The organism is Shewanella profunda, assembly GCF_023283765.1.
Lineage (GTDB): Bacteria > Pseudomonadota > Gammaproteobacteria > Enterobacterales > Shewanellaceae > Shewanella > Shewanella profunda.
In genome coordinates this window covers 1-49,956 of record NZ_JAKILG010000038.1, presented here as the reverse complement: position 1 = coordinate 49,956, position 49,956 = coordinate 1, and the positions used below count along the sequence as shown (strand labels likewise).

Below are 49,956 nucleotides of genomic sequence, written 5' to 3'. Positions count from 1 at the left end.
TTGCGGGACTTATCGCCTATCAATTGAAAGACAATAAGCCACAACTGAACATCACTAACGCAGAGTTTAATGCTATTGCAGTTATGGCTTGTTAAACCGATCTCAGGTTAATTACATGCCGCTAGCCATTATAGGCTGTAGTACATCTCAAACTCTAATGGGTGAGTTGTACGGCTTACACGTTCAGCTTCCGCGGATTTCAGCGCAATATAAGATTGGATAAAATCTTCGCTAAATACACCACCGCGAGTTAAGAACTCATGGTCAGCTTGCAGATTTTCAAGGGCGTTTTCTAATGAAGTGGCTACTTGTGGGATTTCAGCCGCTTCTTCAGCAGGCAGATCGTACAAGTCTTTATCCATTGCTTCGCCTGGGTGGATCTTATTCTGGATACCGTCAAGTCCCGCCATCAGCAGTGCTGAAAAACCTAAATATGGGTTTGCATGTGGATCTGGGAAGCGAGTCTCGATACGACGACCTTTAGGGCTTGGCACTACTGGAATACGAATTGACGCAGAGCGGTTACGGGCAGAATAGGCCAACATAACGGGTGCTTCAAAGTGTGGCACTAAACGCTTGTAAGAGTTAGTGCTTGGGTTGGTGAAAGCATTCAGTGCGCGAGCGTGCTTGATGATACCGCCAATGTAGTACAGAGCTGTTTCACTTAAACCCGCGTATTTGTCGCCAGCGAACAAGTTAACACCGTCTTTCGCCAGAGATTGGTGAACGTGCATACCGCTACCGTTGTCACCAACGATTGGCTTAGGCATGAACGTCGCAGTCTTACCGTAAGCGTGTGCCATATTGTGCACTACGTATTTTAGAATTTGGATTTCGTCCGCTTTCTTAGTTAGCGTGTTGAAGCGAGTTGCGATTTCGTTTTGACCCGCAGTCGCCACTTCGTGGTGATGCGCTTCAACGACTTGGCCCATTTCTTCTAACACTAAACACATAGCGCTACGTAAGTCCTGTGATGAGTCAACAGGTGCAACTGGGAAGTAACCGCCTTTAACAAATGGACGGTGACCCGTGTTGCCGCCTTCGTAGCTAGTGCCTGAGTTCCAAGCCGCTTCTTTAGCGTCGATCTTTACGAAACAACCTGACATGTCAGTACCGAAACGGACATCGTCGAATAGGAAAAACTCTGGTTCTGGTCCCATTAATACTGTGTCAGCAATGCCAGTAGAACGTAGGTATTCTTCAGCTCTTTTTGCGATAGAGCGTGGGTCACGATCGTACCCTGTCATTGTGCCAGGCTCTAAAACGTCACAACGGATCAGGGCTGTGGTTTCTTCAGTAAAAGGATCCAGTACAAAAGTGGTTGGATCTGGCATCAGTACCATGTCTGATTCGTTAATGCCCTTCCAGCCAGCGATTGAGGAACCATCAAACATTTTACCGTCTTCGAAGAAGTCAACGTTTACCTGATGAGCAGGAATAGATACATGCTGCTCTTTTCCTTTAGTGTCGGTAAAACGTAAATCAACAAACTTAACTTCTAATTCTTCAAGTTGCTTTAAAACTGATTCAACTGACATTCTCAAGCCTCCGGTAGGGTAAAGGGATGACCCTTCTTATAATCTTTTAACTCAAGTGTACGTTACTGAGCCAAACTTACGAGCTATATAGCGATATCCATGCCAACAATATAAAGTATTGATAATCAAAAGCTATAGAATTTATTGCACTAAATTGATTCTACAAATGCACTTATTTAGTGCGTTTGTTCGCAGTAATTTGGTGCAGCAATCCATTTTGGTGCGCCCTGCGACAATGCGTTTTATGTTAACTTCCTTTGTTTTTTGGATTTTACTGGCATCTGATAAAATCTGAGTTCCTCATTGAAGTATTCAATTCAACCCACAAATTTTTCTGTTTGCAACAAGGTGCACAATAGATCTAGCACATAACATACAGAGAATGAGTCGTTAATTCTAACCTTATTGCTAGATTATTTTTTGGCCGTATTAGTGTCATAAAATTGTGCGAAATTAACAGACTAACGCCTCAATGATAACAGTGCGATAAAATGTAATAGTTGTTTAAAATCATATTATTAGAGAGAGTGTCGTTCTTGGGTGTGGATTAAGTTTATGGCTTGTAAGCTAGGTGAGCTTGGATGACAAGCCATTGACTATGAGTTGCAAATTGGCATTTATCGAAACGGGTTATTCAACGCCTAGACCTGTCGGTTGCCTAATTTAGTTATCGCGGCTTAAACAATCCAAAAAATTTGAAAGAGAGCCATTTAGTATCAGTATTTTGCGATGGGGATCCGCATTTATGTGAGTACCTCATAATATGAAAAATAGTGAATTCAGCTGTTTAACTTGCCAGTGTTTGCCAAGAATGGCTATTTATTTGCGCTTTTACGGTGCGTGCAGACTATTTGACTTAGTGTGCGCCATACGAGGTACGCCTAGCCGACAGTTATTGTTTTATAAGTGTTCAAAAATAATCCTGTGCGCCAAGACCGCTCTGGAGTAGAATGGCACGCTTTTTTATGGCGACTCAACGTAGATTGCTGTAACGAATATTGTAATATCCCCTATTTTTGTTTGATGGTAAGAGGTTTATCCGTGCTAGAGAATTTACGTAACATCGCCATTATTGCACACGTTGACCATGGCAAAACGACCCTGGTAGACAAGTTGCTGTCGCAATCAGGAACCCTTGCAACCCGGGGAGAAGCTACTGAGCGGGTGATGGACTCCAACGATCTTGAGAAGGAACGTGGGATCACGATTCTGGCAAAGAATACTGCCATCAAGTGGAACGATTACCGTATCAACATCGTTGATACCCCAGGCCACGCCGATTTCGGTGGTGAGGTGGAGCGTGTTCTGTCTATGGTTGACTCAGTATTACTGCTGGTTGATGCCGTTGATGGTCCAATGCCACAAACTCGCTTTGTAACCAAAAAAGCGTTTGCTCAAGGCCTAAAGCCAATCGTTGTTATCAACAAAATTGACCGCCCAGGTGCACGCCCTGATTGGGTTATCGACCAAGTATTCGATCTGTTCGACAACTTAGGCGCGACTGACGAGCAATTAGATTTCCCAATCGTTTACGCTTCTGCGTTAAACGGTTTTGCAACTTTAGATCCAGATGTTGTCAGTGAAGATATGACGCCTCTGTTCCAAACTATCGTTGAAAAAGTATCTTTCCCAGATGCAGACGCCGAAGGCGCGTTCCAGATGCAAATTTCGCAAATCGACTACAACTCATACGTGGGTGTTATCGGTATCGGCCGCATCAAGCGTGGTAGTGTTAAAACTAACCAACAAGTGACTATTGTTGGCGCTGATGGCAAAACTCGTAACGGTAAAATGGGCCAAGTATTAGGTTACATGGGTCTAGACCGTACTGAAGTTGAAATTGCTAACGCGGGCGACATCGTTGCTATCACAGGTTTAGGCGAGCTGAAAATTTCTGACACTATCTGTGCTGTTGGCACAGTGGAAGCTATGCCTCCTTTGACTGTTGATGAACCTACTCTGACCATGACTTTCCAAGTTAACACTTCACCTTTTGCGGGCAAAGAAGGTAAGTATGTGACTTCACGTAACATTTTGGAACGTCTACAAACAGAATTAGTCCACAACGTGGCACTGCGTGTTGAAGAAACTGAAAGTCCAGATCGTTTCCGTGTTTCTGGTCGTGGTGAGTTGCATTTATCAATCCTGATTGAAAACATGCGTCGTGAAGGTTACGAGTTAGCCGTATCACGTCCAGAAGTTATTCTGAAAACCATCGACGGTGAACTGTGTGAACCATTTGAAACTTTAACCGTTGACGTTGAAGAAGAAGATCAAGGCACAGTGATCGAGAAGTTAGGTACCCGTAAAGCTGAAATGAAAGACATGCAGCTTGATGGTAAAGGTCGTGTACGTATCGACTTCATCATCCCAAGCCGTGGTTTAATTGGTTTCCAAACTGAATTCTTAACTGCGACTTCTGGTACTGGTCTTATCTACCACTCGTTCGATCATTACGGTCCACATAAAGGTGGCGATATCGGTCAACGCGCTAACGGCGTATTGATTTCTAACGCAACTGGTAAAGCACTGACCTTCGCACTGTTCGGTCTACAAGATCGCGGTCGTCTCTTTATCGGCCATGCCGCTGAAGTATATGAAGGCCAGGTTGTTGGTATCCACGCTCGCTCAAACGATCTGACAGTTAACTGTTTGAAAGGTAAGCAGCTGACCAACATGCGTGCTTCTGGTACTGACGAAGCTCAAGTACTGACTACGCCAATCACAATGACGCTTGAGCAAGCGCTTGAGTTCATCGATGATGACGAATTAGTTGAAGTCACGCCTAAGAACATTCGTGTTCGTAAGAGACACTTGACTGAAAACGATCGTAAGCGCTTTAACCGCGGTTAATGCCAGCCTGCTAACTCAGGTGACTCATCCTTAAGGTGAGTCAATCGGTTTAAAAGCCCTGCATAGGAGACTATGCGGGGCTTTTTTATATTATCTACCGAGAATTTTGACGTTTATTCCTGTGGCCCGTCGTAGATAAATCCCTGAGGGTTCAATGATGGCAGTGAACGTATGCAATTACGACCAGCCGATTTGGCAAGATAAAGGGCAGCATCTGCTTGGCGGACTAATTCTAAGGCGCTGTGTTGCTCTGAAGGCTGTAAGCAGGCGATACCAAGACTGACTGTGACTATACCGAGGTCGGTTTTTGCATGGGGGATAGTGAGAGACTGGATAAGTTGATGAATATAGTGCGCCGTATCGAGAGAGGTTTGTTTATCTGTATTGGGCAATAAAATAATAAACTCTTCGCCGCCGTAGCGAGCGACTAATTCCCCCGCTCGACGACCGGACTGAGATAAGCAGTTAGCCAGTTTTTTTAGACAGTCATCTCCAGCGAGGTGGCCGTAGTAGTCGTTAAATAATTTAAAATGGTCAATATCGAGCATGATAAGAGCAAGTGGCGTGTTACTGCGTTGTCCGCGGCTCCATTCAGTTCGCAGCATGTGGTCAAAAAGTCTGCGGTTGCCAATATTGGTTAAGCCGTCCGTGTTACTCAGTATTTCTAGTCGGCTGTTCGCCTCGGCTAGCTCACGGGTGCGCGCTACGATTATGGATTCAAGTTCGCGATTATGCTCTTCTAGGCTTGTCATAGGGTAGATCTCACCTTTGTTTGCTAAACCGTAGGGGATAGATATTCCGCTATGGGCAATTTTCCAGTCATTGTTTTCTCGATGAAAAATCAATACTAGCCTTGCGGTTTCTCGGCAGAGTATCGATTCGGGAATGGGGAGATGTATATGGAAAAAGGCGGTAGCAACGACCAGATCCTCAGCAAGATCCTGTAATGATAAATCTAACATTTCGATATGGATCCGCTCTGGCACTTGTGCAAAGTCTTGGCGAGTGATCCGTATCCACTCCTCTTTATTGGTGATCAGGGCATCACTGCTACCCGCATAACCACTAAAATTATCGCTAAAACGGGTTGTGAGTTTGTCATCTCGTGAAGAGTACATCTCAATATAATCATCAAACAGTGATTGTATAAGTTGCAGACGTCTGTGTCGCATAGACTCGCTCCGAATGAAAGAATATAAAGCGTTTTCGATATTCTTATAGAATGAGTATTGACGATAAAACGGCTCAGCGAACTGATTAAAATTAATAAAGTTTTGTCAAAACTACTCTAAGAGCTCAGATCGTGATCTTGCGCATTAGTTATGGTGTTTTTTTTGTCCTGCGGTTTTGTATTTTCGCTAAAGTGACCTAGTTTTATTCCTTAAGTTTGCGCTTTTTTGTAATGGTGCTCGTTTATTCTCCATATTTTTCGAGAGTATGGACGGTATCACTAATCATAAAAACAGATTAATGCAAACTGTAAAACTCGCTTTAGGGAGGGGGGAAAAGTGATTAGTCTAAATTACACAAAAAAATGATACAGGCTATACGCCCTTCGTTAATCATTAAATAAAGGAATAGCTCATGGACAAGACTCACAGCTCTCAAGGTAAATGCCCAGTAATGCATGGTGGTAATACCTCCGCCACAACCAACAATATGGACTGGTGGCCTAAGGCATTAAATCTCGATATTCTGCATCAGCACGACAAAAAAACCGATCCTATGGATCCCACATTTAATTATGGTGAAGCTTTTAAAACACTCGATCTCGCGGCGGTGAAGCAAGATTTATATGCCTTGATGACAGATAGCCAAGACTGGTGGCCCGCAGATTGGGGGCATTATGGCGGTCTGATGATCCGCATGGCATGGCATTCTGCTGGAACTTACCGCATTGCCGATGGCCGTGGCGGTGCTGGCACGGGTAATCAAAGGTTCGCGCCGCTTAATAGCTGGCCGGATAACGTCAATCTCGACAAGGCTCGCCGTTTACTCTGGCCAATCAAGAAGAAATACGGCAACAAGCTGTCTTGGGCCGATTTGATCATACTTGCGGGTAATGTCGCCTATGAATCCATGGGGTTGAAAACATACGGCTTTGCCGGTGGTAGAGCGGATATCTGGCATCCAGAAAAAGATACTTATTGGGGCTCAGAAAAACAATGGTTAGCGCCGAGTGATAACCCGAACAGCCGTTATTCTGGGGAGCGAGATCTTGAGAATCCTCTCGCCGCAGTAATGATGGGGCTAATTTATGTCAATCCTGAAGGGGTCGATGGTAACCCAGATCCCCTGCGGACCGCACAAGATATCAGAATTACCTTCGCCCGTATGGCCATGAATGATGAAGAAACCGTAGCACTAACTGCTGGCGGGCACACTGTTGGTAAATGCCATGGTAATGGTAAAGCCGAAAATTTAGGTCCTGAACCTGAAGCTGCAGATGTTGACGAGCAAGGTTTAGGTTGGATCAATAAAACCAGCCGTGGCGTGGGGCGTAATACTGTCACCAGTGGGATTGAAGGCGCTTGGACTACTCACCCAACCCAGTGGGATAATGGCTACTTCTATCTGTTATTCAGCTATGAATGGGAACTGAAAAAGAGTCCTGCAGGGGCTTGGCAATGGGAACCCATTAACATCAAAGAAGAAGATAAACCTGTTGATGTTGAAGATCCTGCGATTCGCCACAATCCCATAATGACAGATGCGGACATGGCGATGAAAATGGATCCTGAATATCGCAGGATTTCGGAGCGTTTCTATCGAGATCCGGCTTATTTCTCCGAGGTGTTTGCCCGGGCTTGGTTTAAGTTAACTCACCGCGACTTAGGGCCAAAAAGCCGTTATTTAGGCCCAGAAGTGCCCGCAGAAGAACTCATTTGGCAGGATCCGATCCCACAGGTTGATTACCGTCTCAATGACGAAGACATCGCAACATTAAAAGCTAAGATTTTGGCAACGGATTTAAGTGTTGCCGAATTAGTGGCAACCGCTTGGGATAGCGCCCGCACTTTCCGTGGCTCTGATTTCCGTGGTGGCGCAAACGGTGCGCGAATTCGCCTCGCACCACAAAAGGATTGGGAAGGTAACGAACCCGCTCGCTTGCAAAAAGTATTAAAAGTGTTAACCGAAATTCAGGCCAGTCTGAGTAAAAAAGTTAGTATTGCCGACTTAATTGTCTTGGGTGGAACCGCAGCGGTAGAAAAAGCGGCCCAGGATGCTGGGGTTAATATTAGCGTGCCATTTACTTCTGGCCGTGGCGATGCTTTGCAGGAAATGACGGATATTGAATCATTTGCCGTGCTTGAGCCCTTACACGATGCCTACCGCAACTGGCAGAAAAAGGATTATGTCGTCCAGCCTGAAGAGCTTATGTTAGATCGCACTCAGCTTATGGGACTTACAGCCCATGAAATGACAGTATTAATCGGTGGCATGAGGGTATTGGGTGCAAACTATGCGGGCAGTGCACACGGTGTGTTTACGGATCGTGTCGGTGTACTCAGTAATGACTTCTTCGTTAATCTGACCGACATGTCCTACAACTGGAAACCTGCTGGTAATAATCTGTACCAGATTATTGAGCGCAAAACCGGTGCAGTGAAATGGACAGCAACTCGAGTCGACCTTGTATTTGGCTCAAATTCGGTGTTGAGATCCTACGCCGAGGTCTATGCTCAAGACGATGCGAAAGAGAAGTTTGTGAAGGACTTTGTCAAAGCTTGGACTAAAGTGATGAACGCCGATCGTTTCGATATTGCATAGATACATTGTGAGTAGCTAAAAAGTGCAGAGAGTTCTCTGCACTTTTTTATTTTAGGCTGCAATCAAGGTTCCCTTAGTACCTCTGATATTTTTAATGTCCAATTCTATTAATCACTTGGATAAGTTCCATACGGATACTATCTGGGGTTTGGCTATGCCAGAAACCGGCAAGATAAGCGCCCAGCGGTAGCATAAATAATGCCGCGAGCACTAATGCGAGTAATCCTTTGTGTCCTAATCTGTGGCCTGATTTTAGGCCAAGACCAAGGGCTGCCGATTTAGGGCAAGCAGCGACGCAACGCATACAGGCTTGGCATTCATCACTGCGAACCGTGGTTTTAGTGTGCACTATGATATTGGCAGGGCAAGCACGGGTACACTTGTCGCATTTCATCCCTTTCGCTTCAATCAGGCAGTGCTGAGTATCTCGGCGGATTTTGAGCGGGCTAGCAAAGCTCAAAATCCCGAGCATTGCCCCATAGGGACATAAATAACGGCAGAATCCCTGACGACGCCATGCGGCTAAAGCAAGGACTAATCCAAAACATAACAAGGTGATAAGTCCGGGAGTGATAAAAAATATCGCCATTTTTAAGTCGGCAATCTTATGGTAATTACCGTCAAGATAATGGGGGATAGTTTGGGCTGGCATACCGATAACGATATAGCAGAGTGCGAATAATAAGAGGTACTTGAGCATTCGCAGTGGCCAATCGAGCCAAGCGGGTGGTGCAAACTCCGCTTTAATAAAGCGTTTTCTAAATGAATAGAGATATTCTCCAACTAAACCTAATGGGCAGGCCCAACCACAAAATGCACGTTTACAGAGTAAGCCAGTGATTAATACTGCTGCCAACATTACCGCCGCCGCAGGATGAGTCTGATCCCACAAATTGAGGCTGATAATGGCCTTAAGCTCAATGCCACCAGCAATAGGTAAGAAGGCATCCACCACATCGGGACGCATTAACCAAGGCGTAATACCTTGTTTAAGTAATAGGGTGTTAATGGTGTATTGGATCGCGACCAACAGTAAGGATAGCGCCAAAAGATGTTGAGTACCTTCACGCAAGGTATTGATTTTAATATCATGCTTTAAGGAGTCTGGAGCAAATCTATTAAGCGCCAAAGCCGCAGGTAACGCAATCAGTAAACCTAGAGCCAAGGGCCAATATAAGGTAATGGCTACAGCACCTAAACTACACAATAGTGTGGCGACAGCGCCCCATTTCTGGCCGCTCCAATAGCTGAGGGAGGCGAGATACATGAGTGCCAACATCAGGGTGAGTGATTCGATAAAAGTCATAGTGATGAATACAGCGAATGAGTAACGAGTACAGTGTCTGAGTGATGAACTGAGGATAAGTTTTTGAGTACTAAGTGAAATTGTGCGGCAGGTCTAACATTCTAACGAGCAATCTGCTAAAGCACACGATAGTTCACAAAGTCCACAAATATGGTATTGCAAAAATGATGTCTAAGTTGCAGGTAGGTTTGAGAGGTATTTTTCCTCTTGTTCTTTCGGCTGGCGCTGCGACCAATCAATTTGATCGCAACGCATTCCGGATGACGCTATATCTCAAAGCTATTGGTCAGCATCTCTATTGCAACGGCTTGATCTATAGGTCTATCACAAAAGGGTGTGCCAATATACGCTCGCGCTGCTCAGCCGTTAACCCAGTCGCATTCGCAGAAAGAGGAATGCGGTTCATTAGGTTGTTGTTATTTGTGCTTGGTAAATCATCTTCACTGCCATTGAGTTCTTCCGGATGCGCCAACCCGAGGTAGTGCCCTATCTCATGGGCGGCTAAACGAGCTATTGCGGTTTCAGAACCTGGTGAAGAATGTTCAAAATCGCAATTCGTTCGGGCAATAAAGACCGCATCAGCAGGCCCTGCGCCGCCGGGAATTCTTGGTGTGAGACCTGCCAAGCGTTGCTGGCCAAACGACGTTTGCTGTAATAAGCATGGTCCGATAATCACATCAATAGTATCTGCTGTTTTGGTTGGTAGCGAAGCCAATAAATCCCCCATTGGCGAGAAATCTGTCTGGTTTTGCATAATCAAGTCTTTATCGGCAATGGTTTCCACAGCAGTGACTGTAATGTCCAGTTCCAATTCAAAGCCTATCAATTGGGCAAGTAGTTCTGTATCTAACTCGGTACTCATTGCCGAGCTTAAAACTAGACGTAGTCGAAGTCCTGGATGGGATAGCTCTTCGGATAGGCGGGATTCAATGCTAACGTCAGTTGGCAAAATGCCGGTAGTAGATGCATCGCACGCAACGGCTTCAAAACTAATATGGGTAAGCTCCGAGGCTGCACCTTCTAATACGAATAAACCAACCTGATGCAGAGTAGTCGTACGCCAGATGTTGTCATTAGGGGCTGCAGAGTTAGCAATAAGCTGTTCGTCAGTGATACTTGTGGCAGAGGACACGCGTAAACAACCTTGCGGTATAGCGCTTACCCGAATGGCCCGTCGTAAGTTATCAAGCGGCACTTCTACGGCCGAAGTGCGACCTGACTCTGCGTCTATCTTTACCGATGCCAAAGACGTCCACAATGATTGCTCCGCGGTGTGTTCGGTATCGCACCCCGCGGAGCAGGCCGCCACTAACCCGCATAAAAAAACGAATGACTTGTTCATCTAAGTGCCTTTGCCGGCACATACCGACCAATCAACTTTTTGATATTAGCATCGGTTTCGCGTTTATATTGTGTGATTAACAGTTGCTGTGCTCTGTCGGTATGTTGGGCGCCAAGTAAGTCAATCGTGGCGGCATGTTGACTTGAGTTTGATGAACTGATGCGTCTTTCTAGTAGATCGACCAGTTCCGGTGAGCTAGCACCAACATGCTTTAGTGCATCAATCAATGCCTTACTTACCCTCGGGTCATTCTCTAAAGAAAGCGCATTGACTAACGCTGGCTGAGCTTGTTCTGCTGGTAAGCGTGAAAGTGCATCCGCTGCTCTGCTGCGTGTCGCTTCTGACGGCGAGGTAAGCTCTTGGCTTAATGCGTCGACAAAGGTGCCATCACCGGTATTACCTATGCTATCAATCAAGATCAAACGCTCGCTTTGATCTGTTGTGCTGACGAGCTGTTGTTGTAGCGACTCCATAATATATTGTCGCAACGCCGGATCTGCTGAGCGGTCAACCATGCTACCTACACCCAACAAACTAGTGTTGCCAGCGATATCTTTGATCGTTGCGCGCGACATCAGTAGGTCAGCGACTTCCTGACTTGGTGTGCCAAAGTCTGCTAGTGCTGAGGCGGCTCTGGATTGGTCTCCCTGGCTCATTGTCGCGTCGAACATCATGCTCGATAACACCTCACGTGCTTTGCCCTGACCAGACAGCTGCAGGGCTAAAAAAGCGGTAGGGCGTGCTTCATCATCCATTTGTCCGCGCAGTTCAGCCACCAACAAGTCAATGTCTTCAGGATGCAGTTTTAGCCAAGCAGCCATCTCAAGTGCAGCATCAAAATAACGTGGTGGCTGTTCCGTTATGGCACTGTTGAAAGCGTTGTAAGCTTCAGTGTAACTTTGGTGCTGTGTTATAAGCTCGCTAAATTCCGGCGGCAAGTCATAAGGGATAGTTTTTTCAGCCAAATTCCAGTCAGTTTGTGGTATGGCAATAAACAGCTGGTCGTCGCGTTGCAATGAAAAATGTTGATTCATCACCACTTTTGGCGTGCCTGCAGTACTAATGCTTATCTGTTCTTGACCGCTCACAGCCTGCCACCATAGTGGCTGTGCAGTATTAAAGGTTGCTGTAGCTAATGATTTGTTCAGTGAAATATTTATACCAAAAACATCGGCAGCACCTCGTATGAGATGATCAGTTTTTTGCCGTTGAATTTGCAGCGGCTTTTGGCTGAGCAAACTAAAATGTGCAGTGTAATCGCCGAGCCCATCGAGGGCGGCTACTTGCCATTGAGTCTTACCAGATTCAGGTAGTAAAAAGGTTAAGTTATCTAGTTGAGTGGCGACTAGCAAGCGGGTTTTTGGTTGCCATTGCGGTGCAAATGCTGTGCTAATGATGGCACAGTTACTATCAACTTGTAGAAAGAACGGTAAGCCTTCAGGTGATACCGCGCGTTCTGCCGGTAACGTCATATTCTGCGTCAGGGTAACCTTGCTAAATGTCGCTCTAACGCGGGCGATACCAGCATTGAACTCTTCAACCTGCCAGCTCATCACTCCCTCAAAAATGTCCTTTTGACCTTCAGCTTCGACAGTTGAGCTAAGGTGGAAAGCTGCGGTTTGGCCTTGACTAAGGATGCAACTTGCCGTCTGTGATGTATGTGCAAACTCCCCCTCAGGGGAGCGTAAGTGCCTAGATGAGTGGTACGCTATCGCACTGACAACGGCGACAGTGACAGCGGCTAATACCAGTAATCTTTTAATGTTCACTCGTCTCATTTTTAAATCTCTCATGTTTAACGCTTGCGCACAGGGCTAAAGCAATTCTAGTGTGCCTTCAGTACCACGTTTTAACAGGTTTTGAGTAACAGGTTGTGACGAGAAACTGACCAGAGTAACGGATTTGCTACGACGAAAACGGAAGACTTTGATGGTCCCAACTAACTTTACTTTACCGCTGATGGTCTGCAGAGTATGGTCCAGTGTTACGTCGCCACGCACTAAAATGCGTTGGTCATCGGTAAGGCCAAAACTTAATACTCCAGTTAACGGAAATTTATTTTCTAAAAAGCGTAAATTAGCATCCACGCCGGCTTTTACTATGCCAGCATCCAAACCACCAAATATGCGGCCTGTGAAACTAAAATTAGGTGCTACGGTTCGAGTGAGATAACCACAAGTGTTGATAAACTCTTCGGAAACGAGCAATGTTTGACATTCAAGTGCATCGGTAAGCAGATCCATATCGTCATCAACGTCAATACCCACTCGCCCACCTGCACTGATTTTAAAACCGAGTCGCACTGGGCCAAAACCAAAACCTAAACCAGCAACATCTTGGCTTTTGTCCTGCTTAAACTCATTTTTCAGCTTAAGGTGTTCTTTACTTTCTTTGGCATCACCAGCAACGACTTTGTTAAATGCTTTAATTTGATGAAAATACGAGGATTGATTTTTGGTAACAACCGCTTCAGCAACCGCTTCAGCAATTTTTAAGTCAAAACTTTTGCCAATGTTACCCCTTAACGCGACTTCTCCGGTGGCACGACTCAAAATACCGTTGCGGTTTAAGGTGTTATCGATATCCATTTCAGATTCAATAGCTATACGGGAATTACCCGGATTACGCTTTTGGTTCTTCTTAAATGACACATCGCTAGCGGCGGTAGCGTTAACGCTTTCACGCTCTAAGTTAATATCGACCTCTTTGCAGTCATTGGTTTGATCTCCGTCGTTACCATCCTGAGAAAAACTGGTTACCACACAACCACGCAAAATAAAGTGAGTTTCGTTAGCCAAACTACCGTTTTTAACCACTGCCAGAACAGTTCCTTCTAGATACAGATCATGGTTGACTTGATCAGCAATCCCCGGTTGAATTTCATCAAAACTATAAGACGCTACCGTAGTGCCATCTTCCTGACCAATCATCAAGGGCAAGATAGTTCCAGGTGAATTTTCAGGAATTAACTCATAGGTTAGGGTCGCAACTGAGGGTAACTTACTTAATTGGTTTAGCTGCTCTTCAGTCATACCAAAGGTTAGCTCTTGTTGGATACTCAGGCCAGAGTCAGGGTCAACCACGGTTAAATCTTCCGGAATCTCATCTGCGGTAACTTTAGAATAATAAGGATCTGCGCCATTGAACACAAAACCAGACTGCACTGAAAGAATCGGCGTAGGTGATTCACCTTCTTCAGTCAACGCAATCAAGCCTACCGAAGACTCGCTGGCTAATTCGTATTCTATATCTACCCCCGCTTCGCGTAAGGTCAGCGTTGGTAAGTTGGTAGTTACATTGCCTGCAAGCTGTTTCTCATCGCGATAGAATTGAACCTGCAGCTCGACTTCACGCCCTGTAGCGGCCAATGTTTGGCATTCGCTAATTGGCCAGATAAAAGCATTTTCCACCACGGCTGGCTCACCGTTACCCGGTAACTCGACATCGATGGCACTAGAGCTACATACAATAGGCGCTGCTGGGTCTGTCGGTTTTTTCTCAACAAAACTAAAACTGACCGGAATATTGGTCACTTCAGTTATGTTTGAATCAGTGTTACGAATGGTGAATGACACGGGTATGCGGTGATTAAGTGCAAAGGCTTGAGTAGTATCAAAATCCATTGAAAAATTAGACATTTCTATATCAAAGTCAACGGCAGTTGGCTCTTCGACCGCAGAGGTATTGTCGCCACAAGCAGTTAGGGTTGCTAGCAACATGACTGCTAACAGTGGCTGTACGGAGGATTTTATGGTTAACATGGGTAAATTTTCTCTTGTTTCAATTAAAATTTAACCATAGCGAACTAGCGTGGTAACAACCGTGGTAATAAACGTGGAATTTTCAGCTTAGGTGCGTGGTATTTGGCAGGTCTTACCTGTAGTTGATAGAGGTTGAACAGTACACAATGCCATTCGGATAGGTATAATAGTCGCCCATGACGTTACATATCAGAGACATTCAGTTATATTCGCCTAGGTTATTAGGTTCTTTATTGCCGTAACAGCAAACTAATCCCAGACGATAAATTATCGTGAAATTTTGACGTAGTTAATCCCGTTTTAATTTGAGTTATTGATTTTAAATCACTCTCGTAGCACAATTGCCGCTAAAGTTGACAGTCCATATTTATGCAGTTTTAAAGCATAAATATATGTCTGAATTAAATGCTAAATAGTCAATAAAACTAAAACCCACAACAACCTTTTAAGGTCATTACTTTTTTGGTTTTTAATCTCATTTAATGGTCGCCCCAATAGACTGAATATAAACATTATCAATTTGGGGACTATTCAATCAAAACTATCAGGTGACGTGTTGTGCAAATCGTTATAAAAATGCTGGGTGAACTACAGGTTTTCCATAATAACCAGCTCATTCCGTTACCCTCTTCAAAATTAACCCGCGCTTTAATGGTTTATTTGTTATTAAATCCCCGAGCACAACGGCGAGATCATTTATGTGCGCTGTTTTGGCCAGAGACTAAAGATGCCCGAGGGGCATTGCGCTGGTCATTAAGTAAACTCAGAAATATTTTGAACAATCACATTGAACGTGTTGTCACCGACCACGACTCTGTCAGCATCAATACAGCGGACATCGATATCGATATCGATATTATTCACCTCAGTGTTCGTGCCTTACAGCAACACAGCAATGCTGCCGAAGTGACTAAGCTGGGAAAAGAATTGGCAATACCCTTACTGGACGGTTTGGATTTACATAACTGTCCAGAGTTTCAGCACTGGCTCGTCGCGCAGAGGCAGCAGCTGATTGAGCTGCACCGTAAAGTGTTGGGTCACAATGTGTCCGGTGTGGTAAGTCCTATTAGTAGTACCACACCAAAAACCGCGGCCTTATCTGCATGGACTCGACAAGCCTTGACACCAAATCAAACCGAGATCCACTTTTGTGCTGGTAACGACGGCGTAAACATTGCTTATGCATCTGTTGGCCAGGGTTGGCCAATAGTCAAACCACCAGCATTTATGAACCATCTGCAGTACGACTGGCAGGCTCCGTTATGGGGGCATATTCTTCACACGCTTGCCAAGAACCATCAGCTTATTCGTTATGATGATCGCGGTAGCGGCATGTCAGAACGTAACATATCAGATGTATGCGTTGAGGATTTACAACAGGATTTAGTAACGGTTGTTGCTGCCAATAACTTAAGTAAATTCGCTTTACTTGGTATCGGACAAGGCGCAGCTTTATCAATTGACTATGCAGTGAAACATCCAGATAAGGTATCACATTTAATTCTTTTTAGTGGCTATGCCTCAGGCTGGCGCGCAGAAGGCGATCCTAAACTGCGGAAAAAAATGGAGGCTATCATCGCACTGGCAGAAAGCGGTTGGGAACAAGACAATCCGGCATTTCGACAATTTTTTTCCATGACCTTTATCCCGGATGCCTGTCAGCAAGAGTTGGAATGGTTTAATGAATATCTGTATCTGGCTGCCAACGCAAAAAATGCCGCAGGTTTGATGTCGGCTTTTGCCGATCTGGATGTCCGCGATAAACTGGCGCAGGTAACAGTACCAACTCTGGTGATTCATTCACTTGGAGATAATGCGGTCCCGGCACTGTCGGGACGCGAAATTGCCGCGACGATTCCTGGCGCCGAATTTATTGGTCTGGACACGACATCGCATTTCCTGTTAGATCGCGAGCCTTCAGCACAGGTGTTTATTGATGTAATACAAGAGTTTATATCTAATAATTAGGTTAATCTTTGCTTAAGCAAGGCTGTGTTGTGGTCAATTTGCATCTTGTATGTGCTAAGAAGATATAGAGTAAACAGGGAGGATGTACATGGCTGTTACTATTAACATGCTAGGGGAAATGGAGTTACGCCATAATAGCACAATAATACCTATGCCAGCGTCGAAACGCAGCCGTGCCTTGCTGGCTTATCTGGCATTTACCGCGCGACCACATCGCCGTGACACATTATGCGAAGTATTTTGGGACGTTCCGGATGATCCCAAAGGTGCACTGCGCTGGTCGCTAAGTAAGATCCGCCCTTTAGTCAATAATAACAATACCGAGCGTCTTATCGCAGACCGGGAACGGGTGGTGATCAACTGTGCTGATATCAACATAGACTTGAAGCTGTTGATCGCAAAAAGTAACCTCAGCGATCTATCGTGTACTGAACTAGAAATTCTTTTACAACAAAGCCAACAGCCTTTTTTGCAGGGCTTGGATTTACCTAATCAAAAGCTATTCCAAGACTGGTTAATGACAGAGCGCAATGAATTGCGCCAGCTAAGCGGTCAACTGCTAGTTCGTTTAGCTTCTCATGTCGATCTAACCACTCAGGCAAAATTGCTTTGGGCTCAAGCTTGGTTAACCCACGAACCATTAAGTACCCGAGCAGCCAACACTGTCTTAAGTCTGTTGCAACAATTGGAGCAGTACGCTCAAGCAACTCTCCTTTCGCAGCAACTATTAACACGATTTAATGATGCAGGTATTGTTTGGGCAGTCGAACTTGAGCAACGACAAACGACTATCAATTTGCAGTGTAATGAACTGCTCAGTGGGCGTGAGTTACTCGCCAGACAGAAAGTACAATTCTGCACTTCGCAAGACAGTGTACGTATTGCTTATGCATCGCTAGGCAAGGGGCCAACTATTGTTAAGGCTGCTAATTGGCTCAGCCACTTAGAGCATGACTGGAATGCACCAATATGGAGCCCGTTATTTAAAGATTTAGCGGCTGATCATCATTTTGTTCGTTACGACGAACGCGGTAATGGCTTATCTGACTGGGATGTCGAAGATATTTCCTTTAATACCTTTGTGACTGATCTTGAAACTGTAGTCGCAGCGAATAAACTGGATACCTTTTCACTGCTGGGAATATCACAAGGTGCCGCGGTCTCTATCGAATATGCCATCCGCCATCCAGAAAAAGTGTCGCACCTTATTTTGTTTGGTGGTTACGCCGCAGGCTGGCGTATTGGTGCAACCGAGGCCATTACCAAAGAGCGTGAAGCCGTTATGATGCTAACGCATGTAGGATGGGGCACAGACAATCCGGCGTATCGACAGATATTTTCATCGACCTTTATGCCTGACGCCAACGAAGCTGAGTTTAGCTGGTTTAACGACTTCCAGCGCTTAACAACTTCGACGGAAAACGCGGTAAGATTTTTATCTGTGTTTGCCGATATCGATGTACGTCATCGTCTGGCACAAGTCAAAGTGCCCACATTAGTGATTCACTCTTTGGGGGATCAGCGCATACCTGTTAGTGTCGGGCGTGAGATTGCCGCAACAATCCCTAATGCTGAATTTGTCGGGCTAGAAAGCAACGGCCATTTACTGTTGGGCCGCGAACCAGCATCAAAAGTTTTTGTTGAAGCCATACGCGAGTTTATAGCCCGCCATCAGTAATATATCTTGACGTATTGACCACTAAGTTAAACTTCTTAGTTAAAACACTACTAACGTATTGTGTTAAATAAGGTCTATTGTAGCTATATGATCTTTATCGGATTGTTCGTTCTGGAGCTAAGCGAACAAAGTGGAAAAACAGAGCAAAAAACAGAGACACCCAACCTTAAATGGCGCAGTAGTTAACCTCCGGCTATGCTTTGGTTAAGCATTAAACAAGGAGGTTTTTATGCCGCGCGCCCGTAGAACTCAGATTAGTCTTGAACTCTCTCTTTAAAATCAGTCCCTATTACCATTGTTGTAGCCGCGTTGTTCGGCGCGCCTTTCATTGTTGAAAAAAGTGGGTGGTGATGATGCCTATTCTGGTAAAAATTATGACCATCGTCGAGGTTGGGTTGAGTCATTATTATTTGAACTTGAAGTAGTTTTTGCGATAGATGTGGCGGTATTTGCACTCTTGTAAATGAACGGGAGGGTTCAATCATCTGCATGTGGTGCTGTGTGTTGATATCGACAGGCAAACCGTTGGACTGACCGAGAAGTGCTGGAGCAATGGCATAAGCTGTTTAATGGCGATAAATTGACCCGAAAATTCGCAAAAGGTGAGTTAGTTGAACCCCACCAAGTGCTCAGACTCAAGCATGCCATCGCGATTTACCGAAGCCGATTATGTGATATTTCATGCCTAAGTTTTCAAAAGAGCGCGCTGTTTGAATGAGCCGATAGCACGGCAAGCGAATCAAGAAGATAACTGCGCAGGCAGGTTTTGGGAGGGCCGCTTTACAAGGTGAACAACCCAAGAACCTACTGCCATTCATTGGCAGTGAGCGCAATAACCAGCCCAATGGCATAACCTTTTCGTTAACGGATTACCTTCAATTGGTGGATGACACAGGGCGAATCATTCGCAATGATAAACGTGGCGCCATCAGTGAAAATAGCGCCAAGTTACTGACAAGGTTAAATATCCCCCATGATAACTGGCTCAAGCTAACCACTGAATTTGGCAGGTTATTTCATGGTCCAGTGGGCACGCGGCAAGAACTCACCACTTACTGCGAACACTTAGAAAAGCGACGACGGCATTTTGCGTCAAGTTGTCAGCACTTCCAAATCAACGGATAGCAATCCTATAGCAATTATCGCCTCTATTTCCCCAAGCTCTACGGGATGGCTTATCACGACTGAAATATGCCATTTTGGAATGAATTAGCTCGATTTTGTGCCCCATCTGCCATTCAGCCTCTTTGTATTACTCTCGTAAAGGTGACTTTAGCCACTGCAGCTTGAAGGCAAACCGAAAGCACATTATGTTATTGTTTTAACTTGGGTGGCCGGATTTATGTTTATGATTACCTTCTTCCTATGGATTTAGAAAATCAAATGTACTTTCCAATGGATGGCCGGCTACAGAAATAAGAAGGGTGCAAGCTGTTAGTTCTAGTTTTCTTGAATTGAAACTAACAGCTTGCATCCTGAATTAGCTAAATATATTTAATTTAACCATTTGATTTTTCGAGGGCTTCGATAAACTTAGTCGATTCGTTAATCGATTTATTCATCTCTTTGATCAGGTCTGAGATATCGATTTGTAGGCTGTCAAACTCACCTTTGATTGCACCAATGGCTTGGGCGTTCAAGTTATGCTTGATATATAGCATATTGTCTTTCATCGCTGTGAGAATGGGCGGCATTTTGGATTCGGCGCGGCGCATACCCTTTATCAGTTGCTCGTAGGAGCGGCGAGTTTCCTTGAGTTTAGCTTCACTATTGCGGCGAAGGTTAGCCTTGCTGATTTCAGTTATTTCCGTTTGCCACTCATCGAACAAAGCTTCGGCGACACCTTCCACTTTATCTATGCGATCACTGACGTTATCGGCGGCACTTTGGGCCGATTCGTACTCATATTTAGCTTTGTCATAGGTTTTTTGAAGGTTGCCCTCTTTATGGTTGAGCAGCGCTTGCATCTCTTCAAGGGCAGAGCTGAATTCTTTTTGCGCATTCTCTTGAGATTCTTTGGCGGCTTTCACTCTGTCGACCATAATGTCGCGTTTGTGATAGCCGACTTTTTCCATGGCGCCGTAATAGGCACTCTGGCAACCCGTTAGCAAGAGGCTGGCGGTAATCAAGCTAGTGATGATCAGTTTTTTCATTGGGTATTCCGTTACTGAGTCGTATAAAGTTAATCGGCGTTAAATCGCGCCGCATCGATAATGCTCCACAGATGAAAGATAGCACCTATAACGGCGGGCACGATTAGCCACCACAGTGCGTAACCTACAACGGTAATCACAAAAAATAGTAGCGCTGCGATTATCCGGCCCTGTAGCAGTTGGCCTAATCCTGGGAAAAACAGACTAGCGATAGCGGAAATAACGTTACCAGTGGATCCTTGTTGAGACATCAATTCACTCCTTAGACTTGTAAATTAAGTGTTTATTGTACGAAGATAACGAGTCTATACCAACAGAATCAAGAGAAACCCGTGACTAAGAAGATAGAAGTAGCACAAATTCGAGTCTTGTTCCTTGGGATCTGGCGCTTCCTGCGGCATCTAAGGCTGCGCCTAGTGGAAGATCAAATTAATATTCGGGCGGGGCATTTAGCCTATGTCACCCTGCTATCACTTGTGCCTTTGGTGGCGGTGACTATGTCGATGTTGTCGGCTTTTCCGGTTTTCAAGGGAATACGTGGGCAGATTGAAGCCTTTGTTTATGAAAACTTTTTACCCGCAGCAGGCGACACAGTGCAAGTGTATATCAATGAGTTTGTGGGTAATGCATCTAAGGGTACCGCAGTGGGGATTGCGGCGCTTGTTGTCGTGGCAATTATGCTGATTTCCGCTATCGATAAGTCGCTTAATAATATCTGGCGCACTAAAGAGAAGCGTTCCGTGGTGGTTGCTTTTTCAATGTACTGGATGGTGATCACGCTTGGCCCCGTTTTGGTTGGTGCAAGTTTAGTAGCGACTTCCTATGTAGTTTCGTTAAAACTTTTTGAAGATGAGACTTTTTCTGGTGTTGTTCCTCTGTTTATTGAGCGTTTACCTATGCTGTTTTCTGTCGCAGCATTTCTTTTGTTATATATAGTCGTGCCCAATCAAAAGGTGAAGTTTTTACATGCATTATTAGGTGCGCTTGTGGCCGCCTTACTGTTTGAGTTAGGTAAAAAAGCCTTTGCCTTGTATGTCACTCAGTTTCCGAGTTACGAGGCTATTTACGGTGCGTTAGCGACGATTCCTATCCTATTTGTTTGGGTGTATCTGTCATGGATGATTGTGTTGCTTGGTGCGGAAATTACTGCTGCTATGCCCGAATATCTGGACTATGAATCGAGTGTCGATGACGGCGAATCGGATGTTAATGCCTGAATCTTCCCCACCTTTTATTTGCCGCAATGGCTTTAACGTTGGCAATATCTGAATTCTTTCAAATCTACCGATATAAAGGAAAAGTTGTGATTGCTTTAATTCAAAGAGTGAGCCGTGCCAGTGTGATTGTCGATAATCAAACCATAGGAGCAATCGATAAAGGCTTACTGGTTCTTCTTGGTGTTGAGCGAGATGATACGCGAGAAAAGATGGAAAAACTGGCGACTAAGGTAATGAGTTATCGTGTTTTTTCCGATGAGAATGGCAAGATGAATCTCAATTTAGAACAAGTTGGGGGATCATTGTTGGTGGTATCGCAATTTACTTTAGCTGCCGATACAGGTCGTGGCCTTAGGCCGAGTTTTTCTGGGGCAGGTACGCCAGATCAGGCATTGACATTGTATGAAGAGTTTGTTGCTTTTTGCCGCGATAAGGGCGTTACTACAGAAACCGGACAGTTCGGTGCCGATATGCAAGTGTCCTTAGTCAATGATGGCCCAGTGACCTTTAATCTGCAGGTGTAACTTCTATCGAGATGTTTATCTTGGGGTCCCGGTGATTGAGTATTAGACATAATCAATGTCGCTTGTACCAAGAGGGAGTATTAAGGAAAATGCACATGGATGAATTACTCACTAAATTACGCCAGACTTGGCATAGTACTATTCCCGTTAGCGAGTTTATGCAGATTGTGCCGCTCGATTATTGCGAGGGTGAGTTTCGAGTTACTGCGCCGATTGTGCCCAATATTAATCTGCATCAAACCATGTTTGCGGGCAGCATTTATGCACTGATGACCTTAACGGGCTGGGGCGCCGTGTGGCTGAATCAACAGTTAGTGGGCGTTGTGGGTGATATTGTGCTCGCCGATGCCCATATTCGCTATCTCGCTCCCGTGACTTGTGACCCTATGGTAAAAGTGCAATGGCCGGATCTGGATCTCAGCCCGTTGCAAAGGGGGCGAAGGGTTAAAGTGAAACTGAAAGTGCAATTGTATTGTCAGGATTCACTGTGTGCGGTTTTTGAAGGTCTGTACGTGAGTACGCCGAGAGTGTGAGTACGCCGAAAGCGACTTAATGTACGAATGCGTCTAGAGTGATTTACAACCTTTCTAAAAAATCGAAGTGAATCTCATATTTTATCCGCTTTATTTCTTTTTTATTGGCGAATAAACTTACATCATAGAGTCGAGATATAAGATCTGACTCAATGTCAGTTAACCATTTTTCGGAGCAGATTATGTCTAAAGTCTTAATTTTAAAATCAAGCATTCTTGGCGGTTATTCACAGTCTGCCTTGTTAGTTGACCACTTAACTAGTCACTGGGAGAATCAAGGCGCGACAATTACAGTGCGTGATTTAGGCGGTAAAGACGTGTTACCTATGGTAGACGGTGAAATCGCTTCTGCTTTACGTGGCGGTGATGAGTTATCAGCACGTCAGCAAGAAATGCTCGCATTATCAGATACCTTAGTTACAGAATTAAAAGCGAACGACACTATCGTTATCGCGGCACCTATGTATAACTTTACCATTCCGGCTCAACTTAAAAACTGGATCGATTTTATTGCCCGTGCCGGTGTGACTTTTACTTACACTGAAACCGGTCCAAAAGGATTAGTGGAAGGTAAACGCGCTGTGTTGATCACCACTCGTGGTGGTGCTCATAAAGATGGCCCAACCGATCACGTCGTACCTTACCTGAAAACTGTTTTAGCTTTTATTGGTATCACTAACGTTGAAGTGGTTTACGCTGAGGCGCTGAATATGGGGCCTGAAGCGCACGATAAAGGCATGAGCGAAGCGAAACAAAGCATAGATCTGCTGAAGGCTTAATTGTTCAGTTGATTTAGTTGAATAGAAAATGCCAGCCTTAGATGGGCTGGCATTTTTTTATGTCAATTTTAGCTCGGTTGGCAGCAGACTAAATTTTTGAGTGAACCGCCATTTACCACGCAGGCGAAACCATTGGCCTTGAGGATATCGCAGCCCTTTCGTGCTCGAATACCCGCGCCACAGTAGAGTACAAAGGGATGCTGTTTATTGTCGACTTGATGCAACCATTGGTCGAGCGTTGGCAACGGCACATTAATGGCTTGGGGCAAATGACCAGAGGCAAATTCCTCTGGTGAACGTACATCAATCACCCGCGCACCTTGTTCAATCAATTGCCAACATTTTTCGCCCGAGTGGCTGCCGAATAACTTAGCCAGTAAAGATTTAAACATAGCATTGCCTCTACCATTAGAAAATTTTCAATAAGTTTATTCTAATGAATTGGCCGCTGCAAGTGCTGCAAATTATCGTAGTGAAGGGTTTGGTCAGGCACTCGAACTCTGCATTGCTGGCGCTAGACAAGCAGCTAGAGGCTGGACACATTACCTCGTTGGTAGTGAATTATGTCGTGGAATACCACGGCTTCGTCATTGAGATTTCGATAGCCATGGGGTTTGTCGGCCGCAAATCGTACCGCTTCACCTTGCTTAAGTATTTGCCACTCACCATCGACTAACACTTCCATAGTACCGCTCAAGACAATGACATGCTCAGTCACGCCAGCTTCATGGGGCTCAGAAAGACGTTCATAGTTTGGCAGCAGTGTGAGTTCAAACATCTCGAAGCCAAAACGGCTTTCAAAGGGAAATAGAGACGCGACTAACATGCCGTCGGTGGCGGGTTGTTGGCGTAGCTCGTCAGGCTTACGGAATACTGCGCCTTGGCTCTGTGGTGTGGGTTCGAGAAAGGTCGACAGCGAGATATTGAATCCACTGGCAATTTTCCACAGCGTCGCAATCGTGGGGCTTGATTCACCGCGCTCGATTTGTCCTATCATGGCCTTACTAACGCCAGTCTCTTGGGCGGCTTTATCTAAACTCCATCCCTTTTGGTTGCGAAGTGCTTTAAGCGTGGTGGCGAGATAGCTGTTTATCGTCTGCACAATAGCCCCATCATTTTTATGAAAATTTAGTTTGTACGTTATAACGTACAGATGCTATCTTGTCCATCTCGTGCGTTATAGCGCACAACGTGGTGGCGACACCAATTGCAGAGGAAGGGAGTGGATATGTGGCGAGATGCAGGGAGTTTATCAAAAATATCTGCGGGTTTTATTGCGGTATTAGTCGGTTATAGCAGCTCTGCTGTGATCATCTTTCAAGCGGCGGAGGCTGTGGGGGCGACACCAGCACAGATTAGTTCATGGCTGTGGGCTTTAGGTGTAGGCATGGGCGTGACCAGCATAGGTTTATCGCTTTACTACAAGAACCCAATCCTAACGGCTTGGTCGACACCTGGCGCCGCCTTGATGGTGACCAGCCTAGCGGGATTAAGTGTCAATCAGGCCATAGGCGCGTTTCTGGTGAGCTCTATTTTAATCACCCTTTGCGGTGTTGCGGGCTGGATGGATAAGCTTATCCGTATCATGCCGCAGTCGGTGGCTTCCGCCATGTTGGCGGGGATTCTGCTGCAATTTGGGCTCGGGCTATTTCAGGCGATGCAAACTCAGCTGAGTTTAATTTTGGTCATGCTGTGCGTGTTTGTCGTCGTTAAGCCTTTTGCGCCGCGTTACATCATCTTGCTGACGTTGCTGGTGGGCATAGGCATGAGTTTTCAATTAGATTTGCTCAAGCTAGATGCCGTTCAGTTGCAACTGGCGATGCCGGTGTGGACTACGCCTGAGTTTTCGCTGGCGAGTGTGATTGGCGTGGCGCTGCCGCTGTTTGTGGTGACTATGGCCTCGCAAAATATGCCGGGCGTCGCTGCGCTGCATGGTAATGGCTACAGGCCGCCCATTTCACCTTTGATCACGAGCACAGGTTTAATCGGGGTTATCCTCGCGCCATTTGGCGGTTTTGCCTTTAACTTATCCGCCATCACTGCAGCCATTTGTATGGGTAAAGAAGCGGATCCCAATCCCGCGACCCGTTACTGGGCGGCGGTGTGGGGCGGGGTATTTTACTTTATCACTGGGTTACTCGGTGCCACTGTGGTTGGCCTGTTTTCCGCTTTCCCGAAGGAATTAGTACTAGCCATCGCCGGATTAGCCTTGCTCGGCACTATCGCCAATAGTCTGACCGCTGCATTAGCTAAAACGGAAGATCGCGAAGTGGCAGTGATCACTTTTTTGGTCACCGCATCGGGTTTTAGTGTGCTGGGCATCGGCAGTGCATTCTGGGGGCTGTTACTTGGGTTTATTATCCATTGGTGGAACGGACACAGGAGTGCATCTGTTGTTAAGCGTGCGGCGACTTAACTGCGACAAAAGCGCCTTAGCGATGAATTTCAAAGACTAAGGCGCATGTGTTTTAGATTTTCTTCGTCATAAACACGCTATTGGGGTCGAGTTGGTAGCCGTCGAAGGGGCCGCAGACTTCGAAGCCAAGTTTGGTGTAGAGCATTCGGGCGGGGCTAAAAAAGTCCATCGAACCAGTTTCTAAACTAAGGCGTTTAATGCCAGCAGCTTTAGCGTCGTTGATCAGGTGCTGCAATATCTTAGAGGCTATGCCCTGTTGTTTATAGGGCGCGGCGGTGCGCATCGATTTGATCTCGGCGTGCTGCGCATCTAACCATTTTAGTGCACCGCAGCCCGCGAGATTATTGTTATCCCATAATGTCCAAAAGCGAATATTGGGCTGGCGCAGACCGTCAAGATCTAATGCGTGAACGCTTTCGGGCGGTGAGGTTGCCCGCATATCGTCGAGGTGTTCCTGCAGTAATGCCGCTATCTCGGGTCCTTTAAGGTCATCAAGGATGATTTTCATGGCTCTTATGGTGATTGTCATGGCAGATTGGGTGCTCCCTATTATTGTGGCTTATCCATAATGGCGGCATCGCTTTGTTATCTTTTTGCAATTGCGCCGTGGTGGATAAGCAAATGCTAGGCCAAGAGTTTTTAGCTTTAGCTAAAGCTAAACGCAGAATCAAAGTCAAAGTCGTGGGGCTTCACCCCACACCCGACCAAAAGGGGAAAAGCGCCTGTTCCCCTTTTGGCTTATTTATAAAACATGGCCCAGTGTCCCCAACGGAGTTGAAAGCCCCTTGGGCATTTAGCGTCCTTATGCTATCGCGTCAGACGCTCGTCCCTGATTCGACTGACGCTATCTCGGCATCCATGCCTCGATCACGCAACGAACGCTAATGCCCTGCGGCAACTCCGAGGGGAAAGTGTATTTCTTAGGCTCTGGTGTTATTGGTAAATTTTTTAAGGAATAAAAGTTATACCTGCTGAGATGAACACCTCATAAATATTGATTTATTTCATTATTTCAGTGTCTTATGTATTAATCGTGAGTTTATCCTTGCCCCTTCATTAATAAGTAAGCGCATCTTCGGACAACTCAATCAATAGATAGGGTATGTATGATGAAATCTCCAAGTTATTTGGTTTTGATATAAAACACAAAATAAGATAATTACAGGGTAATTTCCGTTCTAACCCTAGGTTACTTAAGGGCTTTGTGGCAAACTCATAACCAGAATCTTCGGTTATCTATCTAGAGGGAATTGGATTAGTAATGGTCAACCATCACGCGAACATCAATAAAGCAAAGTTAACCGAAACGGACATCATCACAAAGTTCATCATGCCTGCGGTAAAAAATGCGGGTTGGGATGATATGACGCAAATTCGCCAGGAGGTGAAGTTGCGTGATGGTAAGGTGATTGTGCGGGGTCAAATGGGCATGCGCACAACGGTTAAGTCAGTAGACATAGTGCTTTACCATAAACCGAGTATGCCGCTGGCGGTGATTGAGGCGAAAGCGAATAATCATGAAGTCGGCAAGGGTATGCAACAAGCACTCGATTATACTAATTTACTCGATTTTCCATTGGTCTTTCCCCCACTCGAAGAACAAAACTGCATCGCCTCTAAAGTCGATGAGTTAATGGCGTTTTGCGACCAACTCGACGCCCGTTTAGAGGATGTGCAAATCACCCGACTGCACCTCATCGACGCCATTGTCGAACAGGCGGTGTAATGATGGAAGAAAACCAAAAATTAGAGGTTATATTTTGTGAAAGCAAGGGTATTTCAGCTTCACCTCTTGCTGGGCAGGTCTTAATCAGGCAGTCAAGTGATTGGAATGATTTTGGCTACAATATTAATGCGACCTACAAGTTGTGTATGTGGGATCGTCAGACTGTTTTAGAAGGTGAGCTGCTAGTTGGCTTCTTACCGAAAGTTAAGAAAAATCTTGCCTTAGAAGATATTGATAAAGAGCATTTTGAACTGCTGGGGAGTATAGATAAAGCTCTGAAGTATCAAAGTTCTGGTGAAGACTTTATCTTTTTCACTCACTTCCCGAATTTGCAAGAGTACAGAAAAGTAGTGTTAGAGCTTGGTGTAAAGGGCACTGAAAAATTATTGAAGTCAATCAACAACATATTGCTTATTGACAACTTCACCTACCCTAAAGGCCTTTATGAGAAAATTGTTGAATCTAATGTATTTAGCCGAGCGTTTATGCGTAAGTCTGAGTCTTTTTTTGCTTTCCATAATGCAGATTCAATTATCAAAGGAATTGAATTCGAAAACTACTCAGCGATTTCAAACTCATTTAGCTTAGGCTTTAAATTAAATGGCTTTGAAAATAGCCATAAAATTGATTTTAAGTTTGATAGTAAAGCATTTATTCCTAGTCGTATCAGTGTACTTATCGGGAAAAATGGTCTTGGAAAAAGCCAAAGTTTGAACAAGTTATGTCGAGCTCTTTTAAAAAGGCCTGAGCCTAATACAACGCAAATCTGCACAAACGAAAGTGGTTTGAAAGAACCAATGATAAACCGGCTTTTAGCGCTGGTTAGTCCAGGGGAAGCTAGCTCAACCTTTCCTGGTGAGTATGCTCGTCGCCAAAAGTTGTATTATCGTAAGATTGATCTAAATAGTTCATCTGGAGCTAACAATAAATCCATAGGGGATTTGTTTGAACAACTTCTAAGAAGCCAAAATTACATAAGAGAAAGCTATCGGATTAACATCTTTAAAGAAGCATTGTCAAAAGCTATTGACATCAAATCTTTGTATTTGAAAATAACTGATACTCATTATATTCCGGTTGAGAAATTAAGGTTTGTAGACGGTTTTACCGAACAGGACTTGAAAATTGCTCAGTTGGTTAAGAGCTGCAAAATTCCTGTCGTTAAAGTAGCTGATGAATATTACCCTTTAAGTAGTGGGCAGTTAACGTATTTTCAGTTTACGTTGCAGTGCTGCTTATATATCGAAAATGGGACGCTTATTGTTTTAGATGAGCCTGAAACCCATATGCATCCTAACTTTATTGGAGAGTTTGTTGAATTATTAGATTACCTGTTAGAACACACAGGTTCCTTTTCTATTATAGCGACTCACTCGCCCTATTTTGTAAGGGAGGTCGGCCGTAAACAGGTTCATATTTTCTCTACTAAAGATGACGGATTTATAGACATATCTACACCTAGGTTAAGAACTTTTGGTGCTGATGTAGAATCTATATCCCAATTCGTTTTTAATGAAGATATTGAAAATCGCTTAACAGACAAAATATTTAAAAAAATTAGACACAGAACATTCGAATCTGTAGCAGGTGAATTAGGTGATGAGCTGTCGTTAGGCGCACTAATGGATTTGAAATCTAGGTTTGAGGCTTAGTTATGAAGAAGCTAACCCCAGTTAGAGTTAATGATTTTTGGCACTTAGACGAGTTGGCAGAAAATAATGCCCTTCACAAAACGTCTTTTCCTGAATTGCGAAACCAAAAACAACTCTTGATACAAGCATACAATGACTATGAAGTTAATTGCGGAAATCCTTGGTCTATAGCAGACCCTGTAATAAGTGATAAATTAAAATCAGGAATGCTTAGTCATTATTCATCGCCACCAGCATCTATAGACTATTTGGATAGAATAAAAGATTCCTCTCCTGAGGTTTGTCCTATGTGTGGCGGATTTAAGCCTTTCACTCGAGACCATATCCTCCCAAAGTCAGATTATCAGGCATGGGCAATTTTCTCTAAGAATTTAGTCCCCGCATGTGATTGTAATTTGAAACGTGGTACAGCGTTAAAAGGGGATGCAGCTAGTCAGGCTAGAGTCTTACATCCTTATTTTGATGAAGTTTTATCTGAAAGATTACTTAGTTGCAAAATCATCCCCCGAAGTAATTATCGCTGGTTTGACTTAGAGGTTATTTATGTCGACACAGCTCATCCTCAGATTGCCTCGATAAAATATCACACACGCAATATTGTTATTAAGTCCGGAATAGAAAAGTGGCTGAAGGGGCAACTTGGTAAATTAAAAAATAGACCTTCGAATGTTATCCAAGTTTTGCCAAGAAGAGTGCGATTGACCCAAGATCAATTAAGACAATCTCTTGAAGATTGCATGGATAGTAATGATGAATTAACAGGCTCAAAAAATAATTGGTTATCAATATTATGTCACGGTCTTCTAAACTCTGACGGTATGCTTGATTGGTTAACAGAACGGCATAATGCAACGTTGCCTACTCCCTAGTTTATTTTAAGTAACAAAGAATTAAGGACAATAACTTGGAAACATCAGAAAGACTGGCTATTTGGAATGATTTTATTGAAACAAAAGACAGGACAGTCGCATATTTGCGCAATTTTGTTTACGCCTAAGATATATCTGCTGAGATGGTTAGCTTGGTTTATGCATTGCGCTGTTGGTAACATTGAGTGCATGTTTAGGCTAACAGAATACGATTTAGCTAACGGAATTAAGCACTGTCATGGAAGTGACCGTTGGCGGCATGGATGCCGCCGTCGAGCCCTCAAGGACGAGTTCATGGCGTGTCACTGTAATGACAGTGCTTAATCTCAATCGCTGAAGGTTTTATAGCCCCGAATATCAGTCCCCGAAATGAACTCTGCAATGCAAAGATTGAACTAATAAGGCTCGAAAGGCTATTTCAGGTGATTTTGTGGTAGTTATGGTTGAGCTAACAGGGCAACGATAAGGATGAAGTCGTCTTCTTTTGTGAAGTAGGCGGTGTGTTTACCGATAGGAAAGTAGAATCCGTTGGGGTAAATATCGTCGCAGCTTCTGCCTAATCCGGGGTTATCGGCTAACATTTGAAAGCCGGATATTAGGCTTTGTTTGTATTTGTGCCATTGCGACTCAGAAAAGTGTTGAATGGTGTAGTCTTTAATCTTTAGTAAGTGAGTCTGAGCTAACTTACTCAGTTTATAGCGTTTATTTTTCATGTAAGTTGCTACAGGGCGTTAAGGAAATCTTCGCCATCAACAATATTAGCTTTCGCTAAGTCTTCTTTAGCAGCGTTGAAGCAGTGTTTAAGGTAATCCGCTTTCATCGCCTCAAGCTGTTCGAAGTCGTGGATAGACATCACGACAACCGTATCTTTATTGTTTTTGCTGATCTTGATGGGTTCACGTTGAGCGTTTAGCAGTAACTCACCGAAATTTCGTTTGGCGTCATTGGCTGTTAATGTTTGCACGAATAAGCCCTCTTATTTGGAAATACAGTGGCAGTATAGTGTATTGTGCGAAACGCACAAAACGATTAAATCGTGCGATTTCCCCGAAAACAAACGGGTCATAAATTTTTATCGCCAGTAAAAGGCACTGGCTACAAGGTCAACCGCGTTGTGCGAGTTCCCTAATCCGCTCACTATTAATTATCCTTTCCGATTCTCAACATTATCCAAACGAATATAAAAATGGCCGAGGATAAGCTCGGCCATGATTTGTTCGATTAAGCGTAAAACGGGTAGGTTTAGTAGTACTTCTTCAAATAACTCTCGGCGTAGTTTTTGAGCTTTTTGTTTGAACTCGCGATTGCAATATTTTCAATCACATCGCGATAAGCGGTATTTCCCGAACTAGCTAGCGCTTTTGCCATATTGGCATAGGTATCGATGGCGAGTTTATCATCGGCCATTAAGCGTAATGTTTTCAATTCATTACTGAGTATGGCTAGGATAAAGTCATCGTACTGACGATCATCCATGATGCGTTTAGCCGCGAGACGCATTAATTCTAAATCATTGCTGCGTAGGGCATTGGCAAAGGCATTATTTTGCTGACTCTGATCGGCGGCATATTGGCTTTTATCCGCAAGAATCGCATTCCATTTTTTATATATCGTTATGTTTTCTAAAGCTTGACCTGCGTATTTTTTGAGTTTTTTAGGATAGTCACCATTAACAATGTTGTTGATGGTTTCGCTGTACTTATCATTGCCTGAATAAGCTAAGCCTTTGACTAACCAAGCACTGTAGTCAATGGCATTTTTCTCAGTGGCTTGGGGTAAAGATGCGAGTAGCTTGGCTTCGAGTGCATCAAAAATGGCAGGATCGGATAAACCTGCGATGGTGAGTGATTCAATGGCTTGTTTTTGCTTGAATTGGTTATCACCCTTAAAGATTTCTTGATAGGTTTCTACCTTGTATTCCTGAGCCAATAAAGGCGAGCTTAATAAACTGATGCTAAGCAGCATACCTGCAAAGAGTGGTTTCATGGTGATGTCCTTATGTGGTTTTTTATATGTTGTTATTGGGCCCAGCGTTTAAAAATCAGCGAGGTATTAATACCGCCAAAGGCGAAATTATTACTCATCACATAATCTGTATCGATTGGGCGCAAATCGCTACGGATATAGTCCAAATCGGCGCATTGTGGGTCGATACTTTCAAGATTGAGTGTCGGCGCAAACCAGCCCGCATTCATCATCTCAATACTCACCCAAGCCTCTAACGCGCCGCATGCGCCTAAGGTGTGGCCCGTGTAGCTTTTAAGGGATGAAATCGGCATACCAGCGCCAAATACCGCGTGGGTCGCGTGGCTTTCGGCGATGTCACCGCGATCCGTTGCCGTGCCGTGGGCGTTCACATAACCTATGGCGCTAGGCTCAAGCTGGGCATCTTTGAGGGCCAATCTGATGGCGATTTCCATGGTCTGCGCGTTTGGTTGGGTGACGTGTTGGCCGTCGGAGTTAGTGCCAAAACCGACTAACTCAGCATAAATTTTTGCACCACGTGCCTTGGCGTGTTCGAGCTCTTCGAGTACCAGCGTACAAGCACCTTCGCCAATCACGAGGCCATCACGGCTCGCATCGAAGGGGCGTGGCGTGAGTTCGGGTGTGGAGTTTTTAGTGCTAGTGGCAAACAGGGTATCGAACACGACAGCCTCTGTGGGGCAGAGTTCTTCGCCGCCGCCCGCCAACATTAAGGTTTGCTGACCGTATTTGATGGCTTCATAGGCGTAACCTATGCCTTGGCTCCCCGAGGTACAGGCGCTGCTAGTGGTGTGAATTCGGCCCTTTAAGCCGAAAAATACCCCGACATTTACCGCAGTGGTGTGTGCCATCATGCGGATATAACTCGTGGCGGTAACGCCCGACATATCACCGGTTTTCAACATATCGCCAAAGGCGATGATGGCATCGGTACTGCCAGTAGACGAGCCATAGGCGATACCCATTTCACCCGAGGACACGATAGGATCGTCCAATAATCCCGCATCGATAAGAGCAAGTTCACTGGCGCGGGTCGCCATGATAGAAACTCGACCCATAGAACGAATTTTCTTGCGCGAATAATGGCTTGGCACTTCAAAGTCGGTAATGGGCGCGGCTAAACGGGTATTGAGGCCATCGTATTTATCCCATTCGCCCATAGTGACGACGCAGTTTTTCTGTGCCTTAAGGCTCGCCGCTATCGTCGGCCAATCATGGCCTAGGGCGGTAATGCCGCCAATGCCAGTGACGACCACTCGTCTCCCTAAGCGGGTTTGATTTGTCGGCTCGCTCATTTAGATCATGCCTCCATTGACCGATATCACTTGGCGAGTGATATAGGCAGCATCGTCAGACATTAAAAATGCAGCTAAGGCGGCGATTTCACTGGGTTTACCCATGCGGCGCATCGGCACTAATTGCTCGACCATATCCTTCGGAATATCGGCCACCATGTCGGTTTCAATCAAACCGGGGGCGATACAGTTGACGGTGATTTTGCGTTTTGCCAGTTCTAATGACAGTGCCTTAGTCGCGCCGATAATACCCGCTTTTGAGGCGCTGTAATTGACTTGGCCACGGTTGCCCGCAATCCCAGAAACTGAGGCTAAGGTGATGATACGTCCGCCCTTGCGGCCTTGTACCATAGGCATAACACAGGGGTGGATGACATTATAAAAACCGTCCAAGTTAGTGTGGATCACGCTGTCCCATTCGCTTTCTGTCATGGCGGGAAAGGCGGTGTCGCGGTTGATGCTAGCATTGAGGATCACGCCATAATAGGCACCATTGACCTCGATATCGGCTTCAATGGCGGCTCTGACGGTGGCGCGGTCGGCCACATCAAATTTCAGCAGGCTCACATTCACCCCAAGCGCGCGGATTTGCGCGGCAGTGTCATCGGCAGCTGCTTGGTTACTGTGGTAATGCAGGGCGATATCGAAACCCGCAGCGGCGAGTTTTAGGGCGATGGCTTTACCAATGCCGCGGCTCGAACCGGTAACTAATACTCTATTATTCATCGTTTTCTCCACCCCATTTTATCGTTATGAATCGGTATGGGGTTTTATTTATTCATTGTAAAAAGATTGCTTGCTAAGGCGCTTTAACGCTTTTTATCTACAGGCTAATTCATTGCCTTAGTATCAGTGTCCAAGGCTTCTATTTGCCGCATCTTGATTGCCTGCAAGGTAGGCTTGTGTGTCCTGAGGTTGGAACACATTCACATTGGCTTGGGCCACTAAGCTCTTTTCTAGGTTAGAGCCTGCTTCGGGCAGCAGATAAATTTGGCAATCGAATACCGCTAATCCCGATCCCTCTTGATAGAGGCGGCTGACTTGGGTGCGATAGGTGCGCCCGAGCTCATATTGCTTGGTATACAAGGTTAATTTGCGTGATCCCAATAGAAAACCCACGCGGATTTTATCGTTGCGAAGCTTTGCCTCAACACCCGCAAGGGCGGCAATACTTTGGGCCATATATTCGATGCCAACATAGTTTGGTACGGCTTGATGCTTATCGTCAAAGTAAGGGCTTTGCGCCGTGATAGTGACTTCGGTCTCTAGGTTATCCCGCCGATAGCCAATGATTTTATCGAGCAAAATCATCGGTGCCCTATGGGGAATAAAATCGGCAATATTCTGTTCGGCGAAGGGTTGGTTGATCTTAAGCAACTGCATGGTGCTAGGCCTCGTTACGGCAAAAAATCAGGCTGGCATTGCTGCCGCCAAAGGCGAAGGAATTGCTCATCACATAATTAAGCGCGCTCTTAGCAGCGACTTGATGGCGCTCGACCAAGGCAATGGACGGATCCTGTGGATCGACTTGTCCGTCCCATTGATGGGGCGGCAGAGCTTGGCCGTGATTATGTGCTGAAAGTAATAAATAACAGAAGGCGGCTTCAATTGCGCCAGCGGCACCTAAGGTATGGCCGACTAAGGGCTTGGTCGAGCTACAAGGAGGCGTGTTAACGCCAAACACTTCAACCACGGCGCGGCTTTCCATCGCATCATTTTTGGGTGTGGCTGTACCGTGCAAGTTAATGTAACCAATGTCTTTTGCTGAAATATGTGCATCTCGCAACGCCGCGTGCATGGCATCGATGGCACCTGCACCTTCGGGGTGTGGCGCCGACATATGGTGCGCATCGCTCGACTCGCCAATACCCGCTAACATGACATCTGACTCGCCCAAGGTGAGGACGAAAAGCGCCGCACCTTCGCCGATATTGATACCATCACGGTTGATGCTAAAGGGATTACAGTGGCCTTTCGAGACAGATTCTAAGGCATTAAAACCATTGACCGTGAGTTGGCACAGACTGTCGACACCGCCGACGATCACCATATCGCAGAGATCCACCTGTAATAGGCGCTTGGCGCTGGCGAAGACTTTGGCGCTGGAGGAACAGGCAGTTGAAATCGTGTAGCAAGGACCATCGAGCTCAAAATACTGGCACAAAAAGTCACTAGTGCTGCCAAGTTCCTGCTGGAAATAGTGGTAATCCGTCGGGAAGTGGCCATGTTCATTACGGTACGCAAGCGCGGCTTCACCTTTGGAGATCCCCGAGGTGCTAGTGCCTAAAACGACACCAATACGATTGCTACCAAAGGTTTGTTTGGCCTGCTCAACGGTGGCGGCGATTTGCAGCGTGGCGCACAACAGTAGTTGGTTATTGCGACAATCGAACTGGGAAAGTGATGCCGGAATAGCTGGAAGCTCGGCGACTACAGGTGCGACCAGGGTTGACTGCCCAAATAGTAGGTCGTCACTTAGTTGCATGGCGCTGGTATCGCCCGCGATCAAGCGGTCTAGAACCTGCTGGGGATCTTGCCCTAGCGGGGTACACAATCCAATCTGTGTAATAGCTACTCTGTTCATCATCGCTTGTCGTTATATCCAGCGGCTAAGTGATTAAATCGGTTGTATTTCTAATTCAAACTTTGCCTGCGGCATCGTTAAATGAATATGGGCTTGCCACAGGGGTTCATCTGCATTTTGTCGATAAGTTATCTGCAGGAAATAGGGCTGCTGCTCGTCTTTACTATCCAAACTCTGTTGACGGTAATACCGACGGCAGGGCGCAGTGTTACCTTGTATATCGCAAACTTCAGTGACTAATTGACCACCCTCCAAATGGGCGCGAATGCTCTGCTCTGGCCAATAGATCAGTTGCATCATCGCCATCAAATACTCGGCTTTAAAATTATCGCCCAGTAGCACGCTTTGCCCACTGTTGAGTGTATTACCATCATAGACTAAGGTAAATAAAGCTTGCCCGAGTGGCGCTAAGCCAACAAGGGTCATGCGCTCACCCTCTAACTCTAATTGGGTGAGTAGTTCATGTGACTCACTATCGATCTTAATACTGACTTTTTGGCTGAGAGACAGGGAAGAAACGCCCGCATTGCTGTTAGTTTGCGGATTAGGCAAGGTAGGCGCAGATTCATTCAAAGATCTTTCTGTTACAGATACAAAGTTATGCGGCAGTGGCGCTAAACAGTAACGCACGTCATTTGCCAGTCCGACACAGGTTTGCCTAAGCAAAAACTGAGTACAGCCCGTCATTAATTGACTCGCCAGCAGTAAGCTAAGCAGTATTAATAGTGTGGCGTTACGGTTGAGCGACATAGGTTATACCTCTGCGAATTCGGCGGTCGCTTGGTTTTGGCACAGCTCAACGATCATATTGAGGCGTCGCTCCGAGTCTTTAACAAAGGGATTATGGGTATCCCAAGCGTAGCCCGCCAGAATCGAGCAAATCATTTGCTTGATGCGTGGATTCGGTGCATCAAAGAAGATCACATCCTGAAAGCGGCCATCATACCAAGCTTGCACATAGGTGCGGAAGGTATTCACGCCCTGCATTAAAGGCGCTGAGTAATCGGCTTGCCAGTCAACCGTTTCGCCATTGAGTTGTTTAGTCACACATTTTGCCGCCATCGATGCCGATTGCATGGCGATAGTCACGCCGGAGGAAAATACCGGATCGAGGAACTCGCCCGCGTTGCCCAGTAGGGCGAACTTGTCGGTCGCAAGGCGTGACACATTGGCGGAATAGCCCTTGAGCGTGGCGCATTCTTGCACCACCTTAGCGTTTGCCAGCAGGTCTTTTAGCCCGGGTTCTTCATTGACTATGCTCATCAATTGTTGCTCAAGCGACCCCTGTAAACGCGCGAGCAATTGTGGCTCGGCCACTACGCCGAGTGAACAGCGGCCATTGCTAAAGGGAATGAGCCAATACCAAATGTCCTTATGTTCAGGATGGACGCTGATCAAAATCTTATTACGATCGAAACTGGGATCGCTGATGTTATCTTCCACATGGGTGAAGATGGCGCTTCGGGGTGGTAGGCAAGACGGACTTTCCAAGTCGAGTAAGCGTGGCAACACACGACCAAAACCGCTGGCATCGAGCACATATTGGGCATCGATTTGATAAAGCTCGCCCTGTTCATTGCGCACCGTTAAGCGTGGGTTCTCGGTTAAATCTATCGCCTCGACCGTTTCGCCGTAGCGGATTTCGACCCCTTGGGTTTGGGCTGTATCGGCTAACAGTTTATCAAAACTGGCGCGCTGCACTTGAAACGTGGTGCCCGGCCCAGGAGTAAATTTATCGGTAAAATTGAAGGTAGTGTAAGTGCCATTGCGACGAAAGGCGGCGCCATTTTTATGCTGGAATCCTGCGGCATTGAGCGCATCTAACATACCTGCTTCTTCGATGAACTGCATGCAGCAGGGCAGTAAACTTTCGCCGATGGAAAAACGGGGGAAATGTTGTTTTTCTAACACCAGCACGCGCTTGCCTTGTTGATGCAGCAGGCTGGCGGCGATGGCGCCCGAAGGCCCTGCGCCGATAATAGCGACATCGACGGCAAGTGAATTTGGTATAGCCGATAAATCGTGAGCGGGTGTAGGCATGTAAAGTACGTTCCTTGTCGTGATCAGGATTTTTTAGTCGTTAAAATCAGTGGCGAAAGTAAGAAGGTAAAACCTATACCTAGCGACAGGGTTAAACCAAAATAATGGATCGCTTGGGTCTGGCTAAAGGCAAGTAAGCCAAAGGCCAATAGGGTTGAGCTGGCGGACATAAACACCGCTATCATCACTGCCTTGCCGTGGTTCTGGGTTGAGGCAAAAAACAAGCTGTAGTCTATCCCAATCCCGAAAACTAAAATAAGCGCGAGTGCATGGAACAGACTCAGTGGCGAGCCCGTTATCCCTAAGGTTGCGAGAGTTAGTAAGGCAGCAAGGGCTGGAACGGCAACGACAACCGCGGCTTTTTTAATGCCAAAATTCAGGCTAAACAACAAGAGTGCGATACCCAGTGCGAGCGCTAACAGCTTTAGGGTTAACAGTCGATAATGCCCCATGACGGTGGAGATATCTGCGACTTTATCGATAAGTTGTACGCTTTCATCATGGGCAAAGCGCGCCTTGAGCGCGTCTATCTGCTGAATGCCGCCAAGCAATACAATCGCGCCATAATCACCTCTCGCCCCATCATCATTTATCGCGCCGCCATCATTTAGAGCGTCATAGTCGGTGGCCTTGTCATTTGGTGCGAGCCACAGCGGTGCGAGTTGCTTGCCTGCCTCTAGCTTAAAGAAATCCGCTGGACTTATATATTGGTCTTTAGCTGCTAAGTAGCTTGCTTGCAGTTCTGGCTTGATGTTTTCATCCAACCCAAGGCTTATGAGCACAGTATCTAACTGAGTTTGATAGATTTCGCTCTGTGAGCGATAAGCCGTGTCTTGCCTTTGATGGCTGGGCAGATACCGGCTGAGGCTGACATAGTTGCCTAGTTCTTGGTGAGCGATAGCGGCATCGAGCAGTGGCGACACTCGCTCAAGCTGTTGCAGCAGAGCTTCTTCACTCGCGGCGCGTACCAGTAAGAATTGATTATCTGTGCCACCGCTGAGTAACTTTCTGAGCTGATTTTCAGGTTCAGCCACGCTCGCAGGGCTTTGCTGCAAATGGCGAATATCGTCATCGACTTTAAGCTCAGTTAACCCAGCCGCGCACCAGACTAATATGACTAAAGCACAGCCGACTAGGCCCAAAGGCGTGGTCAATCTTTTGGATAACAGAGTGAGATTGGCAAGGTACTTCCCCGCGAGTGCTAACGGGCGGGAGCCTGATGGCAAATGACTCCCTGCTAACAGTGGGTAGGCGAGAATGAGAGTGAGATAAGCGCCGAGCAGCCCAGCGGCGCAGAAGATGGCGACTTGCTGCATACCGGGAAACGGCGCTAAACCTATGCCCACATAGGCTAAGGCGCTGGTGATAAAGGCGAGTGTCACAGTCGGGAAGATATATGCGACAGTCGCCTGAGCGCTCCGCTCGGTATCGCTTAAGCGCTCGCAGTAAAAATGAAAGCTGTAGTCGATGGCAATGCCAATCAGGCTAGTGCCAAACACTAAGGTGAGTAAATGCAGCTCGCCAAACACGCTTAAGGTAAACGTCACGGCCAGTAACAAGCCGCTGGAAATAGTGACAATCGCCAGCAGTAGTGGCATTACAGAGCGAAACGCCAGCCAGACTAGGGCTATTACCCCAAGTAAGGATGCAAGACCAAGGATCGAGATTTCACGCTTAGCGGTTTGGGTCGCCGCAATCGCGTGAAACAGGGCGCCAGCCTTAAGCAAGGTAATATCGGGATAATTTTGTTTAACCGCATTCAATCCTAGGGTTAATGCCGTCATCTGCGCCAATTGTGCATTGGGATTAAAGGCGCTTTCTCGCCCCTTTGCCATAACAACCGCGGCGACATTATTGCCTTGATTCGCCAGCAGAATGCCTTGGCTGGCTCTGACGTTTGAGCTCGGCGCGAGGGCGAGTAAATTAGCGGGGAATAACAGCAGCGGATCTTGGGCAAGCAAGTTGCTATTGGCATAACCAAAAGCGTTGTAAAGCTGCGCTGTGGCCGCCTCTAGCAGACTCCCAATGTCTTTGGTTGCTAACGCCTCAGCTTGCGGCTCTGTCAGTAATTTAAATCTGTGGGGGAAATAGTATTGCCCCAACGCTTCACCGAGCTGCATATCGGCGCTGCGAATATCTGTGAGTGCACCTTTCTTGCCAGTAACAAGGTCAGTTTCAAGCTTTTGCATCAACAGCTTAGCCGCAGCAATTGCCGTAGTTTCGTCCTTGGCGACGAGCGCAATATAGACTTGGTCGGCCAGCGTCGCTTCAACTTGGTTAAGGGCGCGCTCGGTGAGTTTGTCCTGCTGTAAATGGGGCAGCATGGCCAGAATATCGCTCTGCACCCGTGCGCCGTTTTGCCAAAGTTGCAGCGTCCACAGACTGGCAGACAGCATCAATAGCAACCAAATGGCGAGGCGCCACTTGGGGGAAGATTGCATTAGCGCTTGATTGGCGCGCGCGGCGAAGTTGGCGGCCATGGTTAAGGTTTACTCGCCTCTACCGCCAACGCATACTGCGCCAATTCGGTTGCGCTGAGTGTGCCTTGGGAAAGTGCACTAAAGTCGATGCGGGTCATATCCTGCGGGCTCACACTCGGCGCGGCGCTAAGCAGCACTAAGGATTGCAACACATCGCTACCCTCTAACACCATATTGGCGATGGCTTTTTTCATTAAGGGATCTTTGGGAGTTAGGCCCAATTGCCATTGGCCGTCTGTGCTCAACCTCTCAGGGCTTAACTTTTCCGTGCTCAACCTGTCTGTGATGAGGAAGTGCAGCTCGAAGTTTTCGCTTAAACCGGAAATATCGCCGCCGAGCATAGCGCGCACTAGGCTTGGCAATAAATCGCCCATAGCGGCAGCGCTTGCCGAGGCATCAGCCTTGCTGACTTGTACTCGACCTTGGCTATCGCGCTGAATAAGCTGCTTATCTTTTAAAATCAGCAGGGATTCAAAGGGTTTTATCTGCTGCCAAATTAGCCCTTGCTCTTTGTCGAAGATAAACTGCCCTTGGCTGATTAACGGCTTTTTGAGCACCTTCAACTGCCGAGACTGCACAAAGTTGCCACGAACCGTTTCACCGAGATTCAGCTTTTGGCTCAGGGCCACAAGCTGCGCGGTATCCGCAGTTTGGGTGAATAGTTGCTGGTAATTGCCGACAGAAACCGCCGTTGTCGATGTGTCAGCCTTGCACTGCGTCGATATCAATACGCTGCAAAAACACAGGATAAGCATAAGCTTGATGTGCGTTAGCGCGGCGTTCATTGGTTTTCAGCCTTTGCAAGCAGGGTGGCTATTTTGTCACGGAACACCTCTGGGGTAACAAAGCACAATTCTTGGGTGCTCATATCGACCGCCGCCTGAATGGTATAACCCTTAGTGATGCGCACACCGGTTTCGACGTCACGAATTTGGTAATTGATTTTTAAGCGGTTTTCCCACTCGACTAACTCGGCGCGTACTGTGATTTTTTGCTCGAAGGTGCTGGCTTTGACGTACTTAATCTGCAAGTCGATAATCGGCCACGCATAGTTTGATGCTTGCATCTGTCGATAGTTATAACCCAACTCATCGAGCAGTTTGCAGCGAGCAATCTCGAAATAACGCAGGTAATTGCCATGCCAAGTGATCCCCATGGAATCCACATCGTGGAAGGGAATTTGCATTTCCATATCGATAGTGAGCAATGATTTCATCGGCACACTTCCCATTCACCCGCTTGGATCTTGGCAACGGTTTTGCGCAGCACGGCTTCGAGCGGTCTGTCTTCAATTAAGGTCTCAAAATCACCGCGCACTTGAGCGAGGGTTTTCGCCAATGAAGGTGTGAGCGAGGCTTCATCCAGCTCATTTTGGGCGATACGCAGGCCAATACCTTGGGTCATGGCGAGCAAGGCTGCTGCGGCGACTTGTTCGGTCAATTGCAGTACGCGCATACAGTCGCGGGCGGCGATAGTGCCCATGCTCACCTTGTCTTGGTTATGGCATTCGGTCGAGCGTGAGAACACGCTAGCGGGCATAGTGTGCTTGAGCGCTTCTGCCGTCCAAGCCGATACGCCAATTTGCACAGCCTTAAAGCCGTGATTAATGGCGCGGCGGGCTCCTATTGAGCCGGATAAGTTGGCTGGCAAGCCATTGTTAAATTTAGGATCCATCACTAGCGCCATTTGGCGATCGATAAGATCGGCTAAGTTCGCCACAGTATTTTTTAATGAATCCATCGCAAAGGCGATATGGCCGCCGTAGAAATGACCACCGTGGAGAATATGCTCGCCTTCGCCGTCGACAATCGGATTGTCGTTGGCGCTGTTGACTTCGGTTTCGATAAACTGACGCATAAACGGCAATGCATCCTGCAACACGCCGATAATGTGCGGCGCGCAGCGGATGGAATATCTGTCCTGCAGCCTGTCTGAATTGCGCGGATGTTCGTGGTGATTTAAATCTTCACGTATCCAAGTGGCGATTTGGTTTTGCCCCGGATGCGGTTTAGCGGCAAATAAGATTTCATCAAAATGATTCGAGTTGCCTTTAAGGGTTAACGAGGCCATAGCGGTAATGCGGCTACTTAAGCGTGCAAGATATTGAGCGCGATCAAAGGCTAAACAGGCCAATGCTGTCATTACCGCCGTACCGTTCATCAGGGCTAAGCCTTCCTTCGGCCGCAGTACGTGCGGGGTGATGTTAAGCTTTGCGAACACATCTTGAGTCGATTGGCGCTTACCTTGGTAAATCACCTCGCGCTCACCGACTAACACGGCGGCCAAGTATGATAGCGGCGTTAAGTCGCCGCTGGCGCCGACCGAACCTTCCTCTGGGATAACGGGCACTATGTTGAGATTCAGCAAGGTTTCGATGCGCTTTAATAGCTCATAGGTCACGCCCGATTTGCCAAAAGCTAAGGAATTTAAGCGGCAGACCATCACAGCACGGGCCTGCATTATGCTTAAGGTCTCGCCTAAACCGCAGCCGTGGAAGCGGGTTAAATGCAGTGGCAATTCGTGGACTAAATCTAAGCTCACATTGACTGTGCAAGAGTCGCCATAACCAGTTGTTACGCCATAGACCACGCCTTCTTCGTGTAGCAGGCTATCGATAAAGCGTGCACCTTTTTGAATATATTCTTGATAATCCGCATCATCACAGAGTTTAACCTTTGCGCCTTTAGCGACGGCAACCACCTGTTCTAAGGTGAGAAATTGACGGCCGAGCTCAACAGTCTGTAAGTCTGATTGATTCTTTGAGTCGGCGGCTTGGGTGTGGCTCATGAATGACTTGTCCTGTCTGTCTTATGATCCTGCTCTGGGATCTGCGATGATTCTGAAGTTGTTTGTACAGAATTAGGTTGTACTAAATGAGATGAGGTGCGCTTAAGCTCGCTGTCCGTGTGCCAAAAATCGAAGAAGTTAAACCATTGCAAAGGCTCGCGTCTGGCAAAGTATTCTAAACGTTCGCTGTAGCGATTTACCGCCTGCTGTAATCTGTCCATTCTGCCTGCTCTTGGGCCTTTAAGCGTCTCGGCGAAGTGTTCTAAATGCACCCGATAACGGCCCTGTTCCCGCAGGCAAAACATTAAAAATACGGGACAATCGAGTAAGCCTGCCAGAATAAATGGCCCCTGCGGGAAAGCAGCATCTTGACCCATAAACGGCGCGTACACCACGCGACCTTGGGTATTAGATGAAGTTCTATCGCCCGCAATCACCACCAGTTCGCCGTCTTCTATCTTTTGCTGCAGCAACATAGATGTCGCTGGGTTAAGCTCGGTCACTTGAATAAGATTGAGCGTACTATCTGGGTTTAACTGTTTGAGTACTTTATTAAAGTTTTCCGCATGGCTAGTTAACACCATGACATTTACTTTGACCTTGCGCTGGTGGATGGAAATGGCGCGGCAGAGTTCTAAATTACCAAGGTGAGACACCAATAACACTGCGCCTTTGCCGCTTTCGAGCTGATCGACTAATACTTGGCGATCGGGAAAATCCACTTGGCTCAATTGGATGCGATCGCACCAAGCATCGATTCTATCGACTGCTGCATTTCCAAAGGCTAGAAAGTGATTCAAGCTATCGCGCCAGCCTACTGGCTGATTGAGCTTAGGATGTTGCGGCTCAAGTTTTTGCACCCGGCGCAGAAAATCTAATGAGGCTTCACGGGTGACTCTGCCTGTGAGGAAGAAATAGCAAATCACAGGGTACATAATGGCACGGCACAACCAATGGCCACCAAAGCGATAGCTCTCGACTAACAGTTTTATGCCCCAGTAGCTGCCGCGCTCCTTCATGCCTGACCAATGGGGAGCTGAAGTTGATTTTAGGTCTGATGAACCATCGGAAGTTTGTGCGGCTTGTCGCTGCGGCTTGCGCTTCAATAGCCAAGGCAGGCGTTTTAACATGCCGAAAAACAGTTTAGTGTGCAGTTTGGTGATGCGCACATTGTCGGCCACACCTTGGAAGTGGCTAACACCGCCTTCGGGATAGATGACCTTAGTCGGTTGGAATAAAATCTCCACCCCTTGCCAGTAGAGTTTTACGAGGATTTCGATATCAAAATCCATTCGCTCCGTTAATGCCTGCTGACACAATAACCGTTCGGTGGCGGCCAGTGGATAAACGCGAAAGCCACACATAGAATCTTGAATATCAAAACTTAAAGTTTCGACCCATACCCAAAAATGGGTTAAGTAGCGGCCATAGAACCTGCCCTTAGGCACGGATTCATCGTACTCGGGTTTGCCTGAAATCAGCGCATCGGGTTTAGCCTGCGCCCTTGCTATCATAGCCGGAATATCAGCCAGATTATGTTGACCATCGGCATCGACCTGCAGTGCATGACTAAAGCCATCGCGGTAGGCTCGGCGTAGGCCCGTCATCACGGCGGCGCCCTTGCCACGATTGTAGGGATGTTGCAGCAGGGTCACCCAAGGATATGTTTGGGCTAAGGTCTGCAGCAGATAGTGCGTCTCGTCATTGCTGCCATCATCAATCAAATAACAGGGCAGATTAAATCGGGCGAGTTCGGCCAAGGTATGGGCGATCGCGGCGCTGTGATTGTAATTGGGGATCACTAAGGCGAGCTTGATTGGCACCGACTCAACGAGGTCGCTGGGTGGCGTTAGCACTGGCTCGCTCCATTCTTGATGGTATCGTTGGCATCAGAAAGCTTGCTGTTAACGGGCGTGGTATCGAAGGCGATACGGCCTGATGCATAGCGGTTATCACCATCGCAATAGGCGAAGGTGAGTTTCCCCTTAGCGGCATTATTGCTAATGCTTAAGGTGACTTCTTGTCCCGGCAGTATGAGTTGCTGAAACTTAAGCACTTCTAAGTTGGCTACGGCTTCGCAATAGCCGAAATGTTGGCAACCTAAACGCACGGCCCAATCTAATTGAGTTACGCCAGGCAGCACGGCTTGCTCGGGAAAATGACCCTTAAAAGACTCAAGGTCGGCCGCCACGAGTAGGCGTAATTCAATGTTATCAATGCCGATATTGGAATGCAGGATCGGCGGTAAACTCGATTTAATCATGATCAAATAACTCGACTAACTGGGCAGTGACACGCTTACCCTGAGTGTTCAGCGGTAAAATATCGGGGTAACGCCAGCGGCGCGGCAGTGTGACTCGCTCAAATTGCGTCAGTAAATGTGACTTTAGAGCATTGTTAATACTGAGTTTACCCTGATCTTGGAGTACTTTTTGGCCTATTTCAGACAGGGTTACCACCGCGCCCAGTTGGGATTTAAACTGCGGCAATACCACAAGTGCGGCTTGCTCAACATAGGCGTGGCTGCACAGGAGTGTTTCCATTTGCGTCAGCGACAGACGCTTTTCTTCAATCTTAACGATGCGATCGAGCCTACCCTTGAGCCTAAACTGGCCGTTACGAGTGGGTTCGATTTTATCTTCGCAGCGCAGCCATTCATCGTCGTCTAAATAGGGCGATTTCAGCAGCAAGGCGCCGTCGGACGGATCTTGGTCTATCGAGATGCGTTCAAATACTTGCCAAGGTTCATCCGCCTCATGCTGACGGCGATAGGCGATGCCGCCCGTTTCTGTGCTGCCAAATATTTCGATGGGCAGATGACCATAGCATTGGCTGATCCCTTGAGCCGCCGCAAAACTTAAGGGTCCACCCGAGCTAAATACTAAGCTAGGTGAGCGCAGTTGTTTTTCGTGCTCCAAGGCTTTAGGTAAACGCGATAGCTGGGCCGGGCTACTGATTAAACACAGGTTTGGCAGTAAAGCAGTGTAATAGCTTAAGGTTTCTGGGTATTCAATTTGCTCGCTTAAAAACGGCCGACTGGCGGCGAGCGGCCACAAAATCTTGAATAACAAGCCGTAAATATGCTGATGGGAAACCGTTGAAACCACGCTGCAATGGGGTAAATGCTCGGCAAAGGTATGTTCGAGCACCGAGACTTCGACATCTAACTGCCTTAATGTTTTACGAATCGCTTTAGGTTCGCCACTGCTGCCGGAGGTAAAGAGCACAAGTTCACCGATAGCCTCGCTTGCCGGCCAAGGTTTACTCGGCAGGCTCAGCTCTTTTCTCAGTAGAATAAAGGCCTGACTTTCACATAATGGCTTGTCCGACAATATGCCTTCAAACTGATGGGTTAACTCGCTTAGCGTACCCGTTTGGGTATTGGCTGGCAGGATAATTTCCTTGCCGGCTAACAGCGCCGCACATAAACCGACGGCAAATAGATCGCTGGTATCACTGGCGAGCAGCCATTTTTTCTCTGGTGCTGCCAGCAGTTGCTCGTAAAAATACGCCACCTGATTGGTAAATAATGCACCTGTGACTATGTCGTGGTGATTAAAGCTGATCAGTTGTTGGGCGAATGGCCCTTGGGTTAACCAGTTTTTGAGTAGCTGTGTCATGTTTTCTTCAACCAAAAGCTGCGATATAACCATTCCCCACCGAGGAGCAGTCCCATGAGTACGTATGCAATCAAACCGTTATACAAGGTCCAGGTTGCTAAGCTAGTAAAGCCAGCGGTGTAAGCCGCCATAGTGCCATTGAAGATAAATAAGCCGCACCAAAGTAGAGTGACTTTTTTAAGATATACAATGGCTTCATCCGGTAAATCGGGTTCTTTCAAGCGCGCTAAACGCTCTATCATGCTAGGGCCGCTGTGTAGTGAATAGCTGAACAGGGCCAGCATAGTCAGGTTGATCACCACAGGATAATACAGTAGCCAGTCGCTACGTTTGGCAAAAAAACTGCCCGCAGTAAGGACTATCCCGACCAGTAGCGGCAAAGCTAACGTCTTAATCCTTTGCTTTTGTAGCATTAAACGAACTATCAGCAATAAACATAATGCTAAGGCGATAGTGCCAGCGGGCAAATAATTGAGCCCTAAGTACACGGCAACGGGGTAGGCCAGCAATGTTAGGCCGGTTAAGACCTGTAGCAAGGCTCGCATTAGTCTTTAACTAACCCTTCGATGGCATTGATCACATCGTTGACTGTGCGAACTGATTTAAATTCATCGGGTTGGATCTTTTTACCTGTTAGTTGCTGTAGCTTAATCACGAGATCGACGGCATCGATACTGTCGAGATCGAGTTCCTCATACAGTTTGGCCTCAGGCGTAATCGCCTCGGCATCGACTTCGAATTCATCCACTAAAATAGTGGTTAGCATAGTGAGGATTTGTTCACGACTTTGCATATTCCTCTCCTATGGACGCTGTGATTCGATAAAGCGAGCTAAGCTGGCAACACTGTGAAAATGGGCCTTAGTGGCATCCGAATTGGCTTCGATTTTGACATCAAATTTTTTCTTGATGGCTAAACCTAGCTCTAGGGCGTCGATAGAATCTAAGCCAAGACCTTCACCAAATAGCGGTGCATCGGTTTCAATATCATCAATACTGACATCTTCTAGATCGAGACAGTCGATGATTAACTGCTTTATTTCATTGTTTAAGTTCATAATTATTTTCGAGTTGTTGTTTATAGTAGTATTCAAGATCCCGCGTCAGTTGCCGGGCCATTTTTGCATGCTCACCTAAAGCCGCTTGGTATTTTTGGTAAGAAACTGTTGCGCCGACTTCTACGGCCATCCCCATGGTTTGCCTTGGGATCTCATACCAAGGTTGCTCCTTTGTCAAACCTCGCACATTGGTACGTAGCACCACAGGTACAATATCTGCTTCGGCCCTAAGAGCAATATTGGCGGCACCGCGAGCAAAGTCATTAATGGTCGCAGCGAAAATCGTGCGCGTGCCCTCGGGGAAGATAATTAAATTGGTGCCCCTCGCCAGTACTTCGCGACAATCCTCTAGCAGCAATTCGGCGCCGCGATTGGGAATATATCCAGCGCAGGACACTACACCACGCAAAAATGGATTCCGCCACAAACCTTGTTTGACTATGCAGCCCGCATTGGGCATTAGGCTGATCAGTACCACTACATCCACTAAACTAGGATGGTTAGCGATAACAATAACCCCTTTAGCATCATATAATTTTTGTGCATCGTGGGTACTGACCTTAATCACACCCGCCCAAGTGAGCATGGCGACAAAACCTTTAAACATCAAATGTACGGCTCTTTGTACCCGAATAATTCGCGCCTCCGGCGTACCGGGCCAAAAGCGCAGCAGTGGCAGAATCGTTAACGAGCTTAAGAGTCCCCCTAAACCAAAGGCAATGTAGCAACTCACGCCTCCTAGCCAGCGGGGCAGATAGCTAAATCCCGCGCGGCGCTGTTCTGGTAAGGTGTACGCCACATTTAGCCCCAATTTATTTTGGCTCTGTGCTGGGCTAGACATGTTCTAGGCTCCAATGCCACTTGGATAAACAGCCTGAAATATCCTTTGATGTGGCAAGGGCTTGGATAAATTCGCCATAGGTTAGAGGATTAATTATTGACGATTCTTCTTTGGTAATTCGTTTTACTCTGAGCCTTGTCGAAGACTGTGCACCCATGGGGGCGAGTTTTAAACCTAGGGCTAAAGGTAGCTCAACTTCTTGGGTGAACTCATCGTACACGGGTGGTACGGGATCATCGCCAAATACGAGCAATAATGGTTCTGGCGATTGGTGCAATTGCGCAAACGCTTCGACCATGGCCTGGGATAGTGTTTCTGTTCCAGCAGCGATAGAAGTGGAAGGTGCGGTATTGGCCGCCACTATGCCGAAAATCCCACTGGCGGTATTGTGCACCGATTGGCTAAAGCCCAAGGGAGATAAGGGTTGCTTGGTGATAATATCTTCGAGTAACCCGATAGTGCGGGGAAGTTCCCCGTGGCGCGAGGCAAAAATAGATCGACAATTTTGCGCCATACCACAGCGAAAACTCACCTCTAACATCATTTTAGTTAGGCGACTAAAACGGCGGCGTTGCATAGCCGGGATGTGTGTGAGAGCCGGGGAAGTGGCGTCAAGTTCTGATGTAGTGTTTGTGCCCGATGTCGACTCAGCCGAGTTTTTACGCCAACTTTGCCAGCTATCATTAAAGGGATATTGAGGAGCCCATGCGCCCCAAGAGAGAATGCTGAATGTTAGTTGCACTACTTTGCCTCGACACTAGTTTAAAGCTGTCTTAGTTATCCCTAACTAAGTTAAAACATTAATAAATTGATTAATCTTGGGCTACTTACGCGTCGGATCAATCGCGTCAAATTCTCCCTCTGTTGTGCCGCTCATTCTACACTAAGTCTTTAGTTTTAATGAAGCCATTTGCAGTGCGTGGGTTAACAAAATGCAACCAAATAGAAATTAGTTACTTATTGGTAACAGATTATTCAGGGCTGAGGGGTTATTGAGAGTTATAGGATACAAAGCGGTACTAAACATGAACGGTATAGAGGTAGTTGGTTTTATATAACAAAAGGCGCTTAGGCCTGTCTCTTATACACAAATCCCCCGATAAATTCGGGGGATTTTTTTGAACTCGCGCTGATGTTGTTGATCTGATCTACAAAACAACTTTAGGCGCACGCTATGAATTTT

General features: G+C 46.4%; 44 protein-coding genes and 3 pseudogenes. 15 read left to right on the top strand and 32 right to left on the bottom strand.

Going from position 1 to position 49,956, the window contains the following annotated elements:
- Positions 1-95, top strand: a pseudogene (locus tag L2744_RS16130) (IS982 family transposase); the annotation flags it as partial.
- Positions 96-128: 33 nt separating this feature from the next.
- On the opposite strand, the gene glnA reads toward L2744_RS16130, so the two are convergent.
- Entirely contained in the window at positions 129-1,538 is a 1,410-nt protein-coding gene (gene glnA / locus L2744_RS16125; RefSeq protein WP_248992885.1) for a glutamate--ammonia ligase, read from the bottom strand.
- Positions 1,539-2,579: 1,041 nt separating this feature from the next.
- Here glnA and typA point away from each other — a divergent pair.
- Positions 2,580-4,391 (top strand): translational GTPase TypA, encoded by a 1,812-nt coding sequence (gene typA / locus L2744_RS16120; protein ID WP_248992884.1) that lies wholly within the window; start codon positions 2,580-2,582, stop codon positions 4,389-4,391.
- Positions 4,392-4,504: 113 nt separating this feature from the next.
- Here typA and L2744_RS16115 read toward each other — a convergent pair whose 3' ends face one another.
- Positions 4,505-5,563 (bottom strand): GGDEF domain-containing protein, encoded by a 1,059-nt coding sequence (locus tag L2744_RS16115; RefSeq protein ID WP_248992883.1) that lies wholly within the window; start codon positions 5,561-5,563, stop codon positions 4,505-4,507.
- Positions 5,564-5,975: 412 nt separating this feature from the next.
- Between L2744_RS16115 and katG the strand changes: the two genes are divergently transcribed.
- Positions 5,976-8,162 (top strand): catalase/peroxidase HPI, encoded by a 2,187-nt coding sequence (gene katG, locus L2744_RS16110; protein ID WP_248992882.1) that lies wholly within the window; start codon positions 5,976-5,978, stop codon positions 8,160-8,162.
- Positions 8,163-8,253: 91 nt separating this feature from the next.
- Here katG and L2744_RS16105 read toward each other — a convergent pair whose 3' ends face one another.
- The 4 genes from L2744_RS16105 to L2744_RS16090 all read right to left on the bottom strand — a co-directional run bounded on the left by L2744_RS16105 (position 8,254) and on the right by L2744_RS16090 (position 14,571).
- Positions 8,254-9,468 (bottom strand): 4Fe-4S binding protein, encoded by a 1,215-nt coding sequence (locus L2744_RS16105; protein ID WP_248992881.1) that lies wholly within the window; start codon positions 9,466-9,468, stop codon positions 8,254-8,256.
- A 313-nt stretch (positions 9,469-9,781) separates the two neighbouring features.
- Positions 9,782-10,810: a zinc metalloprotease gene (locus L2744_RS16100; protein WP_248992880.1), complete on the bottom strand. Its 1,029-nt coding sequence runs from the start codon at positions 10,808-10,810 to the stop codon at positions 9,782-9,784.
- The gene (locus tag L2744_RS21675; protein ID WP_248992879.1) at positions 10,807-12,579 is read right to left on the bottom strand and encodes a HEAT repeat domain-containing protein; all 1,773 of its coding nucleotides are present in this window, start codon (positions 12,577-12,579) and stop codon (positions 10,807-10,809) included. Before L2744_RS21675 ends, L2744_RS16100 begins: the two co-directional genes overlap by 4 nt.
- 45 nt (positions 12,580-12,624) lie before the next feature.
- Positions 12,625-14,571, bottom strand: a complete 1,947-nt coding sequence (locus L2744_RS16090; protein ID WP_248992878.1) for a hypothetical protein — start codon at positions 14,569-14,571, stop codon at positions 12,625-12,627.
- Between the two features lie 558 nt (positions 14,572-15,129).
- Between L2744_RS16090 and L2744_RS21670 the strand changes: the two genes are divergently transcribed.
- The 3 genes and pseudogenes from L2744_RS21670 to L2744_RS16075 all read left to right on the top strand — a co-directional run bounded on the left by L2744_RS21670 (position 15,130) and on the right by L2744_RS16075 (position 19,342).
- Positions 15,130-16,539 carry a bifunctional AfsR/SARP family transcriptional regulator/alpha/beta hydrolase gene (locus L2744_RS21670; protein ID WP_248992877.1) on the top strand — a complete coding sequence of 470 codons (1,410 nt, stop codon included), beginning with the start codon at positions 15,130-15,132 and terminating at the stop codon, positions 16,537-16,539.
- Between the two features lie 88 nt (positions 16,540-16,627).
- Positions 16,628-18,217: a bifunctional AfsR/SARP family transcriptional regulator/alpha/beta hydrolase gene (locus L2744_RS16080; RefSeq protein ID WP_248992876.1), complete on the top strand. Its 1,590-nt coding sequence runs from the start codon at positions 16,628-16,630 to the stop codon at positions 18,215-18,217.
- Between the two features lie 229 nt (positions 18,218-18,446).
- Positions 18,447-19,342 (top strand): annotated as a pseudogene (locus tag L2744_RS16075) (transposase).
- 374 nt (positions 19,343-19,716) lie between these two features.
- On the opposite strand, the gene L2744_RS16070 reads toward L2744_RS16075, so the two are convergent.
- Together L2744_RS16070 and L2744_RS16065 are read right to left on the bottom strand one after the other, a co-directional pair.
- Positions 19,717-20,370: a DUF2959 domain-containing protein gene (locus L2744_RS16070; protein WP_248992875.1), complete on the bottom strand. Its 654-nt coding sequence runs from the start codon at positions 20,368-20,370 to the stop codon at positions 19,717-19,719.
- 29 nt (positions 20,371-20,399) lie between these two features.
- Positions 20,400-20,621 carry a hypothetical protein gene (locus tag L2744_RS16065; RefSeq protein ID WP_248992874.1) on the bottom strand — a complete coding sequence of 74 codons (222 nt, stop codon included), beginning with the start codon at positions 20,619-20,621 and terminating at the stop codon, positions 20,400-20,402.
- Between the two features lie 81 nt (positions 20,622-20,702).
- Here L2744_RS16065 and L2744_RS16060 point away from each other — a divergent pair, with 81 nt between their 5' ends.
- From L2744_RS16060 to azoR, 4 genes are all read left to right on the top strand, one after another.
- Positions 20,703-21,587: a virulence factor BrkB family protein gene (locus tag L2744_RS16060; protein WP_248992873.1), complete on the top strand. Its 885-nt coding sequence runs from the start codon at positions 20,703-20,705 to the stop codon at positions 21,585-21,587.
- Positions 21,588-21,673: 86 nt separating this feature from the next.
- Positions 21,674-22,111: a D-aminoacyl-tRNA deacylase gene (gene dtd, locus L2744_RS16055; protein WP_248992872.1), complete on the top strand. Its 438-nt coding sequence runs from the start codon at positions 21,674-21,676 to the stop codon at positions 22,109-22,111.
- Between the two features lie 95 nt (positions 22,112-22,206).
- Positions 22,207-22,644 (top strand): thioesterase domain-containing protein, encoded by a 438-nt coding sequence (locus L2744_RS16050; protein ID WP_248992871.1) that lies wholly within the window; start codon positions 22,207-22,209, stop codon positions 22,642-22,644.
- A 182-nt stretch (positions 22,645-22,826) separates the two neighbouring features.
- A complete protein-coding gene (gene azoR / locus L2744_RS16045; protein WP_248992870.1) occupies positions 22,827-23,423 on the top strand; it encodes an FMN-dependent NADH-azoreductase in 597 nt (198 codons plus the stop codon).
- A 68-nt stretch (positions 23,424-23,491) separates the two neighbouring features.
- On the opposite strand, the gene L2744_RS16040 is transcribed toward azoR, so the two are convergent.
- Both L2744_RS16040 and L2744_RS16035 read right to left on the bottom strand, forming a co-directional pair.
- Positions 23,492-23,815: a rhodanese-like domain-containing protein gene (locus L2744_RS16040; RefSeq protein ID WP_248992869.1), complete on the bottom strand. Its 324-nt coding sequence runs from the start codon at positions 23,813-23,815 to the stop codon at positions 23,492-23,494.
- A gap of 134 nt (positions 23,816-23,949) precedes the next feature.
- Complete coding sequence (locus tag L2744_RS16035) at positions 23,950-24,525, bottom strand: helix-turn-helix domain-containing protein (RefSeq protein ID WP_248992868.1); 576 nt, start codon at positions 24,523-24,525, stop codon at positions 23,950-23,952.
- A gap of 126 nt (positions 24,526-24,651) precedes the next feature.
- Between L2744_RS16035 and L2744_RS16030 the strand changes: the two genes are divergently transcribed.
- Positions 24,652-25,839, top strand: coding sequence for a benzoate/H(+) symporter BenE family transporter (locus L2744_RS16030; RefSeq protein WP_248992867.1), 1,188 nt, complete (start codon positions 24,652-24,654; stop codon positions 25,837-25,839).
- 52 nt (positions 25,840-25,891) lie between these two features.
- Here L2744_RS16030 and L2744_RS16025 read toward each other — a convergent pair whose 3' ends face one another.
- Positions 25,892-26,368 carry a GNAT family N-acetyltransferase gene (locus L2744_RS16025; protein ID WP_248992866.1) on the bottom strand — a complete coding sequence of 159 codons (477 nt, stop codon included), beginning with the start codon at positions 26,366-26,368 and terminating at the stop codon, positions 25,892-25,894.
- A gap of 53 nt (positions 26,369-26,421) precedes the next feature.
- Between L2744_RS16025 and L2744_RS16020 the strand changes: the two genes are divergently transcribed.
- The 4 genes and pseudogenes from L2744_RS16020 (at position 26,422) to L2744_RS16005 (ending at position 30,086) form a co-directional block, all read left to right on the top strand.
- Entirely contained in the window at positions 26,422-26,724 is a 303-nt protein-coding gene (locus tag L2744_RS16020; protein ID WP_248992865.1) for a hypothetical protein, read from the top strand.
- A gap of 376 nt (positions 26,725-27,100) precedes the next feature.
- Positions 27,101-27,424, top strand: a pseudogene (locus L2744_RS16015) (EcoAI/FtnUII family type I restriction enzme subunit R); the annotation flags it as partial.
- Positions 27,425-27,564: 140 nt separating this feature from the next.
- On the top strand, positions 27,565-29,217 hold the full coding sequence (locus tag L2744_RS16010; RefSeq protein WP_248992864.1) for an AAA family ATPase: 1,653 nt from the start codon (positions 27,565-27,567) through the stop codon (positions 29,215-29,217).
- A gap of 2 nt (positions 29,218-29,219) precedes the next feature.
- The gene (locus L2744_RS16005; protein ID WP_248992863.1) at positions 29,220-30,086 is read left to right on the top strand and encodes an HNH endonuclease; all 867 of its coding nucleotides are present in this window, start codon (positions 29,220-29,222) and stop codon (positions 30,084-30,086) included.
- Between the two features lie 437 nt (positions 30,087-30,523).
- On the opposite strand, the gene L2744_RS16000 is transcribed toward L2744_RS16005, so the two are convergent.
- The 21 genes from L2744_RS16000 to L2744_RS15900 form a co-directional block, all read right to left on the bottom strand.
- Positions 30,524-30,799: a type II toxin-antitoxin system RelE/ParE family toxin gene (locus L2744_RS16000; protein WP_248992862.1), complete on the bottom strand. Its 276-nt coding sequence runs from the start codon at positions 30,797-30,799 to the stop codon at positions 30,524-30,526.
- Positions 30,800-30,807: 8 nt separating this feature from the next.
- On the bottom strand, positions 30,808-31,050 hold the full coding sequence (locus tag L2744_RS15995) for a type II toxin-antitoxin system Phd/YefM family antitoxin (protein ID WP_248992861.1): 243 nt from the start codon (positions 31,048-31,050) through the stop codon (positions 30,808-30,810).
- Positions 31,051-31,328: 278 nt separating this feature from the next.
- On the bottom strand, positions 31,329-32,072 hold the full coding sequence (locus L2744_RS15990) for a hypothetical protein (RefSeq protein WP_248992860.1): 744 nt from the start codon (positions 32,070-32,072) through the stop codon (positions 31,329-31,331).
- A gap of 32 nt (positions 32,073-32,104) precedes the next feature.
- Positions 32,105-33,364 carry a beta-ketoacyl-ACP synthase gene (locus tag L2744_RS15985; protein ID WP_248992859.1) on the bottom strand — a complete coding sequence of 420 codons (1,260 nt, stop codon included), beginning with the start codon at positions 33,362-33,364 and terminating at the stop codon, positions 32,105-32,107.
- The gene (locus L2744_RS15980) at positions 33,365-34,090 is read right to left on the bottom strand and encodes a 3-ketoacyl-ACP reductase FabG2 (protein ID WP_248992858.1); all 726 of its coding nucleotides are present in this window, start codon (positions 34,088-34,090) and stop codon (positions 33,365-33,367) included.
- Positions 34,091-34,213: 123 nt separating this feature from the next.
- Complete coding sequence (locus tag L2744_RS15975; protein WP_248992857.1) at positions 34,214-34,747, bottom strand: hotdog family protein; 534 nt, start codon at positions 34,745-34,747, stop codon at positions 34,214-34,216.
- A gap of 4 nt (positions 34,748-34,751) precedes the next feature.
- Positions 34,752-35,951, bottom strand: a complete 1,200-nt coding sequence (locus tag L2744_RS15970; protein WP_248992856.1) for a beta-ketoacyl-[acyl-carrier-protein] synthase family protein — start codon at positions 35,949-35,951, stop codon at positions 34,752-34,754.
- Positions 35,952-35,981: 30 nt separating this feature from the next.
- Positions 35,982-36,698: a DUF3261 domain-containing protein gene (locus tag L2744_RS15965; RefSeq protein WP_248992855.1), complete on the bottom strand. Its 717-nt coding sequence runs from the start codon at positions 36,696-36,698 to the stop codon at positions 35,982-35,984.
- A 3-nt stretch (positions 36,699-36,701) separates the two neighbouring features.
- Positions 36,702-37,988 carry an NAD(P)/FAD-dependent oxidoreductase gene (locus L2744_RS15960; RefSeq protein ID WP_248992854.1) on the bottom strand — a complete coding sequence of 429 codons (1,287 nt, stop codon included), beginning with the start codon at positions 37,986-37,988 and terminating at the stop codon, positions 36,702-36,704.
- 23 nt (positions 37,989-38,011) lie between these two features.
- The gene (locus L2744_RS15955) at positions 38,012-40,468 is read right to left on the bottom strand and encodes an MMPL family transporter (RefSeq protein WP_248992853.1); all 2,457 of its coding nucleotides are present in this window, start codon (positions 40,466-40,468) and stop codon (positions 38,012-38,014) included.
- 2 nt (positions 40,469-40,470) lie between these two features.
- Positions 40,471-41,253, bottom strand: coding sequence for an outer membrane lipoprotein carrier protein LolA (locus L2744_RS15950; RefSeq protein WP_248992852.1), 783 nt, complete (start codon positions 41,251-41,253; stop codon positions 40,471-40,473).
- The gene (locus tag L2744_RS15945) at positions 41,250-41,684 is read right to left on the bottom strand and encodes an acyl-CoA thioesterase (protein WP_248992851.1); all 435 of its coding nucleotides are present in this window, start codon (positions 41,682-41,684) and stop codon (positions 41,250-41,252) included. Before L2744_RS15945 ends, L2744_RS15950 begins: the two co-directional genes overlap by 4 nt.
- Positions 41,681-43,255 (bottom strand): HAL/PAL/TAL family ammonia-lyase, encoded by a 1,575-nt coding sequence (locus L2744_RS15940; protein ID WP_248992850.1) that lies wholly within the window; start codon positions 43,253-43,255, stop codon positions 41,681-41,683. The genes L2744_RS15945 and L2744_RS15940 overlap by 4 nt, the downstream gene beginning before the upstream one ends.
- Positions 43,252-45,111, bottom strand: coding sequence for a glycosyltransferase family 2 protein (locus tag L2744_RS15935; protein WP_248992849.1), 1,860 nt, complete (start codon positions 45,109-45,111; stop codon positions 43,252-43,254). The genes L2744_RS15940 and L2744_RS15935 overlap by 4 nt, the downstream gene beginning before the upstream one ends.
- Positions 45,105-45,518, bottom strand: coding sequence for an ApeI family dehydratase (locus L2744_RS15930; RefSeq protein WP_248992848.1), 414 nt, complete (start codon positions 45,516-45,518; stop codon positions 45,105-45,107). Before L2744_RS15930 ends, L2744_RS15935 begins: the two co-directional genes overlap by 7 nt.
- Positions 45,511-46,875 (bottom strand): AMP-binding protein, encoded by a 1,365-nt coding sequence (locus L2744_RS15925; RefSeq protein WP_248992847.1) that lies wholly within the window; start codon positions 46,873-46,875, stop codon positions 45,511-45,513. The genes L2744_RS15930 and L2744_RS15925 overlap by 8 nt, the downstream gene beginning before the upstream one ends.
- Entirely contained in the window at positions 46,872-47,420 is a 549-nt protein-coding gene (locus L2744_RS15920) for a COG4648 family protein (protein WP_248992846.1), read from the bottom strand. Before L2744_RS15920 ends, L2744_RS15925 begins: the two co-directional genes overlap by 4 nt.
- Positions 47,420-47,668 (bottom strand): acyl carrier protein, encoded by a 249-nt coding sequence (locus L2744_RS15915; RefSeq protein ID WP_248992845.1) that lies wholly within the window; start codon positions 47,666-47,668, stop codon positions 47,420-47,422. Before L2744_RS15915 ends, L2744_RS15920 begins: the two co-directional genes overlap by 1 nt.
- Before the next feature lie 9 nt (positions 47,669-47,677).
- The gene (locus L2744_RS15910; RefSeq protein ID WP_011787697.1) at positions 47,678-47,932 is read right to left on the bottom strand and encodes a phosphopantetheine-binding protein; all 255 of its coding nucleotides are present in this window, start codon (positions 47,930-47,932) and stop codon (positions 47,678-47,680) included.
- Entirely contained in the window at positions 47,916-48,773 is an 858-nt protein-coding gene (locus L2744_RS15905; protein ID WP_248992844.1) for a lysophospholipid acyltransferase family protein, read from the bottom strand. Before L2744_RS15905 ends, L2744_RS15910 begins: the two co-directional genes overlap by 17 nt.
- Entirely contained in the window at positions 48,766-49,515 is a 750-nt protein-coding gene (locus tag L2744_RS15900) for a beta-ketoacyl synthase chain length factor (protein WP_248992843.1), read from the bottom strand. Before L2744_RS15900 ends, L2744_RS15905 begins: the two co-directional genes overlap by 8 nt.
- Between the last annotated feature and the right edge of the window lie 441 nt (positions 49,516-49,956).

What these genes read in the sequence shown, in the direction of transcription:
- L2744_RS16100 (WP_248992880.1), bottom strand. Translation starts at nt 10,810, where the DNA reads ATGAACAAGTCATTCGTTTTTTTATGCGGGTTAGTGGCGGCCTGCTCC.
- L2744_RS15950 (WP_248992852.1), bottom strand. Translation starts at nt 41,253, where the DNA reads ATGAACGCCGCGCTAACGCACATCAAGCTTATGCTTATCCTGTGTTTT.
- L2744_RS15965 (WP_248992855.1), bottom strand. Translation starts at nt 36,698, where the DNA reads ATGTCGCTCAACCGTAACGCCACACTATTAATACTGCTTAGCTTACTG.
- L2744_RS15945 (WP_248992851.1), bottom strand. Translation starts at nt 41,684, where the DNA reads ATGAAATCATTGCTCACTATCGATATGGAAATGCAAATTCCCTTCCAC.
- L2744_RS15970 (WP_248992856.1), bottom strand. Translation starts at nt 35,951, where the DNA reads ATGATGAACAGAGTAGCTATTACACAGATTGGATTGTGTACCCCGCTA.
- L2744_RS15955 (WP_248992853.1), bottom strand. Translation starts at nt 40,468, where the DNA reads ATGGCCGCCAACTTCGCCGCGCGCGCCAATCAAGCGCTAATGCAATCT.
- L2744_RS15910 (WP_011787697.1), bottom strand. Translation starts at nt 47,932, where the DNA reads ATGAACTTAAACAATGAAATAAAGCAGTTAATCATCGACTGTCTCGAT.
- L2744_RS16080 (WP_248992876.1), top strand. Translation starts at nt 16,628, where the DNA reads ATGGCTGTTACTATTAACATGCTAGGGGAAATGGAGTTACGCCATAAT.
- L2744_RS15975 (WP_248992857.1), bottom strand. Translation starts at nt 34,747, where the DNA reads ATGCAGTTGCTTAAGATCAACCAACCCTTCGCCGAACAGAATATTGCC.
- L2744_RS15985 (WP_248992859.1), bottom strand. Translation starts at nt 33,364, where the DNA reads ATGAGCGAGCCGACAAATCAAACCCGCTTAGGGAGACGAGTGGTCGTC.
- L2744_RS15905 (WP_248992844.1), bottom strand. Translation starts at nt 48,773, where the DNA reads ATGTCTAGCCCAGCACAGAGCCAAAATAAATTGGGGCTAAATGTGGCG.
- glnA (WP_248992885.1), bottom strand. Translation starts at nt 1,538, where the DNA reads ATGTCAGTTGAATCAGTTTTAAAGCAACTTGAAGAATTAGAAGTTAAG.
- L2744_RS15925 (WP_248992847.1), bottom strand. Translation starts at nt 46,875, where the DNA reads ATGACACAGCTACTCAAAAACTGGTTAACCCAAGGGCCATTCGCCCAA.
- L2744_RS16090 (WP_248992878.1), bottom strand. Translation starts at nt 14,571, where the DNA reads ATGTTAACCATAAAATCCTCCGTACAGCCACTGTTAGCAGTCATGTTG.
- L2744_RS16115 (WP_248992883.1), bottom strand. Translation starts at nt 5,563, where the DNA reads ATGCGACACAGACGTCTGCAACTTATACAATCACTGTTTGATGATTAT.
- L2744_RS15915 (WP_248992845.1), bottom strand. Translation starts at nt 47,668, where the DNA reads ATGCAAAGTCGTGAACAAATCCTCACTATGCTAACCACTATTTTAGTG.
- L2744_RS15980 (WP_248992858.1), bottom strand. Translation starts at nt 34,090, where the DNA reads ATGAATAATAGAGTATTAGTTACCGGTTCGAGCCGCGGCATTGGTAAA.
- L2744_RS16010 (WP_248992864.1), top strand. Translation starts at nt 27,565, where the DNA reads ATGATGGAAGAAAACCAAAAATTAGAGGTTATATTTTGTGAAAGCAAG.
- L2744_RS16030 (WP_248992867.1), top strand. Translation starts at nt 24,652, where the DNA reads ATGTGGCGAGATGCAGGGAGTTTATCAAAAATATCTGCGGGTTTTATT.
- L2744_RS16025 (WP_248992866.1), bottom strand. Translation starts at nt 26,368, where the DNA reads ATGACAATCACCATAAGAGCCATGAAAATCATCCTTGATGACCTTAAA.
- L2744_RS16050 (WP_248992871.1), top strand. Translation starts at nt 22,207, where the DNA reads ATGGATGAATTACTCACTAAATTACGCCAGACTTGGCATAGTACTATT.
- katG (WP_248992882.1), top strand. Translation starts at nt 5,976, where the DNA reads ATGGACAAGACTCACAGCTCTCAAGGTAAATGCCCAGTAATGCATGGT.
- azoR (WP_248992870.1), top strand. Translation starts at nt 22,827, where the DNA reads ATGTCTAAAGTCTTAATTTTAAAATCAAGCATTCTTGGCGGTTATTCA.
- L2744_RS16005 (WP_248992863.1), top strand. Translation starts at nt 29,220, where the DNA reads ATGAAGAAGCTAACCCCAGTTAGAGTTAATGATTTTTGGCACTTAGAC.
- L2744_RS15920 (WP_248992846.1), bottom strand. Translation starts at nt 47,420, where the DNA reads ATGCGAGCCTTGCTACAGGTCTTAACCGGCCTAACATTGCTGGCCTAC.
- L2744_RS16040 (WP_248992869.1), bottom strand. Translation starts at nt 23,815, where the DNA reads ATGTTTAAATCTTTACTGGCTAAGTTATTCGGCAGCCACTCGGGCGAA.
- L2744_RS16070 (WP_248992875.1), bottom strand. Translation starts at nt 20,370, where the DNA reads ATGAAAAAACTGATCATCACTAGCTTGATTACCGCCAGCCTCTTGCTA.
- L2744_RS16065 (WP_248992874.1), bottom strand. Translation starts at nt 20,621, where the DNA reads ATGTCTCAACAAGGATCCACTGGTAACGTTATTTCCGCTATCGCTAGT.
- L2744_RS16105 (WP_248992881.1), bottom strand. Translation starts at nt 9,468, where the DNA reads ATGACTTTTATCGAATCACTCACCCTGATGTTGGCACTCATGTATCTC.
- L2744_RS16000 (WP_248992862.1), bottom strand. Translation starts at nt 30,799, where the DNA reads ATGAAAAATAAACGCTATAAACTGAGTAAGTTAGCTCAGACTCACTTA.
- L2744_RS15940 (WP_248992850.1), bottom strand. Translation starts at nt 43,255, where the DNA reads ATGAGCCACACCCAAGCCGCCGACTCAAAGAATCAATCAGACTTACAG.
- L2744_RS15960 (WP_248992854.1), bottom strand. Translation starts at nt 37,988, where the DNA reads ATGCCTACACCCGCTCACGATTTATCGGCTATACCAAATTCACTTGCC.
- L2744_RS15930 (WP_248992848.1), bottom strand. Translation starts at nt 45,518, where the DNA reads ATGATTAAATCGAGTTTACCGCCGATCCTGCATTCCAATATCGGCATT.
- L2744_RS15990 (WP_248992860.1), bottom strand. Translation starts at nt 32,072, where the DNA reads ATGAAACCACTCTTTGCAGGTATGCTGCTTAGCATCAGTTTATTAAGC.